Raw genomic sequence first — 57,671 nt, 5'->3', positions numbered from 1 at the left:
GTTTTCAATCATACGGGTGAAATTATTAATCAAATGTTCCCCTGGCAGCACCAAAAACCTAGAAGCTATATCGACATTATCATGAGTTGAGTACATTATCATTAAATAAAATGGAAATAAGCATACAGCTGCTAACAAAATTAAAATAGTGTAGAGTATGGCGTGTGAAATCTTTTGTTTCTTTAATTCATCCAACTGACCTGGTCTGTTTAATGTAGTTTTGATGTCGTTTGTATTCATATTAATTCTCCTTTAGAGAAATTTTGCTTCGGCTGCGTTCTCTTGCAATTAAATATGACAAAGACGACAAGGTTACGATAATGATAAACAAGCAAAAAGCAATCGTAGCTCCATAACCAAATCTACCTTGTTCAAAGGCAGTACGATATAAGTACATAACACTTGTAAGAGTCGCATTATCAGGTGCTCCAGACCCCTCCGTTAACATATATGGTTGATCAAAAATTTGCACACCGCCTATCAGCGACGTAATAACTTGAAAAATAATAATTGGTTTTAATAGAGGGATTGTTATTTTGAAAAATATTTGGGTTTTTGATGCACCATCTACGCGTGCGGATTCTTCGAATTCAGGTGAAATGCCTTGTAAACCTGCAATATAAATCAGCATTGAATATCCGAAATATTGAAAGAAAAGGATGGATGAAACAAGAATTTGCATAAACAGGGGATTGTTTTTCCAATCAACGGCACTGTCGATCACTCCCACTGACATTAAAAATTGATTGACACTCCCAGTCTGCCAGTCAAACATTAAGCTGACTAAGAGACCTAGTGATGCAGCAGTCACTATATTCGGGAAAAAATACACTGCTCTAAAAAAATCTTTTCCTTTAAGGAATCGATTATTTAATATGACTGCCAGGATAAGACTAATAGTTAACTGGGGAATAACAGAGACGGACCAAATAAAAAATGTATTGAAAAGGGATTTCAGAAACAAAGGATCAACGAATGCACGGGAATAATTTGCTAAACCAATAAATTCCGGATTATTTAGTCCATCCCAATTTGTTAGACTCAAATAAAAAGAATATAAAATTGGGTACAACCCAAATAACAAAAAAACTATAAAAAATGGTGCCACAAAGAAATAGCCATAGTTTCCTTTATTAACCCTATTTGCATACATAGTAGTCTCCTTATTCTTCTTCATTTATTGTCAGTTCAGGATAGTAAGTCACAACATCACTTTTAAACCGTTCCCAAAAAGCTTCTTGGGAATCAAAATTGCCTCTTGCGTAAGAACCTAATAAATCAACGAATATTTCTTCAATATTTCCATCAAAAGATGTTCGTACAACAGAATCTACGTTTTCTGATTCTTCGTTAAAAAATTCAAAGTAATTTTGCCCATCCAAAAAATCGCTTGAAATCTCTTCTGCCACCCCATCATTTGCCTCCCGGTGACTTGTGTAATATTCTTCATCTTTTGCTAATTCTTGTAAAAAATCTTCATTAAATCCATAATATTTTACAAATTCCCAGGCTAAATCTTTGTTATCACCCTCAGAATAAATGGAATAAAAGGTTCCCCCTCCACTAAAGGCGGCAGGACCGCTAGCCAGTCCCCATTGACCGCTAGTCTCAGGTGCGTTTGATTGTAATACGTGATTCAAAAACCATGACGGAGCTGGATAAAACATAACGGACCCTTCCTGCATTGAATTTACCCATCCTGGTGACCAGCTATCTAACATGGCCAAGGAGTTTGACTCAAGAGCTTGATCTACTAAATTAAGAGCTTCTTTTTTTTCTTGGTCAATAACAAGTTCATCATCTACTACCCATGGCTGTGAAACACGGGCATTTTGAACTTCCGAGATAGCACTTACATTTGGCAGTACTGTAACTTCTCCGTTGCTTTCTTCAAATACTATCTCCCCTATCTCAAAAACATCATCCCATGAGTTAATTAGATCACCAACTTCAACTGGGTCACTTGTTCCTAGATATTTTTCGGTTAGATCTCTGCGAAAATAAAATCCACCAGTCGTTCCCTGGTATGCAACAGTGCGTAGCTCTCCGTCGAAATCTCTCTCCGTTTCTTGTATGTAATCATAATGATCTTCAACCAGATCATCACCATGATAAGGTGCACCACTTAAAGGCTCTAATGACGGATGGTCAATAAATTTGCGAACATAGGCTGCCTCTAAAGCAAAGACATCAGGAGCACGAATGCCAGTGGATAATGCAGAACGCAGTTTAGTTTCATATTGGCTGGCAGGGATAAATTGAAAATCAATCTTTGCCTCAGGATTCTCTTCTAAAAAAGATTCCACCACATATTCAGCCTCATCCGTAAAACTCCAGACTGTTATTTCTTGTTGTTCTTCTGGACTTTGGCAAGCCGCTAACGATAAAGTGAAAATCATACTGAATAAAAACGCGGTAGCTTTTTTCATTTTTTACCTCCAAATTCATTACTAAGAATTGTTGAAAGCGGTTTCATTTTTAAAAACAACTTATTTGGCAGAACAACCTTTGCTGTATGTATTAATTATCAAAATAATAGTTATATTCAAAATATTAAAATTATAAACAGAGAATTCCTTTTAAAATTGTACTGCCATGAGAACTCTTTGCATACATAAACCATCTAGTTAGATAATAAAACTTGGTAAAAAGTCATTTTGAAGCGAATTTTTGTGGGAGTTTGCCGCTATTCACAGTTATGTGGGTTCGTGGGGAGATCTGCTTGGCAGAGACGTACCTGTCAAAGTATCCTCTTTGAGCGACGTGGTGTGAGGTATGGAGCAATGTCATTTTCGATAATTATCTTTTCAGTGTTATCACTCACTTCCTCTCTTTTTCATGTTCGGACAACTAAAAATTTATTAATCAAATTCTATTACATGTATGCATAAGATAACTAAAACATAAATAAAAAAATTTTGCAATCTCTTCCAATTTTTTTATTTTAATTATTTTGAGCTGATGAGTCCGGAGATTTATAAGGCGGAAAAGTGAAGTTAAGTAATCAAATGACGAAATGGGGGACTGTGTTGCAGGTCTCTGCTATTCGTCATAGGGAAAAGGAAGGAATGATGAAACTGCATTGAAAAGCCAGCCGTCATCTATATTTTGACAGCAGGCAAATAGATCCCCATTCAGCTCCCCCGGTATACCTGATACCCCCATGGAGAAACGAGCAGCGGCACGTGGTAATGGCTGTTCGGATCAGAAAGACCAAATCTCACCGCTACTTTATCTAAAAATGGAGGATCAGTGGCGATGGTTCCTTGATCGTAAAAATAATCTCCGATATAAAAAAGCATTTCATACTCCCCGGCTTCTGCATCGTCACCAGTAAGCAATACATTATCTAAGCGTCCGTCGCTGTTTGTGATGACTTCTTTTAACAAGACAGATCCGTAGTCTGTAATACGTGAAAGCTGAATTGTGACATCAGCGGCAGGTTTTCCGTGAGTCAAATCGAGAATATGAGTAGTGAGTCCTTTCACTATAGACCCCCCTTTATAAATCTTCCTTGGTTACCGAAAAATGCTGGAAGCCAAATGGCAGCCGCGGTTCGGTGTAGACCTTTCCCTCAGTTAACGGAATTTCTTCAATTACAGTGTCCCACGTTCGGTTCTGTGATTGAAATGTGATCTGGCGCAGCTGTGGAAATCTCTCTAGGACCCGCCTTCCTATCTGGAAAATAAGATGCTGGATCGAAGGTGTCACCTCTTCATCGAACACGACTGCTGCGATATCCTTAATCTGTTCTGCGGCTGCGTAGTTCTGATGATATTCCCCAGATGCATCCTCCTTATTTTCATATTCCCAGCTTATCGCCAGGTAGATAAACAAGGGACGATTGCTGTCTTCCGGCAGTGTGGTATATTCATCACGGATAAATCCGGTAAACGAGTTTCCCTGCACCTTAACAAGCTGCAGCCCGCTGATTTCACTGGTTTGTTTGATAATTTCGATCGTTTTACCGCTGCGGACGAGCTCTATACTCGCACCGGACTGTTCATTCCGAGATTTTTTAAATACGAGACCACTTTTCGCGTGCCTATTATCCTTCAAAGCGGCGGCAGCTTCAAACGGCAGGTTTTCCGCAGACATTTTTAATGTATCAACGTGCTCGTATTTATTGAGAAAAGCCCTGCCGGTAAAAAGTAAAAACCCTTCTATTGTTGTCCCTTCATAGCTCCCTAAATGCTTCTGGACAAAATTTTTCATCGAATCTGTCGCAACGACTAAACTGTTATCTCCTTTAGTGAATGAAGGAAGAAACCCTTGGCCACTGATTTCCATCGAGACGCTTACACCGAAAATAGTATTGCTTCTGCCATCGAAGTCAGATTCAGGTATTTTTTTCACCCCGGTGAGCGGCGGCATAAATGTACGATAAGCGAACACATCACCTTTTCCGTAAGACATGATGCGTGGATGTTGTTCTTCTGGCATTTGCTGCAGCTCCTTTTCCATTTTATCTTCAAGCCGGATACTGGCAATTTTATAAACCTCCGACAGTGCCTGTTTGAATTCATAGTCGAAGGAATTGACAGTTCTGTCCTTTAAATTGCTATAAATTTCTTTTTTTGACCTGCCTTTCACAGCAAGAATAAACGGGAAACCGAACTTATCATAATAGCTGTCATTCAGTGACAGAAACTGTTGAAATTCATTCTCTGTCAGTTCTTGCAGTCCGGCTGACTGCTGCTCGTTTACCGAGACCGGACTCATTTTTTTATTTGACCCGAGCTGAGGATGGGAACGGAGAAGACGAAGCTTCTCTTCATGACTGCTTGTTTCGACGACATCTGTCATTACTCTAAGCAGAGCCTCTACTGAATAAAAAGGGCGAAAGGCAAAAGTTTTTTCTGCAACCCATGGAGAGTGTTCAAATATATCACCAAGCTCTTTCGTAAATTCGATATTGTTCAATTCGTTTAATCTGGACAACGTCGTCATTTTCATTTCGCTCCTTTCTCTGTAGTCAGGCTTCCTTTGCCTTGCTTTGCTGAATAGAAAAAGCAGGCTGGCGGGACCGGAATGTAAAAAATAAATTTAGTGAAATTGCTGCCAGACTGCCTGTGATTACTCCGTCGCTTACGATGATTCTGATTCCTTCCGGAAGACTCGAGAACAATTCCGGAACGAAGGTGGCACCTACACTCAAGGATATTGAGCAGGCTACCGTAAGCAGGTTGTAATGATTATTCAAATCCACCGCACCGAGCATTCTGATACCGGAAGCAACGACCATGTCGAACATGACGACTGTTGCACCACCGAGTACAGGAGTGGGGATGGCTGTGGCAAGGGCTGCAATCTTCGGGATAAAACCGAGAAAGATGAGAATACCTCCTGCCGTTATAATGACATTGCGCGTTTTCACTCCGGAAAGCTCTACAAGGCCAACATTCTGTGCAAAGGTATTGTAAGGAAAAGCGTTAAAAAAACCACCGAGTAGAATTGCGAGCCCTTCTGCTCTGTAGCCGCGGCTCAAGTCTTTTTCATGAATTTTCTGGTTACAAACTTTTCCTAAGGCAAAAAACACACCGGTAGATTCAACGACAATGACCATGCCGACAATAATCATTGTTATGATCGGAGCGAGTTCAAACGTTGGAACTCCAAAATAAAAAATCTGTGGAGTTAAAATCCAGGAAGCTTCTCCTGCCTCAGATAGATCCACTCTCCCCATAACAAAGGCTGCTGCCGTTCCGCCGATAATTCCAATTAGAACAGATAAGGCACGGGTAAACCCACGGAAAAAACGATTCAGAAGTAAAATGAGAAATAATACTCCAAAGGAGAGTAAGAGATTTTCCATAGAGCCAAAGTTGCTGCTGCCGCTGCCACCTGCCATATTTGTAACACCGGTCGGGATAAGTGAAAGGCCGATTATTGCCACGACAGTACCAGTGACCACGGGTGGAAATAACTTTACAATTTTTCCAAAGGCCGTCGCAAATACGATAATAAAAACCCCGGCTGAGATGATGGCTCCGTAGATCGCTTGAATGCCGTACTGGCTTCCGATACCGATCATAGGCGTGACGGCTACAAATGAACTACCGAGCATAACTGGCAGCCCAATGCCGAGATATTTTGTTTTCCACGCTTGAATAATGGTCGCAACCCCGCACGTTAGTAAATCTATTGCTACCAGGTATGACAATTGCGTCGGGGTTAAATTTAAAGCGCGCCCGACGAGCAGCGGAACGAGAATTGCCCCCGCATACATTGCTAAGACATGCTGAAGTCCTAATGAAAATAACTTTCCCCCACCGATATGCTGACTCATGAGAATCTCCCCTCTAGTGATAAAAATTTACAAATAAATGTAATGTTAGTTCACACAATAGCTTAGAGAGGGAAGTATTGTCATTGGCTACTTTCGCTGTAAAATCACTCAAAAATGGATGAATTATACAAAAAACAGTAATAATTTTATTTCATGTTAAATTATCAATCATTAAATAATTTTTTCAGGGAGGGTGTGCTGGATGCGAAAAGCAAGGCGAAGGCGCAGGGTTGTGTCGGGATCTTTCAGACTTGCTCCCTGAAGGAGTTCTTCACATTTTTCTAATCGGTAAATAACTGTGTTGCGATGAATATATAACCGTTTGGCAGTTTCTGAAATCTGGCAGTGGGTTTCGAGATAGACGAATAATGTGTGTAACAGGTGGTCATCCTGGTGTGCCGGTTGAGCTAATTTCTGTAGAGTATAGGAATAAAATTTCTTTAACTCATCAGCAGGGATAATCCGGAGAAGCTCCGCAATATCCTTTGTCTGGTACGTCTGAATAAAGGATTTTTTTCCTGATAGATAACCTGTCTGCAGTGTGTCTTCAGCCTCAGTAACAGCATGCTTTACCTCGGTAAATTGCGGAGCCGTACTGCTGACGCCAAATGACACATGTCGTTGAAAATACGTCCCAACTCTCTGCTGAATGTTTAGCATAGCAGCTTGTATATCGGAGTAAGCCTGTGGAGAGCTGTCATTCATTACGGCAACAATAACAACACTGTCTCCCTTCGTAAAAAAATGTGGGGAAAAAGGAAAATCGGAGAGCTCACCTTCAACAAACTCAAATACATCATCGGTTTCCCGCTGATGGGTCGCAAAGCTGAGCGAAGAGGTATCCCGGTCAAGCTTTCCAACAATACACGTGTATTTATGATCATGGATAATACCGAATTCCTTCGCACGGTTTGTAATTTCTTCGTTGGAGGAAAAAGCGCCATCGAGATAGTTAATAAAAAATTCGTTCTTCGCTCGCTGTGCCTGCTGTTTTAATGCGTTTTCCTTCATCAGTTCAAATGCAATAACATTTGTTGCCTGTTCAATCGATAAAACAGCTCCGCTGTCCGTGTAATCGAGTTCACCAAGCACAACGAGTATGCCCCGATTTTTTTGATGAGTGTAAATAGGGAAAACGGCCACCGTCTGGACTTGCTGCTTTGTAAAAATACTAAAGGACGTGAAAGTAGTTCTCGGTAAAAACAGCTGAAAGCCTTTAGTGTTCAACTCTTCAATTTCTTGCTGAATGGATGTGTAATCATGGGAAGAGTGCAGTAATTTAGTATGTGGATCGAGTAAAAGTACATGGTGGCCGGCTATCTCAGAGATCTGGATTAAGAGAGTTTTTAAGCCTTTACCACTCATAATATGTTCAGTGAACTTTTGATGAGAGTTGATGGCCTGCTGCAGTTCATTGGTACGCATATTCAAGATTGAACTAAGGATTTGATTCACAATCGAGCTGAGACTCGTTTTAGAGGGGAGATCAATGATTGGAAAATTAAGCATTTCTGCCAATTGTAAGGCGTCCTGGGGAATCTCATTTAAAAATCGTTTCGTTTTAATTCCAAGACCTGCGCACCCCTCTCTGGACATGTGCTGAATCAGATCCAGAAGCAGAAAGGTGTCGTCTTTAAAATGGTACGCGGTCGTTACAAGCAAGTCATTTGCCTGTAAATAGCTGCTGATGTCAGGGGCATCCATCATATTTACATTTCTAACTTTAGTATCCTTACCGTCAGCACCTGCGACAATTTTCGCTTCTTCGAGGCCTGGTAACAGTAATACATCCGCGATATTCACAGCCGTGCTCCTCCTTTTTCTAATCATCATTCATTAGACAAACTAAACAATAATCAACGAAAAACTAGTCATCTTTTACAAACGGTAGCCTTATCGTATCAATGAATGATGTAACAGGAGCAACTATTGTCATATAACCTACCAGAGAAAAATAGATAAAGAAAAAAATACCGCGTTTAGGCGGTATTCCAAATTTTTACGATAAAAATACTGCGCCATAAAGAAGCGCGAGCAGGATCACCATCGAAGGATGGAGCCTGCTTTTTTCGAACATTAAAAAGCTTCCGACTCCTAAAACGGCCGTGTGCATTATTCCGGCACCTTCATGGGCATTCTGGAAAAACTGTATAGCAAGCACTCCTAACAGCACGGCAACCGCTGGCCGGATAAATGCGGTCATTTGCTTGACTCGAGGGGAATCTTTAAATTTTAAAAGCAGGCTTAGAAGCAGCAGCATTGCAATTAAAGATGGGGCAATTGTAGCAAATAAAGCAATAAACGCTCCGGGGATGCCTGCCATTTCATAGCCGATATAGCCTGCCATTTTCGTTGCGATCGGTCCAGGGAGAGTATTGCCAAGGGCTAATATTTCGCCGAACTGGTTCACACTTATCCATTCATATTTTTGAACGACCTCATATTCGATTAACGGAATGGAGGCCGGCCCGCCGCCGTAACCGACTATTCCTGGAATAAAAAAGGCTAAAAACAGCTCCCAATATATCATTTTACCACGCCTTTCGGAAGATTCCAGAGTGTGAAGCCGGCAGTGAGCAGCACGACAATCAGAATTGCTGGATGAATATTTAACAGCTCAAGAATAATAATACTGAAAATGCAAAGAAATACAGCCATCGGCCAGCCGACTTTTGCTTTAGCGCTTTTCACTGTTTGATAAGTGAGGGACATCAGCATGACTCCGACAACAGCGGCAATTGCCTGGGTCATTCCGGCAATTATCGGCGACTCCCGAAATGCCATTAAAAATCCTATTAAACTGATCATCAGCACTACAGTTGGGAGTACGCTTGCGGCAAGGGCAGTTAACAAGCCGGCAGGTCCGGCAATGCGGTAACCGATGTAGCCTGCCATTTTCGTAAAAATCGGGCCCGGCAGCGTGTTTCCGATTGCTAAAATCTCTTGAAATTCCTCATCCGTAATCCAATCATAGTTTTCTACTACTTCTTTATGGACGAGCGGAATAGAAGCAGGGCCGCCGCCGTATCCAAGCATACCCGCACGGAAAAACCCTGTGAATAATTTCTTCTGCGTGGACCAATCCATAAGACATCAACTCCGTCTCTCCGTTACCAGACAGCGATCGCGCCGTCTGTTCTTGATTCAGTTCCGCCGTACAATACATGTGACTCCGGATCTCTCCAAATAACCTGTCCTCTGCCCAATTCATTCGAATCAGGAGAAATGACTACCTCATGTCCCCTTGCGGCAAGACCTTCAATAACATGAGGCGGGGCAGAGGTTTCCAGCATAATTTGTTTATCCTTCAGCCACTGCCAGCGCGGTGCATCGAGGGCCGCCTGTGGATTCAGCTTAAAATCAATCATATTCATTACCGTCTGAACATGGCCCTGGGGCTGCATAAAGGCGCCCATTACTCCGAACGGCCCGATTGGCTGTTTATCCTTTGTAATAAAGCCGGGTATAATTGTGTGGTATGTTTTCTTGCCTGGTTGTAAAAAGTTTGAATGATCGGGGTTCAGTGAAAAATTATGTCCGCGGTTTTGAAGTAAAATACCGGTTCCGGGGACGAGTAGAGCGGATCCAAAATCCTGGTAGTTACTTTGAATAAAGGAGACCATGCAGCCTTCTTCGTCCGCCGCCGCCAAATAGACCGTTCCGCTGTGCTGCGGCTGACCAGACTCTGGCAGCCGGGCTTTCCCGTTTATAAGAGCTCTGCGTTCAGCTGCATATGCTTCGGTTAATAACATCTCTGCTTTCACCGTCATTTCCCGTGAATCTGTGATAAATTTTTCTCCATCTGCAAAAGCGAGCTTCATAGCTTCGATCTGGTGATGATAAGTGTCTACATTTTCTTTGTGGGGGAAAGATTCAGATTTTAACAGATTGAGTGCCATCAATGCAATCAGTCCCTGACCATTTGGCGGGATTTCCCAAATATCATATCCTTTATAGGAGGTGCCGATGGGGGTGACCCATTCAGGTGCATATGCTTCTAAGTCCTGTTTGCGGATGTAACCGCCGTGCTGTTTTGAAAAAGTATCTATCTGGCCGGCGAGAATCCCCTCATAAAAATCCCTGCTTTTCGATTCGGCAATTTTTTCGAGTGTATCGGCGAAAGCCTCCGACTTCCATACATCACCCGCGTTTGGAACAGACCCTTTGGGTGCGAATGTTTGAAAGAAATGATCAAACCTCTCCCCTTCTATAGAAGATGTTAATTCCAGGATGGCTTTCCGCCAATTTCTCGCCAGGGTAGGTGTTAAGGCATAACCTTCCCTGGCATAAGTGATTGCCGGTTGAAGTAATTCCTGAAAAGGAAGTCTGCCGAAGCGATCAGACAGTGCGGCCCATGCCGCCGGAGCGCCTGGGACGGTGACTGGCGTAAAGCCGCGGGCAGGCATTTCCTGGTGCCCGTCCTGTTTAAGCTGTTCTGCTGAAATACTTTGCGGTGCCGGCCCGCTCGCGTTTAATCCATAAAGGTCTTCATTTATCCAAACGAGGGCAAACGCATCACCTCCGATACCGTTTGAGGACGGTTCAACTACAGTTAGACAAGCAGCCATTGCAATAGCAGCATCCACTGCATTTCCACCTATTTTCAACATGTCAAGTCCGGCCTGAGAAGCAAGCGGATGAGAAGTGGCTGTCATCCCTTTTCTTCCGATGGTGCTGACTCGCTTTGAACGGTAGGGGTATGAGGCAAGCTGGTCCTTCATCAATTTTCCTCCTTTACAGTCCAATAGAGTTGTCATGCCCAGTTTCATAGTAATAAGACAATACGGACTGCAGAGCTTTTCCTGGTTTGATGGGGGCATCGAAATAGGAGAGCACTGCTTCAAGGGAGCTGAGAACAAAATAAACATTTTCTTTTCGGCAGCTGTAGCCCATTGTTCCGATACGCCAAATCTTTCCATGGAGCGGACCGAAGGAGCTGGCAATTTCAACTCCAAATTCCTGTAAAAGCATCCGGCGCACAGCATCTGCGTCGATCCCGTCAGGAACTTTCACACAGGTTACTACCGGAAGCTTTGCCTCGTGCTTTACATATAAATCAAGACCCATTGCCTCTATGCCGGTCATCAGGGCTCTCTCATGAAATATGTGACGGGAAAAGCGTTTTTCAAGCCCTTCTAGTAAAATCACCCGAAGTCCTTCATGCAGGGCATAGAGCATTGAAGTAGCTTCCGTATGATGGTTCAGTCTTCTCGGACTCCAGTAATCCTGCAGCTGACTTAAATCAAAATAGTTGCTGATAATAGGTGACTCGGTATGATTTTTGTCCGCAGCTGTGGCGATGCCGCGTTCAACTTTTTTTCGCGAATTGATGATTTTCTCCACTCGGCTGTTGTAGGTGATTGGCGCCATCCCGGATGGTACTGATATGCATTTTTGTGTGCCGCCGGCTGCAGCGTCAATAAACCACTCGTCAACATAAACCGGTGTGCCTCCAATGGTTGCAACCGCATCTACTACAAACAATGCATCCATGTCCCGGCAGGCTTTCCCGATTTCTGCCAATGGCTGCATACAGCCCGTTGATGTTTCGCCATGCACTGCAGCAACAATGTCGGGCTGGACTTTTTTCATTTCTAAAATGACATTCTGCGAATCAAATACTGTACCCCACTCACACTCCATCGTGTATACATCTGCTCCGTACCTTTCGCTGATCTCCATTAATAAATGTCCGAACCTGCCGAATATTGGAATAAATACTTTGCTTCCCGGCTGAATAATACTGCACAGCACGGCTTCAATACCTGATCTGGAAGTGCCGTCGATTGGATATGCCCAATGATTATCCGTACGAAAAACTTTTCTCAGCATTTCCATTACGTCATTCATGATGGAGGTAAAGGCGGGGTCAAATTGCCCTAATACCGGGGCGCTCATGGCACGAAGCACACGCGGATCCGCTTCCACCGGGCCTGGAGTCATTATCGTACGTCTAGGGGCTGGGTAGGTGCTGCTTTCCATTCAAAATCCCTCCTACATGCATGCTAATACGCAAGGTCATATAACATATCTGACAGAACAGCGATGCCGTTCTGTAAATCTATTAATTCAGTGAATTCATCCGGTGCGTGACTGATTCCGTCTCTGCTTGGCACAAAGATTAATGAAGCAGGGATAGCTGAACCAAACATTTGTGCATCGTGCCCGGCCCCACTGAACATATATTGTGCTGGAAGCCGTTTTTGTTCGGTTATTTGATAAGCCAAGCTGGATATCGTTGAATCCATCTCTACTGGAGTGACATTAGTCCACGGTTCTGCTGTAATTTTTACATTCGACTGTGCTTCTGCCTGTTCGAAAAGCTTCTTCATATCTGCACAGTACGAATCTAACATGTTCAGATCTGGATGGCGCAGATCCAGGGAAAATATTACTTCCCCGGCAATGACATTCGGGGTGTTCGGCTTCGCCTCTATCTTACCGACGGTTGCTACGAAATGAGGATCTATAGACTTTGCCTTATTCGTCAATTTTGTAATTAATTCTGCTGATGCAGCCATCGCGTCCTGGCGGTTTTGCATAGGCGTGGTGCCTGCGTGATTGCTTTTCCCCTGCACTTGAATGTGGTAACGACGCTGCCCGACGATGCTTTGGACAATGCCGATTGATTTATCGGAAAGTTCAAGATCGTTCCCCTGTTCAATATGAAGTTCGATGAAACAGTCTATGTCGTTCCGGCGCGGAGCGGGGTGGTCGCCCACGCCGAATCCTGCATCTTCCATTGCCTGCTTGAGGGAAATTCCTTCTTTGTCATATAGAGAGGAAGGATCCTGATCGCTATAAGCACCGGTAATACTCCCTGAGCCCCAAAAGGTTATTGGAAACCGACTTCCTTCTTCTTCACAGAGCGAAACAACCTCAATAGTTTTCCTCGGTCTGCCATATTTGGAAAGCAGCATGGAAGCTGCCAATAAGGAAGCAATGATGCCATAGCTCCCATCGTATTTACCTCCATTTACGACGGAGTCGATATGGGATCCGGTGAGGATGACCGGAGCATCGGTGTCCGTGCCGGATAACCTTCCAAATAAATTCCCTGCATCATCAAAGAAGGTATCGAATCCTGTTGTCATCATTTTATTTTTTATGGCCAGCTGGGCCTCCAGCCATGGAGCGGAATATAAAAGCCTTGTAACGCCGTTTTTGTCTGTCTCTCCAAAAGACGCCAGCCATTCTATTAGTTCATGAATGGTCCTTGTAGATGGAGGAGATAGGTCGGAACGAATTGTCATGAAGACCCTCCCATTGATTTTAGTGTAAGCAAATATAACAACTAAAAGGTATGTATTAAATTTTACTGATAGGATGTCGTTAAATCATTAGCATATATGTCAATTTCTTATTGGGTTTTTGTGAAATTTAACTAGTTATATTTACTCTTTTGTATGAAGTATACAGAAAATCGATGTTGATTTAGTCATAGAGCATAATGACATTTTTCGACCATATCCGATAATATGTGAACAAAGTTAACGTAAATGAGTGAATTATTTTTCGAAATGAAAAGGAGGCGGGACCGGGAGACTCAGAACCACTCATCAAAATGCAGCATGGCACAAGAAATAAAAATTTGAAGGTGGAAAAAGATGGCTATTAATCTGAAAAACCAAAAGACTCCTGAGAAAAAATCAAAGGAAAAAAGATTCGCCATGCCGCACATTTATGTCATATTGTTTTTGTTCAGCGCCGTGGCTGCCATTTTAACCTATTTTATACCGGCAGGGACTTTTGAAGAGGTGACCGGGCCCGAGGGAAGAACGACAATTGATCCGGAATCTTTTCAAGCGGTAGAACAGAACCCAACTGGCCTGGTTGATTTCATGATGGCTATTCCGCTCGGACTGGTTGATGCAGGAGAGGTCGTATTTTTCACCTTTATCATCGGAGGCATGTTCATGGTCATCCGAGAAACGGGAATTATTGAAATCGGAGTGGATCGTCTTACTAGAAGATTTGAAAATAAAAGTATTGCTGTTATTCCCGTGTTGATGGTATTGTTTGCTGTACTTTGCAGTCTTATTGGCACGCAGGAATTAAGCCTAGTATATGTGCCGGTAATCCTGCCGCTGCTCATTGCTTTAAAATACGATTCCGTCACTGCCGCTGGGATTGCTTTAATTTCCACAACAGCTGGTTTTACTGCAGGTGTTCTTAATCCGATCAACACGGGACTTGGACAAAAAATCGCTGATTTACCAGTATATTCAGGTCTCGGCCTTAGAGCCGCATTATTCGTTATCATTCTCAGCACCGGAGTGGCATGGGTGGTCCGTTATGCTAAAAAAGTAAGAAAGAATCCAGAAGAAAGTCTGACGTATAAAGAGGATAAAGAAAAAAGAGAAATGTATGCCTCTGCTGATAATATGCAAAGACGATCCATGAACATGAAGCAAAAATACGCTGTTGCCGCAACCTTTACCTTTTTTGGTATCCTTGTATACGGCGTCCTGGCTCAGGGCTGGTTTATGCTGGAAATGTCAGGGTTATTCATCATAATGGGTATAGTAGTCGGCTTAATAGCCGGCCTTACCACCACAGAAATTTGCGAAGGCTTCAATAAAGGGTTCCGCGATGTACTGGTTGGAGCAATTATTGTAGGGGTGGCGCGGGCCGTTGCTGTCATCATGGAAGAAGCCCAAATTATGGACACAGTCGTCTATGGACTGGGGACGGCTGTAGAAGGATTGCCTGTCATGTTCAGCGCTACTGGGATGTTTTTTATTCAGTTTCTATTCAATTTCCTCGTACCGTCCGGAAGCGGACAAGCTCTTGTTACTATGCCTATCATGGCCCCTTTATCTGATATAATCGGAGTAACAAGACAGACAGCTGTTCTTGCCTTTCAGCTCGGTGACGGACTCGGGAATATTTTCTATCCGACCTCAGGCTATTTCATGGCAACGCTGGCGCTTGCCGGAGTTGCGTGGCAGAAGTGGGTGAAGTTTTATTTTCCACTGCTTTTGATCTGGCTCGCTGTTGCATTCGCTTTTCTCGTAATTGCTCAGATGCTGCAATGGAATGGATAAAGTTTAATAATTGAAGGATCCCTGCCCCCGAAAGTTAGACCGACAACTCTAACTCTTGGGGGTATTTTTATGGCTGAATAGGAAAAGATGACTTATCCTAAATGTACAATGTTATTTCCTAATGTAGGAAGATATATTTCACGTAAACTGGTAAACTAGTCGAAAATGTATCTTGCTGCGAGGTGAAAAAGTGATCAAAACAGGTCTATGTTCAATAACTTTTCGCAATATGAAAGTAGAAGAAATCATAGAATTGGCCGGCGAAACTAAGCTCGATGGCATCGAATGGGGCGGGGATGTGCATGTGCGGCCCGGAAACATTGAAGGAGCAGTAAAAACGGCACAGTTGACGAGAGAAGCGGGGTTAGTAACCTCATCTTATGGATCCTACTACCGAGTCGGCGCAAAAAATGTTTTCTCATTTGAAGAGGTACTCGAAACGGCACTTCACCTCCACGCTCCTTCTATCCGTGTGTGGGCTGGCGAAAAAGGTTCCGCAAACGCAGATTCTGAATATCGAAGACTCGTAAATAAAGATGCAGAGCGTATAGCTTTTCTTGCCGCAGAAAAGGAAGTTGAAGTGCATTTTGAATATCATGGAAACACATTAACAGACACATCTCATAGTGCGAAATTGCTGATGGAGGAAGTGAACCACCCTAATGTGAAGCTCTATTGGCAGCCTGCGGTCGGCCAGAATATACATACACGACTGGAGACCATACATACAATAAAACCGTGGCTACAGCACGTTCATGTGTTTTTCTGGAAAAATAAAGAGCGGTATCCACTGCAAGATGGAACAGCAGATTGGAGAAAATATATAGAGGACTTAACTTCAGATAATAAAGAACGTTATTTCATACTCGAATTTGTTAAAAATGACGACCCGGCACAATTTATTCAGGATGCAAATGTACTTCATCATCTACTAATGGAGTGCGGCTATGAAAGAAATTAACTCCTATTTTGAAAAGCTTTATCGTGACTCTGCCTCAGAACCAATAAAAGACAGAGCTGAACTGAAAAAATATCTTGCATCTGCCCTTGGGACTTTTGAAAGAGGTGATGCGGAGAATTCTCCTGAATTAATAGAGACAGCAGAGTTTCCAGATTTCCGCAGAGAGCGTTTCGTGTTTTCATTCAGTGAGGACCTGGCCGCCCCGGTATATGTTCTTACTCCTAAAAATGGCAGCAGCTTTCACCCTTCAGTTCTGGCTTTGCACGGTCATGGATACGGAAGCCGGGAGATTGTCGGCCTGACTAAAGCCGGATGTGAGGATGAAGAAAAAAACGGAATTCACCAGCATTTCGCCGTGAAACTGGTAAAGCGAGGTTTTAAAGTATTTGCACCAGAAATAATAGGGTTCGGCGACAGGAGATTGGAAGTGGATGTTCAGCAGGGAAAATCTTCTTCATGCTATAGGATGGCTGTGAGTTTATTGATGGCTGGAAAAACATTAGCGGGACTGAGAGTTTTTGAGGCACAAAGAACGGTCGACCATATGACATTTTTTAAAGATACAAGCAGTGATCCGGGAATCATGGGTTTTTCCGGAGGAGGGTTGATTGCGGCGTTAACAGCCGCACTGGATGAGCGTATTAAAGCCGCCGTTTTGAGCGGATTCTCTAATACTTTTCACGACAGCATCCTGGCCATGGAGCACTGCATTGATAATTACGTGCCCGGGCTTATTAACGGGGCTGAATTACCAGACTATATCGGGTTACTGGCTCCTCGTCCTCTTTTTATTGAAGCGGGAATAAATGATCCAATATTTCCATTGCGCGGTACAAAAACAGCGATCAGCAGATTGGAAGAAATATATGAAGAGTATGACTCGAAAAATAACCTGGCAAGTGATGTCTTTGAAGGGCAGCATCAGGTAAGCGGCAGACGTTCTTATAGTTGGCTGCAAAATCAGCTCGGTCACTAGAAAACAAGTGATTATTCATATTCGTTTCAATGGACGTATATTTCACTGATTGTACTGCATGGTATAGTTGTAAAGAAAGGGGGGAGATCATTGAATCAAGGTGGACTTATGGGTGGGCTCTACAGCGTATTTGAATGGATTACCCGCCTGGCTTATGTAAATCTTTTGTGGTTTATCTTTACGATGGCAGGACTGATTGTATTTACATTTTTCCCTGCGACCTCCGCCATGTTTGCGGTCATAAGAAAATGGACGATGGGGAAAACAGAGATACCGGTCTTCAAGACGTTTTGGAAAGAGTTCCGGTCAGAGTTTTGGAAATCAAGCTTGATTGGTGCTGTACTTGTAGCCTTCGCCATCATTTTATACATAGATTTTCAAGTTTTTACAAGCTTTGACGGACTGCTCGGTACAGCTCTAATTGCCCTTTCAATAAGTATTGCTTTTCTGTATTTAATCGTTGCGTGCTTTATCTTTCCAGTACTGGCCCATTTTAAACTGCGCTTCTGGCAGTATTTTAAACAGGCTCTGCTTCTTGGATTATCATCACCGGCGGCAATACTTTCTATTGTGATAACTACATTTATCTTATATATGCTTCTTATTCGAATACCTGCACTTCTCATATTCTTTGGCGGAAGTACTTTTGCGTTTATTATTATGTGGTTTGCAATGAGAACCTTCCGCAGATTAGAAGCTAAACAAAAGCAGCAGCAGGAAAGCACGTAATATAATAGATAGGAGCAAACACTGTGTGAAGTATGCTTAACGCATTCAACACACAGTTTTCTTTATGTGATAAAATGTTAACGGTAACATAAATTTATAATACAGGAGTGATGGCTGAAATGAGTTTACGGTTATGGTACACGAAGCCTTCGAATGATTGGAATGAAGCACTTCCTGTCGGAAACGGCCGCTTGGGCGGAATGATTTTTGGGAAAATTGAAAATGAAAAAATCCAGCTAAACGAAGACTCAATTTGGTATGGCGGTCCAAGAGACCGGAATAATCCCGATGCCCTTGCACATTTGCAGGAGGTACGCAGGCTTTTAACAGCTGGGCAATTGAAAGAGGCCGAAGACTTAGCCGCTCTCGCATTTCCTGGTTTGCCTGAAAGTCAGAGTCAGTATGAACCGCTCGGGGATTTATTATTTACCAATTATCACAAAAGCAGCACGTTTATGGAGTACGAAAGAGAATTAAACCTGTCGGAAGGAACGGCTTCAGTTACCTATAAAAATGAAGGCACTATCTATAGACGGGAGATTTTCACAAGTTGGCCCGACCAGGTTATGGTTATTCGTCTGACGGCTGATCAGCCGCAGAGTATCTCGTTCAGAGCCACATTTGACCGCGGGAATACAAGAAATTTAGATGAATTGAAAGCGTTATCTTCAGATGCATTGTTTATGGGAGGGAGAACAGGCGGGAAAAATGGGATTACTTTTCAAAGTATGGTACAGGCTGTTCCTGAAAATGGATCTGTAAAAACGATCGGGAACCGTTTGCTGATTGAAAAGGCAGATGCCGTAACCTTGATTCTTGCTGCGGCCACCTCCTACCGCTTCGAGGATCCCGTTGCGCGATGTCTTGAAACGGTAAAGAATGCAGCAGCAATAGGTTTTTCCGCTCTTAAAGATAGACATAAAGCAGACTACCAAGCTTTATTTAATCGCGTTACCATCGATCTGCAGGAAGAATCTGACTATATAAATATTCCTACAGATGAAAGACTGCAGCGACTGCAGGAGGAAAAGGAGAAAGTGGCAGATAACGATTTAGTCGGACTGTATTTTCAATTTGGGAGATATCTGCTGATTTCCAGCAGCCGGCCTGGTTCTCTGCCTGCAACGCTTCAGGGAATCTGGAACGACCAAATGATAGCTCCATGGGATAGTAAATTTACGATTAACATTAACGCTCAGATGAATTACTGGCCGGCAGAATCGACAAATCTGTCAGAGTGCCACCACCCTTTATTTGATCACATCGAAAAAATGAGAAAGCCGGGAAGGCACACCGCAAAAATCATGTATGGCTGCCGCGGATTCACCGCTCACCATAATACTGATATTTACGGAGATACAGCTCCTCAGGACATATATATGCCGGCATCCATCTGGCCGATGAGTGCTGCCTGGCTGTGTCTTCATTTGTGGGAACACTATGAATATTCACAGGACCTGGACTTTTTATCAAATGCATACGAAACAATGAAGGAAGCAGCAGAATTCTTTATAGATTTTCTAATCGAAAATAAAAGCGGTCATTTAGTAACCTCTCCCTCTGTTTCTCCAGAGAATACATATGTGCTCCCGAATGGAGAACAGGGGACACTGTGTGAAGGACCGTCGATGGACAGTCAGATTATATATGCCTTGTTTTCCTCGTGCATAGAGGCTTCAGAAACATTAGGTAATGATAAGTCGTTTCGACTGGAGCTGGCGGAGCTGCGGGAAAAGCTTCCGGATCCGCAAATTGGACGGTACGGCCAGCTTCAGGAATGGGCGGAGGATTATGAAGAAGCAGAACCAGGGCACCGCCATATTTCACATTTATTTGCCCTTCACCCCGGAAGGCAAATTTCTCCGCAATATACGCCAGAATTTGCGGAGGCCGCAAGGATGTCCCTTAAAAGAAGGCTTGCTCATGGGGGCGGCCACACAGGGTGGAGCAGAGCATGGATCATAAACATGTGGGCAAGACTTGGCGAAGGAAATAAAGCATATGAGAATGTGCTGGGGCTATTGAAGAAATCTACCCTGCCGAATCTATTTGATAATCATCCCCCATTTCAAATAGATGGAAACTTTGGTGGAACAGCCGGCATCACAGAAATGCTGCTGCAAAGTCATTTGAACGAAATTCATCTGCTGCCGGCACTTCCTGAAGAATGGAGTTCAGGTTCTGTCACCGGTCTCCGTGCGAAAGGAGGGTTTGAGGTCGCGGTTACCTGGAAGAATAATCAGCTGCTGACTGCCAATGTTCTTTCTTTAAAAGGTGGAAGCTGCAGAGTGAGGCTGACTGATGATCAACCCTTGACCATAACTAGTGAGAAAGGAAAAATCCCTTATTCAAAACTGGACACGAATCTGTATCAATTTCAAACCTTGAAAGATACGGAATACATCCTGATGCCGGAGAAGAGGGAGGAAATATGAGAAAGATAGATGCGCACCATCACTTGTGGAATTATAAAGAAAAAGAGTTCCCATGGATTTCGTCTGATATGGAGATTCTGCAAAAGAATTATCTGCCAGAAGACCTGCTTCCCATTCTGGAAGAAACTGAGTGGGAAGGTACAGTAGTTGTGCAGGCAAGGCAGACGTTAGAAGAAACAGAGTGGCTGCTTAGCCTGGCAGAAAAGTACGACTTTATGAAAGGCGTCGTAGGGTGGGTCGACCTCTGCTCCAACGAGGTAGAAAGTCAGCTCCGATACTTTTCAGGGAATCCTTATTTAAAAGGAGTCCGCCATATTGTTCATGATGAACCTGATCCATCATTCATGAACCGGTCAGACTTTAAGCACGGATTGTCATTACTCAATAAATATAATTTAACGTATGATCTGCTATTGTTCCCAGAGCACTTAAAGCTTGCCGAACGTATAGCCGCTCACTTCCCTGAACAGCGTTTTGTCCTCGATCATATCGGCAAACCAAATATCTCTCAGCAGATCCTTTCTCCCTGGAAAGAAGATTTATTTGCATTGTCACGTCATCCTAACGTTTATTGTAAGCTCTCGGGACTTGTAACCGAAGCGAATGTTTCAACATGGAAGGCGCACGATTTTTATCCTTATCTGGATGTCGTTTTTGAGGCTTTTGATACAGACAGACTTATGATAGGCTCGGACTGGCCGGTATGCCGTCTTGCAGGCGAGCACAAGGAAGTGATTGATGTAGTCGTCGATTACGCTCTGAGAACCTGTCCTCGTGAGCTGGATAAAATAATGTATGAAAACAGCAGAAAGTTTTATCAGGTTATGTAAAAAAAGATCCCGGAGTATTCACCCCCGGGATCTTTTTTTAGTGGATTTTCTCACTACGAGCTCCGACTTTAAAACTACTTCCCTTGGAGATGGAGGAGCAGACTGTTCAATTCTTTCGATCAGAAATTGAGCGCTGATGTAACCAAAATCATATGCAGGCTGCTTAACAGCGGTTAAAAATGGATCAATTTCAGAAGCCTGCTCCAGGTCATCAAAACAGACCAGAGACATATCCTTTGGCACATTTACGTTCTTGGAGCGCAATTCTTTAATAAGATTGACGGCGATAAAGTTGTTGCCGGCAATAATAGCTGTCGGGCGGTTGACATCATCCAATGTCTGTAATTGATTAACCACCTTTTTTGCATCACTGCCGGAAGTGAATGTCATTTCGTACATATGATGATCATTTAATTGATGGAGCTTCATCACTTCTGTAAAGGCTTTCTTTCGTTCTCTGGCAGTATAGACATCAGCCGGTCCGTTTACTAAAGCAATATTCTTGTGCTGATGATCTGTTAAATGCTGCAGGAGCTGTTTCATACCAAAGAAATTATCACCAAGTACAGCATCGGCCTGGATGTTTTCTACCAGCCGGTCCGTTAATACATAGGGGATTCGGTGTCTTGTTAATAATTTTAAATTCTTAGAGGAGGTATCGTTCGCCGGTGTAAAAATGACCCCGTCCACCCCTGTAGAGATTAATGATTTAATATATTCTGCTTCTTTATCCGCGTTTTCATCGGTATTGCTGAGAAGTATTTTATATCCTGCCTGTCTTGCTTTATCTTCCGCACCGCGTGCAAGTTTAGTGAAAAATGGGTTGGTGATGTCCGGAATCAGCAGCATCAGTATTTTTGATTTTTTCAAGGTGAGAGACCGGGCGGCAGAGTTTGGAATGTAATTTAATTCCTTGATGGCTGCTTCTACCTTGTTACGTGTCTCCTGCTTTGTGTTACCGGTATTATTAATAACGCGTGAAACAGTCATTGGGGAAACATTTGCTCTCTTAGCAATATCATAGATCGTGGCCATGGAGTATATTCTTCCTCTCGTTCAGTTCTTCCATTATTCATTATAAACGAAAGATACAAAATATCATAACCATAGAGTTGACTTCCTATTTCACTGGTGATATTTTTATGTTACCGGTAACTCTAGGAGGGTCTACAATTGAAGAAATTAAATGGGAAAGCAGCGCTTGTGACTGGAGCTTCCCGCGGAATGGGAGCGGCAATTGCTAAACGTCTGGCAGAGGAAGGGGCAGATGTAGTCCTCAACTATTTTTCCGTACAGGAAGAGAACGACGCAGAAGCCATAAAACGGCAGGTCGAAGACATAGGAGCAAGAGCATCCATTATTGCAGGAGATGTTGGTGTGAAAGATGATGTTACCAATATGGTGGAGTTTACAGCTAGCACCTATGGCTCAATTGATATTCTAGTGAATAATGCTGGAATTGCTCCATTTTTTTCCTTCTTAAATATCGACGAAGAGACGTGGGACCGAACCTATGACACGAATGTGAAAGGAGTGTTTCTCACGTGTCAGGCAGCAGCGCCATATATGATAAAACAAAAAGCTGGAAAGATTATTAATATTGCTTCTACAGCGAGCTTGTTGGTCACAAGTCCAGTCATGCCTCATTATATTTCGTCCAAAGCTGCGGTAAATCAATTAACCAGGGCGCTTGCGATAGAGCTTGGGAGCTTCAATATTAATGTCAATGCGGTCGGGCCGAGTACGACTGCGACCGACATGGTGACAGAATACCTGGAAGATAAAGAAATATATAACAAGGAAGTAGAAGCTAATCCGATGAAACGACTTGGCACGACAAAGCATATTGCCGATGCTGTGGCATTTCTTGCTTCCGATGATGCAGAGCAGGTGAATGGGCATCTATTAATGGTAGATGGCGGACTGACCGTTAAAGCGGCTCAGCCGGAAGATAATCTTTAGGGAGGTGAATGTGAATGATAAAAACAGCGTGTACCCATCCGGAAATTATGAAAGCGCTGTCAAAAACAGGTCACGGTGATAAAATTCTTATTGTCGATGGTCATTACCCGGCTGACTCGAAATCCTCCTCTGAAGCGAAGCTGGTTTATCTGAATGTAAGAAGAGGATTAATTGATGCCGTATCTATATTAAGTGTGCTAATGGAAATGATCCCGGCAGAAAAAATGGAAGTTATGGTACCTGATAATCATGAGCAGCAGCCGATTCATGAGGATTTTCAAAAAGTAACCGGCCTGGAGGCAGAGGGAATAACAAGGTTTGATTTTTATGAGACAGGTCAGGCAGAAAACGTGAAGCTAATTATTGTTACAGGTGAAGACAGAATATACGGAAATCTGCTTCTTACAGTAGGGGTGTGAGGGGACAACTTCACTATCCGGGGAACAGGAGGAATAAAATATATGGATAAGCAGCGCTACTTAGAAGAAATCGATGATGTGATACAGCGCGGACCTTTTGAAGCAGACTGGTCCTCTCTTTTTCAATACAAACTGGCTGACTGGTATCAGAAGGCGAAATTTGGGATATTCATTCATTGGGGTGTTTATTCTGTTCCCGCTTATGGAAACGAATGGTATTCGAGAAATATGTACATTCAAGGTTCCAAAGAATACGAGCATCATCTACAAACTTACGGACCTCATAAGAAGTTTGGCTATAAGGATTTCATACCGATGTTTCAGGCCGAACATTTTCGGCCGGGTGAATGGGCTGAGCTGTTTGATAAAGCCGGAGCCCGTTATGTCATGCCTGTTGCTGAACACCACGATGGGTTTCAGATGTACAATAGCGATATCTCCTCATTTAATGCTTATGAGATGGGACCGAAGCGGGATGTATTAAAAGAATTAGGTGACTCTTTAGAGAAACGAGGCATTCCACTGTGTGCGTCCTCCCATCGGATTGAGCACTGGTTTTTCATGGGGCACGGCAGGCAGTTTGAAAGTGACATTCATGAGCCTCTCGAAGAAGAAGATTTTTACTGGGCAGCTATGCCTGAGCCTGAAAATCACCATGATTTATTCAGCACCCCGGCGCCGTCATCCGAATTTCTCGTGGACTGGTTTCTGCGCAGCTGTGAAATTGTTGATAGATATCGCCCGAAAGTATTTTATTTTGACTGGTGGGTTCAGCATGAAGCGGTCAAGCCTTACTTAAAGAAATTCGCTGCTTATTATTACAACCGGGCAGATCAGTGGGGTGAAGAGGTAGCCATCAATTATAAGCATGATGCTTTCATGTTTGGCAGCGCGGTCGTTGATATCGAGCGGGGTCAATTTGCAGAGCAGAAGCCGTATTTTTGGCAGACCTGCAATTCAGTTGCAAGAAATTCCTGGTGCTATACAGAAAATAATCAGTATAAATCCTCTAACGAACTAATCTGTGATCTTGTAGATATTGTAAGTAAAAATGGAGCTCTGCTATTGAATATAGGTCCAAAAGCTGATGGTACTATCCCTGATGATGATAAACAAATTTTATTAGATATCGGCGAATGGCTGCAGATCAATGGCGAAGCCATTTACGAAAGCAAAGTATGGAGAAAGTCAGGGGAAGGACCGACCGAAATTCAAGAAGGACAATTTACCGATGCGACAGCCAAATCCTTCACTGCGGAAGATATAAGATTTACAGTCAACGGCTCTCACCTTTATGCCATAGTCCTTCAATGGCCGGAGGATGGAATAGTTCATATCAAATCATTAGCAGAAAAAGATGCTTCCAAGCTTCCACATTTTCACGGCATTATTAAAGATATTCAAATTTTAGGGTTTGAAAACAAACCAACATGGGTCCGATCCGAAGAATCTCTTGAAATATCTGCAAGTGGTGTCAGGTCAAAAAATCCCGTCGTCTGTAAAATCAGTCTGGATTGACAATAAGATAAATCCTGCTGTGGTGCTTTTGCTTTCTTTCTAATCAAAAATGAAAAAGAAGAATGACGCTCTCTGTAATTTGGAGAGCTTTTTTTAGTACTATTATAGATGACATTACGCAATAAGCAGTTGAGTCCATTTATTTGGCCGTGGCTGGATACGGTTTTATCAGTAAACGCTTTATTCTGGCATTTGGCCGACATGAGATACGCAATTTTTACCAAACAAACTTAGAAGGAGGCACATTATAATATTTTCTAAACGCTTTAGAAAAACTGTAAGGATCAGGGTATCCAAGCATACTGGCAATTTGCTGGATCGAATAGCGTTTAATGTATAATAATTCCCTGGCGCGGTTCATTTTCAATTGATAAATATAGCGTCCTGGAGTCAGGCCAAGAGCTTGTTTAAAGTATGAGATAAAATACTTCTCAGACATCCCCGCTATTTCTGCTACATCTTTGACTCGAATAGTTTGATAGAGGTGTTCATGAATGAAATCAAATACAGGCTGCAGCTTAACCAAATCCTTGTTCAATTTCTGATTTGCTGGGTAATAGGCAAAATCCCCTCGATATTGTTTAAGAGAGTACCTTTCTAAGATCTTAGCGATTAAAATCGTCAAACATCCTTTCAAACGAATTCCTGACATAGGGGTGCTCCGTTTATAGTGGTTATACGTGTCCATGAAAAGGCGGGCCTCCTCTTCAACAAGGGTATTATTAATAATACCCGCCAACTGAAAATTGTCCAGGATCCGATGATGCTCCCCGAGACCAAGATCAAAATGAGTAAATATAAATTTGCAGCGTGGGCTCAGGGCAGTAGCAGTATAGGCAACCTTTGGAGTGAAAAGTATTACGTCTCCCTCCGAAGCGAAGTACACCTCTTCTTGAATACGAATTTCAATCTGCCCTTCTTGAACGCACCATAAGTCATAATCTTTAAGTTGTCTTCGCTCCATCCAACTATTGGGATGCGCAACGTCGCTGCAAGAATTTATTCGGACCATAACAAGCTCTGAAAGTTCGTTGAAAATATTCAGGCTATCCATTGATAACGCCATCCCATACTTTTAGACATTTTTTAATTATCTATTTTACCACATGATTTTGTAAGGGTTATCAAATATTACTATTTGACATGAAGTGCTTACTCTCTTACATTTCAATTTTTATATCCGCTTTTTATAATCGTAATAACTAATGAGTTGGAAGCAGAATCAGTGTCCGGAGAACGGGAAGCGGCTGCTCGATAAGCCAAGCTTTACTTAATTTAGCAATCTTAGTACAATCTTAAGTCAAATAAAACAATAGTGATAAAGATAACCAAATACATCCCTATTATAATTAACGAAAGAACATTTGGGAGGAAATGTAATGTAACGAACCTTTCATTTTGGTATTTTCATGTAAGAATTGAGATGGTTGTTCTGAGGTTCAGCTTGTAATTTAACATAATAGGCTGGTTGATTGGAAACATTGGCAGGGAGTCGCACTCCCTGAGAAACATTCTAATCCATCATCTTTTTGAAAGCGCTTTATATTTTGTGGAGGTGTGTGACGGTGAAAGAAAAAATTACTTCTATGTACTGGCGCAAGGATCACCATTGTGATGATACAGACTTTCCCTATCATTCCCACGATAGATTTGAAATTTATTGTTTTCACAATGGAAACTGTAAGTATGTAATTGGTGATTGTATTTACAGGTTAAGGCCTGGAGATATTATCATTATGAACGGCCTTACTCTGCACCGTCCACACCCAAATCCTGCAGTGCCTTATGAGAGAAGTGTGATCGAATTCTCGCGCGAATGGATCCGTCCCATATTAAAAAGTATGAATATCCCCGAATTATTGGTTCCATTTTATAAGCTGAATAATTTCCTTTTTAGAGATATTGATCAGGATAAACTGCTTGAGATTACCAATTTAATAAAAAAAATAGATGCAATTGTAAAAGGGGAAAGGTACTCCAGCGACGACGATGATCCATATTTAAGTGAAAGGCTGATTGAAGCAAGAGTCTCCACGTTACTTACCCAGCTGCTTTTTAGAATCTATGAATTAAGCCGTTCTCAGCTTTCTCATCTGCCGCCAAAGGAATCCGAGAAAGATCGCCATGTAGAAAGAGTGGTCACATGGATCGATCAATATTTTAGAAATGACATTTCATTAAGTACTATTGCAGACAGTCTTAATATTAGTAAATACCATATGTGCAGGATTTTTAAAGAGGTAACCGGGCTCACTATTATGCAGTATCTAAATAACTGTCGCATAAACAGAGCGAAATTTTTGCTTGAGATGGCTCCGGAAAAATCAATTTTAGACGTGGCCTTTGAATCAGGATTTGAAAATTCATCATACTTCAGCCGCTTATTCCGCCAAGAAATGAAAATGACTCCATCTGAATATAGAAAACGAAAAAGTGGCCGGCTAGTAATGGAATTGATGGAAAACTAAAAAAGGGAGAGAAACTTAAATGAAAGAAAAATTTGCAGCACAGCTGTTTACAGTTCGTCATGAAATGAAAAAAGATTATGCCTTTGTGTTTCGAGCTTTGAAAGAAATGGGCTGGCCTGCGGTGCAGCTTTCAGCTCTGCCTGAGGGGTATGATCCTTTAGAGATATCTTCTTTATTAAAAGAAAACGAACTAAAAACAGCAGGAATTCACGTGAGTCTGGATCGGCTGGAAAATGATCTCACAAATGTGATAGAGGAGGTTCGTTTATACAATACAAAGGATATTATCTGCCCCTTTATTCCTGAAAAATACCGCACAGCGGAAGGATATAAATATGTCCGTCAGACACTAAATAAGATAGCTGATCAGGAAAAGGATTTTCGTATCAGTTATCACAACCACGCATTTGAATTCGATACGGAAGTGGAAGGACAAAATGCACTGCGATATTTGCTTGAACCAACACAGGAAAATAGTGTCCTGGCTGAAATTGATATTTTTTGGGTGAAGAAAGGCGGAGAAGACCCGTTAGAATTTATAAAACCTTACGTAGGCCGCATGCCAATTATACATTTAAAGGATATGTCAGCTGATGAGGAAAAGACATTCGCAGAGGTCGGGACGGGACTGATAGATTTTGAGCCGATTTTGCACTGGGGTGAAAATTCTGGGGTGGAGTGGTACGCAGTTGAGCAGGACGAATGCCGCGGCAACCCAATGGACAGCCTTCAGACCAGCCTGAACAATCTTAATAAGATGGGCGGTTATTTTGTGAAATAAAAAGTTTACTGGAAAGGGTGACAGGATGGAGTTTGGATGTTGTGCTGGTATTGAGAAGGCAGGGGATTTAAAACAAGCCGGCTTTGATTTTATGGAATGCACTGTTCTCTCTTTACTTCCTGAAGAAAGTGACGAAGAGTTTTCTGAAATATTAATAAGGTATCAAAAAAGTAATTTACCGGTGAAAGCCTGTAATGTCCTACTGCCGGGAGATCTCAAAGTAACGGGAGAAAATGTGGATTGGGATCGCTTAACTAATTATATAGAAAATGCCTTTCGTAGGGTACACCAGATCAAGGCAGCAATTGTGGTCTTTGGAAGCGGTGTAGCAAGGTCTTATCCGGAAGGATTTTCTAAGAAAACAGCAGAGCAGCAGATAATAAATTTTTTAAAAATGTGTGCAGAATATGCAGAACCTCTGGGCATCACGGTAGTTATTGAACCGCTGAATAAAAAGGAAAGTAATATAATTAATAGTTTACACGAAGCAGCCGATATCGCAAAAAAAGTAAATAACGAGTCGGTAAAAATTTTAGCAGATTTTTATCATATGGAAGAAGAAAAGGAGTCTTTAGAAAATATTATTCAATTCAGCGATTATATAAAACATATACACGTTGCTGATACTGGTCGCTTAGCCCCAGGCACAGGAAAATATCCATACTCCCTCTTTATGGATTGTATAAGACAAGCGGAATACACTGGCTATATTTCTATAGAATGCAAATGGCTGGACATGGCACAAGAAGCACGTTCAGCAAAAAAGTTTCTGGATGAAAGTTATTCAAGTGTAGGGCAGAGATAATGGTTTTATCTGCGGGCAACGGTGAACGGGATAGAGAGTACTGGATAAATGTCCTCTCCCGGATCGCCAGGCCAGTGTTAACGAACCTTGCCGAGGATAAGTTAAGAAAAGAAATTCCAATACATTCAGAGAATAATGACAGAAAAAGCTATGCTCCTCTAGAGGCTCTGGGCAGGCTTGCTTGTGGCATGGCACCTTGGATAGAGTCCGGAATGGATACAGGGAAGGAGGGAGAATTAAGAAAACACTATGCTGAGTTGATAAGAAATGGAATTACTGTGGCAACAGACACGGCCTCTGCTGATTATATGAATTTTGAAGCTGGCAGGCAGTCATTAGTTGACGCTGCATTTCTTGCTCAGGCTCTTACTCGTTCACCGAATGAGCTCTACAAAAAATTACCTGAATCAACAAAACGAAATTTGATAAGAGAACTTAAAAAAACGCGGGCAATTAAACCAGTTTTCAATAATTGGCTGTTGTTTTCTGCGATGATAGAAGCTGCTCTATATATGGCAGAAGAGGACTGGGATTCTGTTAGAGTTGATTATGCTCTCAAAAAGCATGAGGACTGGTATGCGGGTGATGGTTTATACAATGATGGAAATGAATTTCATATGGATTATTATAACAGCTTTGTAATTCATCCGATGATGGTTGATATTCTAGCTCTTTTAGGACCTCTTTTTACTGACTGGACGAATCAGCAGAAACGAGTAGAAGTAAGAGCCCGGAGGTATGCTGTGATTCAGGAACGGACGATTTCTCCGGAGGGGACATTTCCTTTAACAGGCAGATCAATAACGTATAGGTTCGCTGTTTTTCATCTATTAGCTCAAATGGCTCTTTATCAGAAGCTTGAGAAAAGTATTCATCCTGCCCAGGTAAGATCAGCATTGACAGCAGTCATTCGTAGAATTATTGAAGCCCGGGAGACTTTTGATGAAAACGGCTGGCTTCAGATCGGTCTTTGCGGCAGTCAACCAAGGTTAGGTGAACACTATATCACAACGGGAAGTTTATATATTTGCAGCACGGTATTTCTCCCACTCGGGTTACCAGTTAATGATATTTTTTGGCAGGGAGAAGCAGAATGGACAACAAAAAAAGCATGGGCGGGTAAACATATTCCGATTGATCATGCTTTAGTAGAGTACTAGAGTCCTTACTAAAACTTAGAGAAGGCACTCATAAGTACTATTCTGAAAATACGTTGATGAACCTTGCGCAAACTCGCTTTCACTTTAGAACGATTAACCTTATTAAGGAAGAAAGTATAAGAAAAACTAAGGCTTTCGCCATTGAAATTTAGCGACAAGCCAAGTTTTTCTTTACCGCGGACGAACGCCCGAGCCTACTGGCAAAACCCGCTGCGGAGTCTCGGATCGCCCGTTTATCCGCAGAAGTCTCGCTTGCTCCTGTCCCATCAACTTACTTCTAGATAAAAGGCATTAAAATTCATTCAAAAGAAAGGAGAATAGAATGGATGACAATAGAGCGAGAGTCTATGAAGAATCAAATGTCAGGCAGATTCCTGACAAGGACAAGCCTGTAAAAACAGCTTCAGGAAAAAGAAAAAAAGCTTTCGGGTCTTCAAGTGTATGGTATATCTTTTTGATTCCCAGTTTTTTGGGCATTCTGCTTTTTATGGTATATCCAATTGTCGAGTCCTTTCGTCTAAGCTTCTATAAATCAAATGGAACGATAGAAAATTTTATCGGTCTCCGGAACTTTCAATATATCTTAACATCAGGTGTGTTTTGGAATTCAGTATGGAATACTTTTTTTATTGGATTTTTTCAGGTGCTGATAACGATTCCATTAGGATTTATCTTTGCATCGTTGATCAATTCAACGAAAAAAGGTCAGAATTTTTTTAAAGTTGTGTATTTTCTGCCTAATATTACCTCTATTGTTGCAGCCGCTATGATATTCGCTTTTGTGCTGCATCCAGATATGGGGATTGTAAATTATATTCTGGGATCGATAGGTCTGCCTACTCCGGGATGGCTCTCGGATCCATCCACTTCTAAATGGGGTGTAATCTTATTAGCTGTGTGGCACTGGATCGGTTTCGTAATCATCATTTGTCTCGCAAATCTTCAGGCTATCTCCTCAGAAATGTATGAAGCTGCAAGGATTGACGGAGCAGGAAGTCTACAACAATGGTTCTTTATAACAATACCAAATATGGCGCCAACATTTGCCTTTTTACTTATAACCGGTTGGATTGGGGCGCTGCAGAGGTTTAACGAAGTATATGTTTTGGGAGGGCCAAACGGGAGCCCGTCCCGGTCTATCCAGACGATGGGTGCCTTTATATATGAAAGAGGCTTTACTGGATTTGAATTTGGCATCGCTTCAGCAGCCACCTACATTATGTTTATTATTATTTTGGTTTTTACCTTTATCAATTTGAAAGTATCCAAAATGAAAATCTAATAGGGAGAGGAGGCTGAAAATGAAAAAAACAATGACTACAAAAGAGATAGAAAACGTATCCGTCTGGTTCAAGTTTATCGTGTTAGTTATTTTTGGGTTTGTACTCATGGCTCCATTTTTATGGATGGTAAGTGTAGGCTTTGATAGAACGGCTAATGTTTCTATGCCTTTTCCTCCAAAATTAATTCCGGAAGAGATTTCAGGGTTTAACTATGGAATTGTACTGGAGAATGGGAGGTTAATTCAATCCTACATCAATTCTACCATTGTAACGGTTAGTTCTGTATTTTTAGGAGTCGCCTCCTCGCTATTAGCGGGATATGCTTTTTCAAAAGGTAAATTTAAAGGAAAAAAAATATTGTTTTTTGTGGTGCTTGGTACATTGATGATACCGATGGAGCCTCGTTTAATTCCTTTGTATACATTATTTAATAGTATCGGTTTGTTAAACAGCTTTTGGCCATTAATCCTGCCGCCGCTCATTAATGGAATGCTTATTTTTCTTTGTAAGCAATTCTTTGATCAATTGCCGGATACGTTAAGAGAAGCTGCACAAATTGATGGAGCCGGCGAATTCAAGGTATTTTTCAGAGTATATTTTCCTCTGGCAGGGCCGATTGCAGCAACGATGGTTATATTAGCGTTCATATGGAGCTGGAATGATTTCATGTGGCCGCTGGTTGTATTAAATAGTCAGGAGCTGCACACCGTGCCTTTATATTTAGCAAGTTTTTCATTAGAAAATGGGACGAGCCTGGGAGGGCTGACGATGGCCTTAGCAACGGTAAGTATCCTCCCGATTGTTGTTTTATACCTGTTCCTGCAGCGTTATATTATCCAAAGTATTGCATTAAGCGGAGTGAAGGGTGAGTAACAACCTTACTTAAAATAACTAAAAGGGAGGAAAAAAATGAAACGATATGTGGTTTCTGCGCAGCGAGTTCTCTTATTTATAATGATGGTGTTTTTAGCAGCAATGGTTATTGGCTGTACTCCTCAATCCGATGATTCTTCAGCTGATTCCGGACAGAGTGATGAGGAAGTGTCCGACAAAAATTGGGAGGGACAAAAAGTAAGAGTCCAGATGATTGGTGATTTCAAGGAAGAATCTTCTACGGATCCTATTACCGGGGAGAATGCGGAAGGAGTGGAAAAACTTGCAGAAGAATTTGAAAGACTTCATCCTGGAGCTGAAGTAGAGTTTATTTTAATGCCATGGGAAGGCTACACCGAAAAAACACAGGCCATGCTGACATCTGGTGAGGCAGATGTGTATCAAATGCCGGGAATAGCAGATTTTGCTCCCCAGGGGGTTTTAGAACCATTGCAGCCATTCATTGATGAAGACGATGAAATGGACTTAGATAAATTTATTGATAACCAGGTGGAAGGGTGGAAGGCATTAGGTCCGGACAGTGATGAATTACAGATTTATGGTCTCCCATTTTTAGGGGATGCGCGTTTTATCACTTATGACAAACAGCTGTTTGATGAATGGGGAGTGGAATATTTATCTGAATATCCGACCATGGATGAAATTGCAGAAAAAGCAGAACAGATGACAGGGACAAATCCTGAAACAGGTGAACAAAATTATGGAATCTGGTACAGGGGAGACTGGTCATCAGCATTTACTTTAGTCAATCTTGCAGAAGGACAGAACGGTGCCTGGGGAGAAGGGTTCGCCTGGGAAGAGGTCGAATTTGATTTTGATTCAACTGAGATGAATAATGGGCTGGAATGGTTAATGGACATGCAGGAGTTTGCTCCTAAAGGACTGGTCAGTAATCAGGGAAATGAAAAATGGCTGACAGAAGATAATAATATAGCAATCATGCTGAATCAGGGACCCGGCGATACCGTGAAGCCTTCCCACGCCAATGGAGTGGGAGACCGCATCGGAATTGCCCAGGAATTTAAAAACGATGAAGGGGTAGGTGGATTGTTTGCCGGCAGTCCGCTGGCCATAGCAGAAGCAAGTGAAAATAAAGAATTAGCATGGGAATGGATTAAATTTGCCACGAATGATTATGCGCAGGAGTTTGTTTTCTCTGAAAATGGAGCTATCCCGTCAATTAAATCCGCTGAAGAGTTTGAGAGTATAGAGGAATATGAGGAATTAATGGAGCCTGTCTTTGAAGCAATGAGCACTCCGTCGACACCACGATATCCGTGGGGATCTTCACAGCCAAGATATATTTTAACCTCAGAAATAGAGTCCACCTTAACAGGGGACAGAAGTCCGGAAGATGCGCTGGAGAAAGCTCAAAAAGAAAGTACTGATTGGGTGGAAGGCAGATAAGCCAAAATAAGATCCCTGCGCAGCTCAATCTTCATGCCCAGGGATCTTATTTTAGCGCATTATAACTATTCACCATTTATTGCTCAATAAGATTAACATAATTCTCTTCAATGTTATTTCGGATATTATTGTTTTGGATGAAAATGTTACGTCCATCTTCAATTTTCATGCCATTCGTATTTCCAATAATTTTGTTTTCTTTTAGCTTGATATCTTCAGGTGTCCCGGCTCCTTTATTATCATTGTTTGTGTCGCCGGCATCTTCTGTTATCAATATGCCCCAGAAACCTGCTCCTTTATTATTAATAATTTTGTTATTTTCCACAATCGTACCAGGGGCATTTTTTAGATAAATACCTCGTGCATTTTCCGGGTGTTTTGTGTTCATTATTTTATTATTCTCAATGACTGTATCGGGGGAACCCATAATAACTGTGATGCCGTCTCTGGTGTCCTTAAGATGATTGCCGTGAATTACATTACCAGCTCCTGATGCGGAGTGGGAATTAGGTGGAGTCCCGCCGGTGTTTCCGACCCCAATGCCTCCTCGAGGAACGCCGTCGAGCTTGTTATGACTAATTTTATTTAAATATTCACCCTGCCCATGTAAATCAATAGCGTCATGAATATTATCTGTATAGGTATTATCCTCTACCAGATTATTATGAGCAAAATTTTGAATCAACGTACCATGGCGCATATACGGTCCTTCAAAATGACTTCCTGCCACAAGATTAAAATACGTATCATCTGAATGGCCAAGCCGGTTAACTCCTTGGATCCCCTGTATTCCGACTCCATAGCCCGCTCCGCCACCGCCGACATCGGTAGCATTTTTAAAGGTGGAATTAGAAACTATGTTCCTATTACTTTTTTCAAAACGTATGCCCATCCTTTGAAATTTTTCAACTGTCACTTTATCGATAGTTAAATGATAGGAAGGCTGGCCCGCAGATCCTGCCACAAAAATTCCATAAGCAGGGCCCCCGCGCTCCGGGTTATTCTGCCCGGGATCGTCTGAGTAGCTTCCGTCAAACGTGGATGTAATTGTTAAATCTGATATCATGATGTCATGATTGGCATAGGCTGTCATCACTTTGCTGCTTGGTACTTCGTCCACGTCAAAATGTGAAACAAGCTCGACATTTTCTTCTGTTTCACCACGAAGATTGACTTCGTTCTTTAAGTATAGATTTGAAGTGAAATCATTTTCCGTTGTGCTCCTCAAATGATACGTTCCATTTGGGAAGTAAACTTCATCCCCCGGGTTTGCTGCTTCTATTGCTGCATTTATGGCGGGAGTATCATCATGATCATTATTCTCTGGATCTGCACCGTAATCGATTACGTTTATTGTTTCACCTGTAACGGGATTAGGCTCGTGAGGACTGTATTCGGTTGAATCTGGGAAATACAACCCTGCTTTTGTAAAAGGCTCGGCATCCGGGTCAGGCCCAGGGTCCACGGCTTCCAGCTCCTCCACTACGGCACCGTCTTCGTTTGGAGCGTAAATATGAACAGCAGTTAAACTGTTCCAATCATTCGTAGAATTACCGTAGCCCACAATTCGAACATAGCGGGCTTCTTGATCTTCAAAATCAAAAGGCTCCAGGTTTATTTCTTCACCGCTGTTCGCTTGCTGTTCGACTGACTTCGACCAGGTTTCACCGTCTGTGGAAAGTTCAATATCAATGGTAGATGAACGGAGATCACCGCTGTGAAATGCAATCCCCATATATCCTACATTTACTACACTCCCTAGATCATATTGAATGTATTCACCCTCTCCCTGGGCCGACCATCTTGTTGATAAATTGTCATCAAGTGTATTTTCAGGTACATTTCCGTCATGAACACTAGCTTCTACTTCTATTACATCATAATGATGGGGGTTATTTTCTGCTTCTGCTGATTCTGGGTTTAATCCTATAGTCAGAAGTAAAAGGATAGGCAGAACACTAATTCTTTTCAAATTTCGTCACACTCCCTGCTTAGTAGGCTTTAGGCAACTCAACTCTGAAGGTTTTTCCGTCCTTAGTGAAGTAAAGCTGAAGTCCGTGATCCTGATCATCAAGAAAATGAGATACATACTCTGGCACTTGTTTCTTCATTGGGTGGAGAAGTGTTACTATCCGGTGCTGCTTTGCTGGTTTCGTTTTTGCCTGAATTCTCCAATGGATAGGCTGATCTTCTAGTTCTGAAACATCGACCTCTGGAAAATTATTAAATTGAGAAAGCTTTAATTCCCCACTGGAGCAATAAACGAACTGACCTTCTAATGCCGCATTATTTCTCTGTACCAAGAAGGATTGGTGCTGAAGTGTATTTTCTTGAAGTGTATGGAGAAGCCAATCGATTTCTGCTTCCTTTTCTAAACTTATGGAGTCAACTACTACAAAATAAGAGTCTTCGATAAAGTAGGTTTCTCGTTTATAGGATATAAGGTATGGAACATAATGCTTGTAAGCGGCTGTAGCATCTCCGCAAATATAAGAATAGTTATCATATTGCTCTACAGTTTCTATGCTGCCGCTTGCAGCCATTGCTGTAAATTTATCCTTTTCTGCATATTGTCCTTTTCCATCTATCAAAATTGCATTCTTTGAAATGGTCTGTCTGCGCCATTTCATATGCATGGTACTGTTAAATGCAATGTAATATCCGCTGTGAATAGCTAAAGGTTCGCCAAACGCATGTAAAATGAACGCATTTTGATCGCCGTGGCTGTGACTGATTGAACCGTAAGGACTGCTTTTTGTTAAATACATAATATGTTCAGTCGGATCATCCATTCGTGCATGCATGGCTGCCCAGCCAACATCTTTAAACCACTTTACTCCAGGCAGGTCAGTAGGTTTTTGAGCTTCAATAGCGGGAAAGTCATGGAGGTACATCATTTCATCAAAGTGAAAATCCCACCAGCCTTTGTTGTAAAATTTGTCGTAAGGATCGGTATCGTATTGTTTTGTCTTCTCAAAATACCATTGATAATAAGGATTTCCAGTAATACCGGCAAACTGGCGGATATTAAATCCAACCTTAAGTCCCGGCGTATCTCCGAGATTAGCGTGATCCCCAAAGCTGGCTCTGCTTGTATCAGGCGGGTAAACATACAAAGGGAAGTCACCTGTCTTTTGAAAAAATGGCCGATTATACAAATCATAGCCGTTGAATTTTCTTATCAGATTCATCGCATCTATCACATAGGCCATTCCAGTCATCCAATAGTGGGGACCTTCTGCCCAGCCTCCGTCTGCTCCACCCCACGGTGTGTATAAACCGCTGTAGTATTCAAGTGTATAATTAAGCCAATCTTTTGCTTCTGGAACCTCTTTAAAAAGACTTAATCCAGCAGGGATCAATACGGATGAGAGAGAGCGGACCGCATGGCTGTCATAAGGGACTTGGTGAATTTTTGAACGCTGGATAACGTGATAGGCTACTTGTTCGGTTCGGGAAACTAGTCTATCCTTAACGAATTCCCGTTCCTCATCTGTTAAAGTTGAATGCAGCCAATCATAACCCCAGGCGAGTGCACCCGCGACACGAAAAGCAGCCTCGTCATTATAATCCCGTGAAGTAGTCCCATCCGGATTCCAGCTGCTTATGTGGAGCAGCCATTCCTTTGCTTTTTTAATGATAGCTTCGTCTTTTAAAATGACACCGGCGACACTTAAATGCCGGACAGCGTGCAGGGCCTCCTGGCAATCCATATACATTTTCCGCCACAGCTTTGCTATCCGCTTATTGTTTGGATAAGGTTCCGGCTCTTTAATAAGCGGCATGTTTAAGTAAGGTTTTACAGAATTTTGGTAAAATGTATCCCAGTGACAATACTCGTTATCAAGCTGAATTCTCTCTCTAAATTTCTTGACTTCAGAATTCGTTAACCAAAGCCTTGGTCTTGTTGTGGCAGCGTATTTATATCTTTCCTGCCTTGAAGGTAAGGGAGTTTGGGGTAGCTCTTCGGAGACGGTGAATTTTCTTACTTTGCTCCAACTGCTGACTTGAGTAGATTCATTGTTATTATCTAATAATGCATATCTCCAATAATAAGTTCCGGGCGCCATGGCTTTATCAGGCGTGAATAAATTGTAATAAATTGGCTTGTAAACGAATGTATTTTCAGTGAAAGACCGGTTGGAGGAGATTTCAAGCACATATATATCGTTTTCCAATTTTGCCGGCATCCACGTGAAACGAGGGGGATTTTCAATAACGACAGTGGTTTCATCAGGCTGGTATGGAACGTTTAAGACATCACATTCTGGTTCGTATAGTTTAAATAGTATTTCTTCCACGTAAGTTTCCTCCTTAAAATTATAGAATGTAGGGAAAACCAGGGACAGGAGGTCCCTGGTTTTCCCTGGAGATATATAATCATTTTAATGACTTTGTATTTTTAATCTGATACTCTTTGTGATTCAATAATTCCTTCGCCTTCATTGTATCGTTCTGTCGCCTCATCTATTGCCTGCTGGCCCCCTTGATGCAGCCACTCCTCAACGATGGTATCGTGATAATCGACAGGCTCCTGCCCTAGAATAATCTTTGCGGCACCTGTCATCCACACATCTGAAGGAATGTCGCTGCCTGGACGGATATCTGGGCTGTTTTCAGTTGCATCCAGTGGAGGATCAAATTGGATGCTATCCCGTCCTTCATTATCTAGAATATTGTCGAAGACACTCATCAATTCCTGACCTTCCTCTGTTAATTCAAGAATCCCTTCTGTATATGTTGAATCTCTGATCATCCAAAGCCATCTGTTCCGATAATGCTGTTCATTTAAACTGTTTGAATCTTCTTTTATTTCGTAATCAACGGACCCGTCCTCATTCATCGTATAGGTGTCGTCTTCAATCCCATAAGTAAAGAAACGTTCTCCTTCTTCGCTTACCTGCCAATTAAAGAACTGTATAATCTTTTCAACATCCGCTTCTGTTTCGTTACTGATTAAAAAGGATCTTGTAACATTTCCGTATAAATAGTGGCCCCCTTCACCATCAGGTCCTTTAGGGGATGGGATAATTTCCACTTCAGCTTCAGGTACATTATTTTGAATTTCCTGTTCCCATGCATTTACTTCTTCGGCGTTCATCGACCACATACCGACTTTTCCTGCAATAATGTTGCTTCGGTATTCCGGCTGCTGGGTTGTTAAGAATTCAGGATGTATTAATTGCTCTTCATACATTGTGTTATAAAAAGATAATGCATCTTTAATTTTGTCTCCTGCCATGAATTTCGGTACAACTTCGTCTTCGTATAATTCCCATTGGTATGGGAAAGCATCAAATGCTCCGAAAAAAGTGTCTGAATACTTAAAATCTTCTCTTCCTTGAAAGGGATCAGAAACGCCAATTTCTTTAAAAGCACGAAGTACCTCCAAAAATTCGTCAGCTGTTTCGGGAATTTCCAACCCTGTTTCCTCAAGCAGATCCATTCGCATTGCTGTACCGCGTCGAGAAGGATTTGATAGATACTCTGGAATCGCGTAAATCTGCCCATCATAGGTTACTTTATCCCATGCTTCCTGGGGTATGGTTTCAAGCAGATCCTGACCGTGTTCTTCTAATAGATCATCCAGCGGCATGAAAGCACCGTTTTCGACTCCACCTGCAAGCTCTGGTCCCAGTACTCCGCCCCCAGCCTGCATTACATCCGGAACGTCATTAGAAGCAAGCATTAAGTTCATTCTTTCCACGTATTCATTATGAGGAACGAGACGGATGTTTATGTCAGTATCTGTTAGATTTTCAAGCTCCTCTACATATTTATCTTCATTGATTTCGGGATGACTTTCTACATACGGTGTACCAAGCGTTCTCATCGCTATGGAAAAATCGGAATTTCCATCTTCTTTTGCTTCATTCTCATTTGAGTCATCATTTGTTGCCTCGGAAGTTTCTGAGTCTGTGCCGTTGCAGCCAATAACAATAAGAGCAAGAAATAAAAGCATCATAACAAATACAAATTTCCCTTTCATTTGAACCCTCCTTTTTAATTTGAACACTAAAAATGTAAGTGCTTACAAGTTAATCTATCAGAAATTATGAAAATATTGATTAGCTTCTTTTTAGGTAAAATTGTGAATTTTTTAGTTTAGTCCTTTAAGCTCCCAAGCATAAATCCTTTTACAAAGTATCGCTGAAGAAAAGGATATATAAGAAGGATAGGCACTGTTGCAACGATTATGGTTGCCATTTTGATACCTTCCGGTGAACTTGAAAGCATAGACGAGTAAAAATCCGAAGTAGGGTCTGAGGTGAAATTTTCATCGATAATCATTTCACGCAATTTAATCTGTAAAGGGTACAGGCTCCTGTCTTCGATGAACATTAATGCCTGGAAATAGGTGTTCCAGTGAAATACCGCATAAAAAATACCGAGGGTTGCCATCGCAGGTTTTGAAAGCGGAAGAACGATTTGAAATAAAATACGGAGTTCACCCATTCCATCTATCCGGCTTGCTTCAATCAGTTCCTTAGGAATCTTCATAAAAAAGGAACGCATCACAAACATATTGAAAGCACTAATGGCCGTAGGGAAAATCAGGGCCCAAATAGTATTCGTCAATCCTAAGTTCTGTACAACCAGATAGGTTGGAATTAACGGAGCAGAAAAAATCATGGTGAAAAGAACCATCAGCAATAAAAATTTTCTGCCTAGTAATTCACTTCTGGATAAAGGATAAGCAAGGGATGCGGTTGCCAATAAATTAAATAACGTTCCAAACACTGTAATAAAAATAGTTATCCCAAAAGATCGCCAGATGCTCGCATCTTGAAAAACAAAGCTGTAATTATCGAGGGTGAATTCTACTGGGAGAAAACTGACCCTTCCTTGATCAATAGCGCTTGAACTACTGAAGGATTGTGCAATAACGTGGATGAATGGAAAGATCATAATACAAGATACAACAATAAGCAGTGTAAGATTGGAAAATAAAAATATTTTTCTGCCCCGGCTGATTTTAATAGCCATGCACTCCACCCTTTCTAATATAGACTATTTCCCGTTGCTTTGCGGCTGATAAAATTAGCTCCCATCAATAAAGTCAGCCCGACTACTGATTTGAAGATGCCAATTGCCGTGGTATAGCTGTATTGATTTTGAAGTAATCCTGCCTGATAAATATACGTATCAAATATTTCACCGTTTGCCCGGTTAAAAGGATTAAGGAAAACGTCGACACGCTCAAATCCAAAATCTAAAAAGTTTCCTATTTGAAGTAAAAATAACATCATTATTGTTGGCAGTAAGGTAGGTAGAGTAATACTCCAAGTCTGCTGCCAGCGGTTAGCTCCGTCGATATCAGCTGCCTCATACAGCTGTGGATTTATTCCAGAAAGAGCTGCAAGGTAAATAATTGTTCCCCAGCCCGTCTCTCTCCACATTCCTGATCCAACTATAATCGAACGTATATAGGTTTCTTCCCCTAGGAAATAAGTAGACTCAAAACCAAACCAGTTTAAAAAGTTATTTACCAACCCGGTGGAAGGGGATAATACACCGATAAATATACCGCTGATGATTACCCAGGATAAGAAATGGGGCATGTAAACCACTGTTTGTATAAGTCTTTTTGCCAAAACCTTGCGAACTTCATTTAACATAAGCGCTAATATAATTGGAGCTGAAAAACCAAAAATAATATCGTAAAAATTGATTAGGAGAGTATTTTTCAAAATTCGAAGAAAATCTGGATATTGAATCATCCTCTCAAAGTGATCCAATCCTACCCAAGGACTTCCTAATGTTCCTAGAAAAATACTGTAATCCTTAAAAGCAATAATAGAACCGAAAATAGGAATGTATTTGAAAATGACGAAATAAGCTATCCCCGGCAATGCAATTAAATAAAGAGCTTTTAGCTTCCATATGGATTTTAGCGTCTGTTTCGCATTCATTGCTGCCCCTCCTTTTAATTTTGCGATGATTTCATCCTATATTGTGAAAGGGCTTTCATCTATAGAAAGGATTTGGGGATATTTGTGTTTTTTTTGGATTTTGAAAAAGACAGAGCTGGAAAAAATGTTTTATTGCTAAATAAAAATAATAGTTTATAATAACAAATCATGAAAGCGCTTTAATAATAATAGGAGGTGAAGCTATGAAAATTTTAGTGGTGGAGGATGAGCCGCTGGTTCGAAAAGGCCTGGTAAAGTCGATGAAAAATATTCAGGTGGACGGATTTGAAACCAAATGTATAACTGAAGTGGAATATGCAGAAGATGCAGTACCTTTTTTAGAAGAAATGGAATTCGACATAATTTTTACAGACATTGAAGGAGGAGAAATGAATGGACTTGAGTTGATAGATCAGTGGAGAGAAAAGATTACATCTACTCAATGGGTAATTGTCTCTGGATATGACAGCTTCGAATATGCCCAGCAGGCCATTTCCTATGGGGTGAAGGAATATTTACTAAAACCAGTAACCAAGAAAAAACTAGCAGAAACAGTACAAAGGTGTGTACAGGGACTTCATGGAGAACGTAATGATTTTATAGGAGCAGGGGAAATAGAGGATATTCTCCAGATTCTCGAATCTTCTATATGGGAGTTGGATCGTTCAGCCGTGAAAATAGAGTTTCTAAGATGGCAGGAAAACATGATAAATCGGTCCCTGTCAAATAATTATTATTGCGATATACTCACTCATATCCTTGAGATTTTGTTTCATCGAATTAAAAATAAAGGAAGTCAATTATTACAGGCGTTTCAATGGAATCTGCCAAGCTCTTCCTGGGAAAACGCAAATACTAATTTTCTACAAAAGTGTATCGAACTTATTGAAATGATAGAACACAAACGAAAAGGAAACGAAGTGGATCCTATAGAAATGGCAAAAGAGTTTGTCTATCAACATATCGAAGAAGAAGTAGGATTGGATGAAGTAGCTGACAAACTGGGTTTAAATGCTTCTTATTTCAGTCAGTTATTTAAAAAAGAGACAGGGGAAACCTTTGTGAAATATAGAATTAGACTGCGCATGGAGAAGGCAAAGGAACTGCTGCTGAGAAAGGATATAAAAGTGATTGATATACCATACATGATAGGCTTAAATGATCATCCGCATTTCACCAAAACCTTTAAGAGATATACAGGCCATACACCTTCCAGCTTTCGGAGGAAGATGGGGGTGGATTGATGAGAAATTGGATGTATAGATTAAACATACAACAGCGTTTGTTATTATATTTTACGATAGTCATATTAGTATCCATCACCTTAGTAACCTGGTTAATATATCAGCAAACTACGAAAGAAATAAAAGATCAATCAGAAGCTAATCTGGAATACATTGTAGAAAATGCGAATTATCAAACAGACTTATTTGTTAAGGATTTAGAATACGCTACACTTCCCATACTGACAGAAAATAGAGTAAAAAGTTTTTTAGAACTTGAAGAAGAAGAGAGGCTGTCTCAGTACTACCATACTAAAGACATCAAAAAGATGATGAAGAGCTTTGAATTGAGAAATCAAAATATCAACTTAATATATTTACTTGGAGAAAATGGGCAGGCTGTATTCTCAGAGAATAATTTTTTTCAGGATGAAGATTCCTACTATGCTAAGGACATTTATGAAAGATTGTTAGAAACAACTCCTGAAAGTGGTAAAGTCAGCCTGCTCGGAAGTGAAAGCATCTATAACAATGAGTATGTCGTAAGTATTACAAGAAGAATGCGCGGATTTTCTTTCGTCCCGAAAGGAATTCTCGGTGTTGAAATCAATGCATCTGCCTTAGAACAGCTTTGGAACATAGCGCAGTTCGAGAACGGCACCTCTCTCTGGATTTTTGATGAATATAACAGAATTGTTTATCACCCAGAGCAAAAATGGGTAGGGAAGCCATTAGATAATCAGTTGAAGAAAAATATTTCCAGCAATACAAACGGTACCTTTACAGCGGATTGGGAAGAGGAGGAGATGTTATTTTATTATGACCGATCCCCTAACACCAATTGGACATTGGTAGCGATGAAGCCAAAAGAAGCGGTATACGAGCCAGTTTCAGGAATGAATAAAACTGCAATCATTGCGATAGGATCTTCCATACTTATTGCCCTTCTCATTTCTATAGTTTTTGCAAAAAGCATTGTTAAGCCACTGCGAAAAGTTCAAACGGGGATGAAAAAAATGGAAGTAGGCGAATGGGAAATAATAAAGCCGCTCAAAGGAACTGATGAAATAAGCAGCGTTGTTTCAAGCTATAATAAAATGATTAAAAGGTTGTCTGCTCTGGTAGACGATTTGTACGCTGCAGAAGTGAAAAACCACACTGTTATGTATGAAAAACAAAATATTGAACTGCAGGCACTGCAATCTCAGATTAATCCTCATTTTCTTCATAATACCCTTGAAACGATGAACGGTTACGCAATTTTAAATGATGCGGATGAAATTTCTGAAATGGCTTCAGCATTATCTCAAATGTTTCGATATTCTGTTCGAAATCTAGAAATCGTAACTCTTGAAGAAGAATTAAGCCATGTAAAGAATTTCTTGATTGTAGAAGAACATCGTTTTCAAAAATCATTTCAAATTGATCTTGACATCCCTTCCCTATTACAAAAAGAAGAAATCGTTAAGCTTTCCCTCCAGCCGCTTGTAGAGAATGCTATTCACCACGGACTTAGAAAAAAACGCTATGAAGGAGAAATCACTATCAGGGCGAGGAAGGAAGATAGCTGCTTAATGGTAGAGGTAATTGATAATGGAACTGGAATTTCACAGGAAAAACTTGCCGAAATTCAAAGTATTCTTAACGAAAAAGACGGGGAGAGAAGAAGTGAAAAAATGGGCATCGGTTTATGGAATGTAAACCGGCGCATTCAATTGATATTTGATGAAAACAGCGGATTAGAGGTTTTATCAAACGATGGAGAAGGAACAACAATACGCATGAAAATACCAAGAAAAGATCTCAGTAACCAAAGCGTTTCTTGAAAAAATAAAACGCTGCCAGCTTCATCAATATAACTAAAAAAAAACAAGATCAACATAAAAAGACTCCAAAAGAAATTTAACTCTTTCTGATAAAATTAGTGCAGAACGTAGAAGGCTTGAAAAGAAAGGAGAATGTCTGTGATTGGAGAATGGGAGAAAGCCGAACCAGGTGTACAAAGAAAAATATTTCCTCCCGGCAAACAAGTGATGATGATGGAAGTACATTTTAAAAAAGGAGCCCAGGGAAAACTGCACAAACATCCTCACGAACAATTGACTTACTGTAAAAAAGGTAGTTTTGAATTTACCATCTCTGGTGAAAGACATATCATCCATGAAGGTGAAACACTGGTGATTCCAGGAGATGAAGAACACGGTGCTGTTGCGTTGGAGCCCGGAATCCTATTAGACACCTTTACTCCTTTACGGCAGGATTTATTAAAATAATAATTACAATGGAAGTATCTAATTTAATTGGAAAGAGAGGTTCCGGCTTTGGAGGGGAGGCTTGCAGTTTTAACTGATTGGATTTATTTTTTATTTTTAATACAGATGATGTGGTTTGCAGGAGTTTTGACCGGAGGGTTAGTTTTAGGATTGATCCCCTCCACTTATGCTGTTTTTGCTGTAATAAGAAAGCGGTTACAAAATAAAGATGTAAAGTTTTCTCGTTGTTTTTGGCAATGTTATAAACTATTTTTTTGGCAGTTACAGGCTCCAGGCTTGGTGTGGATACTGATTGGAGTCTTTATCTATTATGATATTAGACTGCTTTTAAGTTATCAGCACATTGCTGGATTTATTACTGGAAGTGTATTTGTAAGTCTTTTGCTTATTTACATTTTAGCTACTATTCTCCTTTTTCCGATATCCGCTCATTATGAACTGTCCACCTTTAACAAGGTCCGTCTTGCTGTACTTATCGCGATCACTATGCCAAATATTTCTATCGTTTTAACTGCAGGAACTCTCGCTTTTTATTTTGCGGTCTCTTCTTTTCCTATTTTGTTGTTGTTTTTTGGGTTAAGTGTACCTGCACTTTTATATACTAAATTCGCCATGAGAGCTTTTGAAAAAATGGATGATCGAGATTTTATCAGAAATGTAAAGGAAAGTATTTAGCAGTTGATAAATAGTAAAAAACAGAGAGGAACGTTAATTATGCTGGACTTGAAAGGAAAAAAAGCACTCGTAACAGGAGGCGGGACAGGTATTGGAAGAGGAATAGCACTTGCGCTCGCTGAAGCCGGCTCCGATGTAGTAGTTCATTATGGTAAAAACGCTGCAGGAGCAGAGGAAGTAGTAAATGAGATTAAAAATATGGGCAGGCAGTCGCTGGCAGTACAAGGAGATGTTTTAAAGAGAGAGGAAATCGAAACGTTCGTAAAACAAACAGCTGATTTTTTTAATCAGCGAATAGATATTCTCGTAAATAATGCAGGGCATATGGTAGAGAGGTCCTCTGTCGAAGAAATGAGCGAAGAACTGTGGCACAAAGTAATCGACGTTAACGTAACAAGCACCTTTTTAGTTTCTAAATTTATGATTCCTTTCATGAAGAGTTCCGGCGGACGTATCGTCAATATGTCTTCACTGGCTGCTCATAACGGAGGGGGACCGGGAGCATCAGCGTATTCCGCCTCTAAAGCTGCCGTAATTGCCTTTTCAAAAGGACTGGCAAAAGAACTTGCACCACATTCTATTTCTGTAAATAATGTTGCACCAGGTTTTATTGGAAATACTCCTTTCCATGACACATTTAACACAAAAGAAGGCAGAGAAAATGCCGTCAAAGGTATTCCACTCCAAAGAGCAGGTGTGCCGGAGGACGTGGCAGGTGCTGTACTATATTTTGTCTCCGATTTGGGAAGCTTCATCACTGGTGAGACGATTGAGATAAACGGCGGGGCATTTATGAGATAAATATCTTAAGGGGGCTTTCCCATGATTAATTTATTCTCACTCAAAGGAAAAACTGCCCTTGTAACAGGCGCCAGCCGCGGATTAGGACAAGGAATGGCCGCAGCATTATCTAACGCTGGAGCTGTCATAATCGGCACAGGTACAAGGGATTTGACAAATACCAAACGAAAAATAGAAGCAGAAGGCGGCGTATTTCATTCGTTGATCACTGATTTATCAAAGGCTGGTTCAGCAGCACAACTGGCAGTTGATGCTGAAGCAGTGACTGGCCGAATAGATATTCTTGTAAACAATGCAGGTATTATAAGGCGTAAAGAATCAGAAAACTTCTCAGACAATGACTGGCTGGATGTAATTCAAGTAAATCAGCACACTGTGTTTCAACTGAGCAGAGAAGTAGGAAGCCATATGATTAAAAATGGCAATGGCAAAATCATAAACATTGCCTCTATGCTGTCATTTCAAGGTGGATTAAAGGTACCTGCGTATACAGCAAGTAAGCATGCTGTTGCAGGATTAACAAAGTCGCTTGCGAATGAATGGGCAAATAAAGGAATAAATGTAAATGCGATCGCTCCAGGCTACATGGCAACAGATAATACAGAACCGCTTCGTAAGGATGAGAAACGAAACGAATTTATTACTTCTCGCATTCCTCAGAATAGATGGGGTACACCAAAGGATATGCATGGTGCTGTTATTTTTCTCGCGTCAGAAGCTTCTGCTTACGTGAATGGGCATATTTTGTGTGTGGATGGAGGATGGATGAGTTCATAATTGGCAAAGGGGAAATTAATCATGGAAATCAAGTACTCCGTAAACCCAAAAGATATGAAACAATATGATACTAAACGATTGAGAGAAGAATTTCTAGCTGAAAACATATTTAATGAAGGAAAAATTACGATGGTGTATTCTCATTATGATCGCATGATCACTGGCGGAATTATTCCATTGGAAAGATCTTTACGGCTGGAAGATCAGAAGACTTTAAAAACTGCGTATTTTTTAGAAAGAAGAGAAGCTGGAGTCGTAAATATTTCAGAAGGGAAAGGGATAGTCACGGTGGATGGAGAAGAATACCCTTTAGGTAAACGTGATTGTCTGTATATTGGAATGGGTAAGAAAAACGTAACATTTAAAAGTGAAGACCAGGATCACCCGGCCAAATTCTATATTGTCTCAGCGGGAGCACACAAAGAATATCCAACAAAAAAGCTTCCTTTAGAAGAGGCGACTCCAAATCATATGGGAGCAGATAGTGAATCCAACAAACGAACAATTTATCAGTATATCCACGAAAATGGAATTAAAAGCTGTCAATTAATGATGGGAATGACGCTGCTTGCTCCTAATAATATGTGGAATACGATGCCTCCTCATTTGCATGAACGCCGAATGGAAGCATATTTATATTTTGATATGACTGAGGAGGCAAAAGTTTTTCATTTTATGGGCAAACCTGAAGAAACACGGCATCTTGTTGTGAATAATGAACAAGTCGTATTTTCTCCATCGTGGTCTATCCATTCTGGCGTTGGAACGGAGAATTATACTTTTATATGGGCAATGGTGGGTGAAAATTATACTTTCACTGACATGGATATGGTGAACATTAACGAATTAAAATAAAAAAAATTAAAGGCGTCTGGATGCCAGGCGTCTTTTTCTAAATTAAAGGAAAAAATTAATCTTAAAAGGAGCTGCCAAATGAAGCTGGCATTTACTACCCTCGGGTGTCCAGGATGGAATTTAGATCAGATTATTTCTAACGCGGTGAAGAGTGGATTCGATGGCGTAGACTTCAGAGGATATATGGGAGAGCTTAACATTTATAATCTTCCGGAATTCACCAGTGATCTGGAGTATACAAAGAAAAAATTTAAGGAGGCTTCATTGGAAATTCCATGTTTTTCAAGCTCAATACGATTGTTTACAACTTCTCCAGAGGAGCATGAAAAGCATGTAAAAGAGTTTCACAGTTATGCAAAGCTATGTCAAGAATTCCATACCCCATATATTAGAGTGTTCGGAGGTAAAATTGGAAAAACACTCAGAGCTGATGCTACTTGTAAAATCCTTGATAACTTAAAGGATTACGTGCAATTAGCGGAAAAATATCAAGTTACCTTATTACTGGAAACACATGATGATTGGACAAATTGTGAATTTGTCAACGAAATTTTAGAGCGTTTAGATTCAGACTTTCTGTATGTTCTTTGGGATATTCACCACCCTTACCGTACAGTGCAAGAAGCTCCGGAAAGAACCTGGGAGTTATTAGGTGAGAAGATAAAGTACACTCATTGGAAAGATTCATATATTGCTCCAGAAAATAAAAGAGGGTATCAGCTATGTTTATTGGGAGAGGGAGACGTTCCATTGGAAAAAATTTATACCCTTCTCAGAACAAATAATTATGATGGCTATTTTACACTCGAATGGGAAAAATTATGGTGGCCGGACCTAGCAGAGCCGGAAATAGCGTTTTCACAATACTCCGATTTCATGAGAACTCTGTTCTCCCGCAAACTGTAAAGAACTTAAGAAAGGATTTATATAAGAAGCCTGCACGCTGAAAAACAAGCTGTTAAAATAAATAGAGAACGTTTAAGCCAAACATAGAAGGTGATAGTAGGTGAAATTTACATTAAGGTGGTTTGGAGAGGAGGATCCCGTAAGCCTGGCCTATATTAAACAAATTCCAGGAGTAACCGGGATTGTTTCTGCTGTCTATGATATTCCTGTCGGCGAGGTCTGGCCGCAGGAAAAAATCAGGCAGCTGCGGAAGGAAATTGAGTCGCACAATCTGTCATTGGAGGTTATTGAAAGTGTACCGGTGCACGAAGATATTAAGCTCGGTAAAAGAGAAGCTTCGAGTTATGTAGAAAATTACAAACAGACGCTGAGAAATCTTGCAGCTGAAGGCATTGAAACGGTGTGCTATAATTTCATGCCTGTGTTTGACTGGACCCGTTCCCAGCTCGATTTTGTTCTGCCGGATGACTCCACTGCTCTTATTTATGATCATGAGCATATTACCTCAGTTGATCCTTTAAGCGGAGAATTGACTCTTCCCGGCTGGGATGCAAGCTATGAAAACAACGAGTTGAAAGAGGTAATTGATGAGTTTAAGCTTCTGACAGAAGAGGATATGTGGAAGAATATTAATTCATTTCTGCAGGAGGTAATTCCTGTCGCAGAGGAAGTCGGAATTAACATGGCAATTCATCCGGATGATCCGCCATGGTCAATTTTTGGTCTGCCGCGAATTATTACGAATCAGGAAAATGTTCAGCGGTTCCTGAATTTATATGATAGTCCTAATAATGGCCTGACGTTGTGCTCTGGATCTTATGGAGCTCTGCCTGCAAATGATATTCCACAAATGATCCGCACTTTCGGCTCTCAGGGGAAGATCCATTTTGCGCACTGCCGCAATATAAAAAGAACAAAGAATAAATCGTTTGAAGAATCTTCCCATCTTTCATCTGACGGGTCATTGGATATGGTTGAAATAATGAAAGCATATGATGAAACTGGGTTTACCGGGCCGATACGTCCTGACCACGGCAGAATGATCTGGGGGGAGACAGGACGTCCCGGGTACGGTCTATATGACCGCGCCCTCGGAGCTTCTTACCTGCGTGGGATTTGGGAAACATTACAGAAAACGAAATAGACAAGGATGGTTGTTTATGAATGTGCCATTTCATGTTGATTTGGATGGAAAAACAGCAGTAGTTACCGGTGGAAGCGGTGTATTGGGAAAAGAGATGGCATTTGCTCTGGCTGCCTGTGGAGCAAAAGTGGCTGTCATAGGCAGATCGAAAGACAAGCTTGATATTGTCGTAAAGGAAATCAAAGAGAATCATGGAAAAGCCCTCGCTGTTCCGGCAAATGTACTCTCTAAAGTGGAACTGCAGCAGGCTTACCAGACGATCCAATCAGAGCTGGGAGCGTGTGATATCCTTATTAATGGCGCCGGTGGAAATCATCCCAGCGGCACTACTACAAAGGATACTCTTGAGCCCCAGGACCTCCATAACGTAGAGGAGGACACCAGGACTTTCTTTGATTTGGACGAAGATGGGGTAGATTTTGTTATGCGTTTGAATTTCCTAGGCACTCTGCTCCCTTCTCAAGTATTTACGAAACAAATGGCTGAAAAGGGAGAAGGAGTCATTATCAATGTTTCCTCGATGAACGCATTTTCGCCGTTGACCCGTATACCGGCATACAGTGGAGCAAAAGCAGCTGTCAGTAATTTTACCCAATGGCTGGCTGTTCACCTCGCCCCCACTGGTGTTAGAGTTAACGCAATTGCCCCGGGATTCTTTCTCACAGAACAGAACAGATCTCTTCTATTAAAAGAAGATGGTTCATTGACGGAACGAGCGGATAAAATACTCAGCCAGACCCCGGCAGAAAGATTTGGAAGAGCAGAAGAGCTTACGGGCACACTGCTCTGGCTTGCTGATAACCGTTCCTCCAGTTTTGTGAACGGAATAGTCGTTCCGATCGACGGTGGATTTTCCGCCTATTCAGGAGTTTAGTGCAAAGAATACCACATTATTTAGGGCGCAGCTGTCCAAAGACCTGCAGGCATAGTATAATCAAAGCAAATCAAACTACATGTATTGCTTTGGAGGTATAACACCATGGCAGGGGCATCCCAAAAACCGCCGATTCGAGAGATTGAATTATATGAAAGCAAGCATAATGAAAAAGATGTCGTAACGAATCATTACCATAAAACTCATCAAATCCTATACGTACTCGAAGGAAATGGCACATGCACACTCGACAAAAAAGAGCATAAGCTTGAGCTGGATAATATGGCGCTTATTCCGCCTTATACGCATCATTCGATCCTATCCACTTCAAAAATGACAATTCTCGTACTGGAATGGAACGAAAATGCGTTAAGCAGTGCCGTTCGAAATGAACTGCTTTATCCAGTTTTTGATTCCGCGAGAGTAGTGAAGCAGAGCCTGTTTGACAGCAGTGAACTTCGTCAGCTTTTACGAAAAATGCTGTATGAACAGTCTCACGGGGACTCCCTTCGCTTCCTCGCTTTGAAAATTTTTCTCGCCGAAATATTAGTCGTTCTTTATCGTTCAGCTCAGACATCACAGGTAGCAGACACAAACATGCTGAGGGCGGAATGGCTCCGGAACTATATCGATACTCATTATTTTGAAATTACGAGCTCAGAGGATATGGCCAATAAAATGAGTATGAGTACACGTTACGTTCACAGTATCTTTAAAGATTTTTATGAAAAAACCCCGATGCAGTATTTAACCGAGGTCCGGCTTGAGCTGGTGAAAAAGATGCTGATTGAAACAAATAAAGACATTGCATCAATCTGTTTTGAGGTAGGATTTGAATCTGTGTCAACGTTTTACAGAGTATTTAAAAAATATATGGGGATTCCGCCATATAAATACAGAACCTCTCACCAGGACCCCGAGTTATTCGAAAATGAATAACCGGGGTTTTTTACAGGCGTAAATTGAGAATTTCGTTGATACAATTCCCCTCCTGCATGGATAAGCCCCGTTAAGCACTTAACGTATCGTTCAGCTTACAGATAATTCTCTACAATCAAACTCATTTCCGATATTGAGACCAACCTTCTATATCTAGTAAGACAGAATGTATGCGTTTTATTAAGATTAAGATACATTCAAGCAATCAGAGAGGGGAATTAAGATGTCCACACATAAAATAGGCATAATCATGAATGGGGTTACAGGCCGGATGGGTACGAACCAGCACTTGATCCGATCCATTAAAGCAATTCGTGAACAAGGCGGCGTGGCACTCGGAGATGGTGAATTTCTGATGCCGGACCCGATTCTTGTGGGCAGAAACGAAGGTAAACTGCAAAGGCTGGCAGAAGCACATGGTATTTCCAGATACAGTACAAATCTAGAAGCGTGTCTCGATGATTCCTATAATGTAATTTATTTTGATTCACAGACGACGGTGCGCCGTGCGGAAAGCATTAAGCAGGCCATCCAGGCAGGCAAGCACATTTATTGTGAAAAACCTACTGCAACGTCACTTGAAGGCTCCGTTGAACTGGCCCGCCTTGCTCGAGAAGCCGGCGTGAAAAACGGCGTGGTACAGGATAAATTGTTCCTGCCAAGTCTTTTGAAAATGAAGCGGCTGGTTGATTCCGGATTCTTTGGGGAAATTCTCTCCGTCAAATTAGATTTCGGTTACTGGGTTTTTGAAGGAGACTGGCAGGATGGCCAGCGCCCATCCTGGAATTACCGGGAAGAAGACGGCGGCGGCATTATTGTAGACATGTTTGCGCACTGGCGTTATGTGATTGACAATCTCTTCGGTAATGTAAAATCTGTTTCCTGCCTGGGAGCAACGCATATTCCAGAGCGAGTGGATGAAGAAGGAAATAAATACAAAGCTACTGCTGATGATGCAGCATACGCCATTTTTGAACTGGAAAACGGAGTGATTGTGCAGGCAAATTCCTCCTGGGCAACGCGGGTCAACCGTGACGACCTTTTGACTATTCAAGTTGACGGCAAGCTCGGAAGTGCGGTAGCCGGTCTCCGCGATTGCAAGGTGCAGCATCGTGTAAACACTCCAAAACCGACGTGGAATCCGGACATTCCGAATCCGTTCGACTTTGAAGAGCAATGGGAGGAAGTGCCGGATAACGCAGTTTTTGATAATGCGTTTAAAGTACAGTGGGAAATGTTCTTAAAGCATGTACATCAAGACGAGGCTTTCCCATGGGATCTGCTGGAAGGTGCGAAAGGTACACAGCTTTCCGACCTTGGCCTGCAGTCATGGAAGGAACGCCGTTTTGTCGATGTACCGGATATTAAGCTGTAGGAGGATGTAAATGATGAGTCTATCTTTAACACTCCCGAAGGCGGGAGGAGAATTATACACGTATACTCCCAGTCAAGCGGCTCCCTTTAAGGTTCAGAAAGGAAAGAAGTTTCAAAAGCGGACGGCGTTTTCAGCTGCGCATGTCGTAAGTGATCCACTTTCTGATACAGATCCGCTTCAAAATGCCCAAATAGACTGGAAAGCGACAATGGAATACCGTCATTATTTATGGGAGCTTGGCTTTGGTGTCGCGGAAGCGATGGATACTGCCCAGCGGGGCATGGGTCTCAGCTATGAGAACGCCAAAGAATTGATCAGCCGTTCCATCAAGGAAGCAGACAAGGTAGATGGCCTGATTGCATGCGGAACCGGGACAGATCAATTAGCTCCCGGCCAGGACGTAACGCTTCAGCAGGTGGAGGATGCGTACCGGGAACAATGTGAATTTGTTGAAGGAGAAGGCGGCCGGATCATTTTAATGGCAAGTCGTGCACTGGCTGCTTCAGCCCAAAGCCCGGAGGATTATGAAAAAATTTATGGCAATATCCTTCGAAGTGTTAAGCAGCCCGTGATCCTTCACTGGCTCGGGGATATGTTCGACCCGGCGCTGAAGGGATATTGGGGTCATGAGGATATTGATCAGGCGATGAATGTCTGCTTAAAGATTATTCGGGATAATGAAGATAAAGTTGACGGCATTAAGATTTCACTGCTGGATGCGCAGAAAGAAATTGATATGCGCCGGCTGCTTCCGGACACGGTCCGCATGTATACAGGGGATGATTTTAATTATCCAACCCTGATCAAAGGTGATGAGCAAGGTTACAGCCACGCGCTGTTAGGTATTTTTGACGCCATTGCGCCGGCTGCTTCCGCTGCTCTTCACGCACTGGATGAAGGGAAACTGGAAAAGTATGATGAGATATTAGAAAAAACGGTACCTTTATCACGGCATATTTTCCAAAAACCTACTTTCGCTTATAAGACTGGAGTTGTGTTTATGGCATATTTGAACGGGCATCAGTCTCATTTCCGCATGATTGGCGGTGCGGAGGGCTCGCGTTCCATCGTCCACCTTGCTGACTTATTTGTCATGGCGGACGATGCCGGCCTTCTCCTTGAACCGGAAATGGCCGTGAAAAGAATGCAGCTTGTACTTGAACAGGCAGGTGTCAGACAGGAGGTAAAGACGCTATGAGTGAAGCTCCATCCATTGAACGACTCAGTTTAAATCAAATTACAACGGAGAGCTGGAATCTTGAAGAAGCTGTCCAGGGCTGCGTACGGCAGGAAGTACCGTGGATCTCCGTATGGCGCCATAAAATTCACGAAATCGGATTAAAGCAGAGCCGAAAGCTAATTCAAGATGCTGGATTGCAGGTATCAAGCGTCTGCCGGGGTGGAATGTTTCCAGCAGAGTCGGCGTCAGAGAGAAAAGAAAAAATAGAAGACAACCGCCGTGCAATTGAAGAAGCGGCAGAGCTTGGCACGGATGTGCTGGTGCTTGTCTGCGGCCCTCCGTCAAGTCGCGACATTGACAGTGCGAGAAAATGGGTCGAAGAAGGTATTGAAGAGCTGGTGCCGTTTGCTGAAAAGCATGGAGTTAAGCTTGGTATTGAACCGCTGCATCCAATGTATGCGGCTGACCGATCTGTCATTTCCACACTTGGCCAGGCAAATACAATCAGCGAAAACGTGAACACTTCCCAGGTCGGGGTTGTAGTCGATGTATTTCATGTTTGGTGGGACCCTGAGCTGTATAAAGAAATTCAACGTGCAGGCAGGAATATTCTCGGTTTTCATGTGTCGGACTGGGTGGTGCCTATGCCGGATATGTTCAAGGGCAGAGGGATGATGGGAGACGGCATTATTGAACTGCGCAGGATGAGAAAAGCGGTGGAAGAGGCAGGTTACCACGGTCCGATTGAAGTGGAAATTATTAATCAGGCTATCTGGGATCAGCCCGGAGATGAAACGTTAAAGCAAATGAAAGCAAGTTATCTGGAGCACGTATAACAAAGCCTCAGCATTCGTTGAAGCAAAAAGATAGTGCACAGGAGTGGAGAGATAAATAGATGAAAGAATAAAATACAGCCACTGCAGGTTCGTGGCTGTATCTCTTTATACTTTCAGGTAGGAATAGTGGATGAAAAGTTTAAGAAAACTATCGAATTATAGTTTTAATATATTGAATTTTTTGATTAATGAAAAAAGGAGGGCATATTCCATGTCTATGAGAGAGAAAGCATTAAAAATGCATAGAGAGCAGAACGGCAAAATTGGAACGCATTCGAAGATCACACTCGAAAGCAATCAAGACTTAGGATTGGCCTATTCTCCAGGAGTGGCAGAGCCATGCAAGGAAATAAGCAATAATATTGATGACGTATATGAGTATACAAGCAAAGGCAATCTGGTAGCCGTCGTCAGCAATGGTTCCGCTGTGCTCGGTCTCGGTAACATTGGGCCGGAGGCATCCATGCCGGTGATGGAAGGAAAGTCAATTTTGTTTAAAGAATTTGCGAATGTCGATGCTTTCCCTTTATGCATCAACAACAAAGACCCGGAAAGCTTTATTACTACTGTAAAAGCACTAGAACCTACCTTCGGCGGAATTAATCTGGAGGATATCGCTTCTCCTGATTGTTTTATCATCGAAGAAACATTAAAAAAAGAACTGAATATACCGGTTTTTCATGATGATCAGCATGGAACGGCCATTGTTACGCTGGCAGGGCTGATCAATGCTCTGAAGCTTGTTGGAAAAACGGTCCAGAATTCTAAAATAATCATTAACGGAGCCGGTGCGGCAGGGATCGCAGTCACAAAGCTGTTATTGTCTCTTGGCAGCAAGGATATTATTATGTGTGATTCCAGAGGGGCCATATATGAAGGACGAACCGAACGAATGAACGTGCTTAAGGATGAAATGGCTGCTGTCACTAACCACAATCAAATTGCCGGTACTCTTGATGAGGTGATAAAAAAAGCCGATGTCGTGATCGGTGTTTCCACAGCCGGATGTATTTCGCAGGAAATGGTGCAATCAATGGCAGAGGATCCAATCATTTTTGCGATGGCGAATCCTGAGCCGGAAATCCTCCCTGATGCCGCAAAAGAAGCCGGGGTGAGAGTTATTGGAACAGGGCGCTCTGATTTTCCAAATCAGGTCAATAATGTCCTTGCATTTCCCGGAGTTTTCCGCGGAGCACTGGACGTGCGTGCCTCAGAGATTAATGAAGAAATGAAAATTGCTGCCGCTCATGCCATCGCCGGCTTGATCGAAGACCATGAATTGAACGAGGATTATGTCATTCCCAATCCGCTCGATAAACGAGTCGTCAAAGAAGTCGCCGATGCAGTAGCTCTTGCAGCCATAAAATCGGGGGCGGCGAAGCATAAAATCGTAAACAAGGTAAACGCATAGTTCTGTTTATAATAAACTTTCAGTCACACGGGTTTCTCAATTTAGAGCCCCGTGTGTTTTTTTCTTACAATTATCAATCGAGTCAATTCTTGGTTCCGCTATTTCCTCCAAACAGCACCGTTTTAAGACGCTGCCGGACATTGGTTCCGTTATCAGCTGAAAAGGGAGCCAAATTCTCTGTCATTCAGACAAATAGCGTACCTCATGTCCGCCTGCACCACTCGATAGAATTTTCGAGAAGACGGGGACTCCAGGTCAAACAACTAAAAAACGCAATTTAACGCAAAGGGGCTGTAGCAAAGGCCCCTTTTTATAGAAAAAGTAGTAACCTAAATAGAAGATAGCAGGGGACAAGTCCGAAGACTCCAGTGGGAAGAGCAGCGAGGCTGCTGAAAAAGTACCCGATAAAATACGATTTTTGGCTAGAAAACAAAATTGTTTTCTAGTCTTTTTCATGTGTGAGATATAATATAAATATCAAACAAAAAAGAGGTGATTTTCTGGTGTTAAATAATCAAACTTCCC

General features: G+C 41.8%; 50 protein-coding genes (1 of these 50 running past the window's edge). 31 read left to right on the top strand and 19 right to left on the bottom strand.

What is annotated here, in order from left to right; translation table 11 throughout:
- From ACE4RR_RS13320 to allC, 12 genes are all read right to left on the bottom strand, one after another.
- Window positions 1–240 carry the 5' portion of a carbohydrate ABC transporter permease gene (locus ACE4RR_RS13320; RefSeq protein WP_375535920.1) on the bottom strand. It extends 639 nt beyond the left edge of the window, so 240 of the gene's 879 nt are visible here — the first part of the coding sequence; it begins with the start codon at window positions 238–240; its stop codon lies beyond the left edge, outside the window.
- A 1-nt stretch (window position 241) separates the two neighbouring features.
- Window positions 242–1,153 (bottom strand): carbohydrate ABC transporter permease, encoded by a 912-nt coding sequence (locus ACE4RR_RS13315; protein WP_375535919.1) that lies wholly within the window; start codon window positions 1,151–1,153, stop codon window positions 242–244.
- A gap of 10 nt (window positions 1,154–1,163) precedes the next feature.
- Window positions 1,164–2,429, bottom strand: coding sequence for an ABC transporter substrate-binding protein (locus ACE4RR_RS13310; protein ID WP_375535918.1), 1,266 nt, complete (start codon window positions 2,427–2,429; stop codon window positions 1,164–1,166).
- Window positions 2,430–3,134: 705 nt separating this feature from the next.
- Window positions 3,135–3,488, bottom strand: a complete 354-nt coding sequence (uraH, locus tag ACE4RR_RS13305; RefSeq protein ID WP_375535917.1) for a hydroxyisourate hydrolase — start codon at window positions 3,486–3,488, stop codon at window positions 3,135–3,137.
- Between the two features lie 13 nt (window positions 3,489–3,501).
- Window positions 3,502–4,950, bottom strand: a complete 1,449-nt coding sequence (gene pucL / locus ACE4RR_RS13300) for a factor-independent urate hydroxylase (RefSeq protein ID WP_375535916.1) — start codon at window positions 4,948–4,950, stop codon at window positions 3,502–3,504.
- Window positions 4,951–4,975: 25 nt separating this feature from the next.
- A complete protein-coding gene (locus ACE4RR_RS13295) occupies window positions 4,976–6,289 on the bottom strand; it encodes a nucleobase:cation symporter-2 family protein (RefSeq protein ID WP_375535915.1) in 1,314 nt (437 codons plus the stop codon).
- Between the two features lie 171 nt (window positions 6,290–6,460).
- A complete protein-coding gene (locus ACE4RR_RS13290; RefSeq protein ID WP_375535914.1) occupies window positions 6,461–8,092 on the bottom strand; it encodes a PucR family transcriptional regulator in 1,632 nt (543 codons plus the stop codon).
- Window positions 8,093–8,288: 196 nt separating this feature from the next.
- The gene (locus tag ACE4RR_RS13285; RefSeq protein WP_375535913.1) at window positions 8,289–8,819 is read right to left on the bottom strand and encodes a chromate transporter; all 531 of its coding nucleotides are present in this window, start codon (window positions 8,817–8,819) and stop codon (window positions 8,289–8,291) included.
- Window positions 8,816–9,376: a chromate transporter gene (locus ACE4RR_RS13280; RefSeq protein WP_375535912.1), complete on the bottom strand. Its 561-nt coding sequence runs from the start codon at window positions 9,374–9,376 to the stop codon at window positions 8,816–8,818. The genes ACE4RR_RS13285 and ACE4RR_RS13280 overlap by 4 nt, the downstream gene beginning before the upstream one ends.
- 23 nt (window positions 9,377–9,399) lie before the next feature.
- Entirely contained in the window at window positions 9,400–11,010 is a 1,611-nt protein-coding gene (locus tag ACE4RR_RS13275; RefSeq protein WP_375535911.1) for a gamma-glutamyltransferase family protein, read from the bottom strand.
- A gap of 13 nt (window positions 11,011–11,023) precedes the next feature.
- Window positions 11,024–12,271: a pyridoxal-phosphate-dependent aminotransferase family protein gene (locus tag ACE4RR_RS13270; RefSeq protein ID WP_375535910.1), complete on the bottom strand. Its 1,248-nt coding sequence runs from the start codon at window positions 12,269–12,271 to the stop codon at window positions 11,024–11,026.
- Between the two features lie 23 nt (window positions 12,272–12,294).
- Entirely contained in the window at window positions 12,295–13,542 is a 1,248-nt protein-coding gene (allC, locus tag ACE4RR_RS13265; protein ID WP_375535909.1) for an allantoate deiminase, read from the bottom strand.
- A 354-nt stretch (window positions 13,543–13,896) separates the two neighbouring features.
- Between allC and ACE4RR_RS13260 the strand changes: the two genes are divergently transcribed.
- The 6 genes from ACE4RR_RS13260 to ACE4RR_RS13235 all read left to right on the top strand — a co-directional run bounded on the left by ACE4RR_RS13260 (window position 13,897) and on the right by ACE4RR_RS13235 (window position 21,267).
- The gene (locus tag ACE4RR_RS13260; protein WP_375535908.1) at window positions 13,897–15,336 is read left to right on the top strand and encodes a YfcC family protein; all 1,440 of its coding nucleotides are present in this window, start codon (window positions 13,897–13,899) and stop codon (window positions 15,334–15,336) included.
- A gap of 190 nt (window positions 15,337–15,526) precedes the next feature.
- Window positions 15,527–16,297, top strand: coding sequence for a sugar phosphate isomerase/epimerase family protein (locus tag ACE4RR_RS13255; protein ID WP_375535907.1), 771 nt, complete (start codon window positions 15,527–15,529; stop codon window positions 16,295–16,297).
- Window positions 16,284–17,273 carry a dienelactone hydrolase family protein gene (locus tag ACE4RR_RS13250; RefSeq protein WP_375535906.1) on the top strand — a complete coding sequence of 330 codons (990 nt, stop codon included), beginning with the start codon at window positions 16,284–16,286 and terminating at the stop codon, window positions 17,271–17,273. The genes ACE4RR_RS13255 and ACE4RR_RS13250 overlap by 14 nt, the downstream gene beginning before the upstream one ends.
- A gap of 90 nt (window positions 17,274–17,363) precedes the next feature.
- Window positions 17,364–18,002 carry a YesL family protein gene (locus ACE4RR_RS13245; protein WP_375535905.1) on the top strand — a complete coding sequence of 213 codons (639 nt, stop codon included), beginning with the start codon at window positions 17,364–17,366 and terminating at the stop codon, window positions 18,000–18,002.
- A 110-nt stretch (window positions 18,003–18,112) separates the two neighbouring features.
- Complete coding sequence (locus ACE4RR_RS13240) at window positions 18,113–20,437, top strand: glycoside hydrolase family 95 protein (protein WP_375535904.1); 2,325 nt, start codon at window positions 18,113–18,115, stop codon at window positions 20,435–20,437.
- Complete coding sequence (locus tag ACE4RR_RS13235; RefSeq protein ID WP_375535903.1) at window positions 20,434–21,267, top strand: amidohydrolase family protein; 834 nt, start codon at window positions 20,434–20,436, stop codon at window positions 21,265–21,267. The genes ACE4RR_RS13240 and ACE4RR_RS13235 overlap by 4 nt, the downstream gene beginning before the upstream one ends.
- An 18-nt stretch (window positions 21,268–21,285) precedes the next feature.
- Here ACE4RR_RS13235 and ACE4RR_RS13230 read toward each other — a convergent pair whose 3' ends face one another.
- Window positions 21,286–22,302 carry a LacI family DNA-binding transcriptional regulator gene (locus tag ACE4RR_RS13230; protein ID WP_375535902.1) on the bottom strand — a complete coding sequence of 339 codons (1,017 nt, stop codon included), beginning with the start codon at window positions 22,300–22,302 and terminating at the stop codon, window positions 21,286–21,288.
- 138 nt (window positions 22,303–22,440) lie between these two features.
- Between ACE4RR_RS13230 and ACE4RR_RS13225 the strand changes: the two genes are divergently transcribed.
- From ACE4RR_RS13225 to ACE4RR_RS13215, 3 genes are read left to right on the top strand one after another with little or no spacing between them, the layout of a single operon-like run.
- The gene (locus ACE4RR_RS13225; protein ID WP_375535901.1) at window positions 22,441–23,229 is read left to right on the top strand and encodes an SDR family NAD(P)-dependent oxidoreductase; all 789 of its coding nucleotides are present in this window, start codon (window positions 22,441–22,443) and stop codon (window positions 23,227–23,229) included.
- A 14-nt stretch (window positions 23,230–23,243) separates the two neighbouring features.
- Window positions 23,244–23,648, top strand: coding sequence for an RbsD/FucU family protein (locus tag ACE4RR_RS13220; protein ID WP_375535900.1), 405 nt, complete (start codon window positions 23,244–23,246; stop codon window positions 23,646–23,648).
- 42 nt (window positions 23,649–23,690) lie between these two features.
- Entirely contained in the window at window positions 23,691–25,166 is a 1,476-nt protein-coding gene (locus tag ACE4RR_RS13215) for an alpha-L-fucosidase (RefSeq protein WP_375535899.1), read from the top strand.
- Between the two features lie 217 nt (window positions 25,167–25,383).
- Here the strand turns inward: ACE4RR_RS13215 and ACE4RR_RS13210 are convergent, their stop codons facing one another.
- Window positions 25,384–26,220 carry an AraC family transcriptional regulator gene (locus ACE4RR_RS13210; RefSeq protein WP_375535898.1) on the bottom strand — a complete coding sequence of 279 codons (837 nt, stop codon included), beginning with the start codon at window positions 26,218–26,220 and terminating at the stop codon, window positions 25,384–25,386.
- A 511-nt stretch (window positions 26,221–26,731) separates the two neighbouring features.
- On the opposite strand from ACE4RR_RS13210, the gene ACE4RR_RS13205 reads away from it, so the two are divergent.
- The 7 genes from ACE4RR_RS13205 (at window position 26,732) to ACE4RR_RS13175 (ending at window position 33,964) form a co-directional block, all read left to right on the top strand.
- Window positions 26,732–27,634, top strand: a complete 903-nt coding sequence (locus tag ACE4RR_RS13205) for an AraC family transcriptional regulator (RefSeq protein ID WP_375535897.1) — start codon at window positions 26,732–26,734, stop codon at window positions 27,632–27,634.
- Between the two features lie 19 nt (window positions 27,635–27,653).
- Window positions 27,654–28,415 (top strand): sugar phosphate isomerase/epimerase family protein, encoded by a 762-nt coding sequence (locus ACE4RR_RS13200; protein WP_375535896.1) that lies wholly within the window; start codon window positions 27,654–27,656, stop codon window positions 28,413–28,415.
- A gap of 25 nt (window positions 28,416–28,440) precedes the next feature.
- The gene (locus tag ACE4RR_RS13195) at window positions 28,441–29,220 is read left to right on the top strand and encodes a sugar phosphate isomerase/epimerase family protein (protein ID WP_375535895.1); all 780 of its coding nucleotides are present in this window, start codon (window positions 28,441–28,443) and stop codon (window positions 29,218–29,220) included.
- On the top strand, window positions 29,220–30,380 hold the full coding sequence (locus ACE4RR_RS13190; RefSeq protein WP_375535894.1) for a DUF2264 domain-containing protein: 1,161 nt from the start codon (window positions 29,220–29,222) through the stop codon (window positions 30,378–30,380). Before ACE4RR_RS13195 ends, ACE4RR_RS13190 begins: the two co-directional genes overlap by 1 nt.
- A gap of 322 nt (window positions 30,381–30,702) precedes the next feature.
- Entirely contained in the window at window positions 30,703–31,662 is a 960-nt protein-coding gene (locus ACE4RR_RS13185; protein WP_375535893.1) for a carbohydrate ABC transporter permease, read from the top strand.
- A gap of 19 nt (window positions 31,663–31,681) precedes the next feature.
- Entirely contained in the window at window positions 31,682–32,536 is an 855-nt protein-coding gene (locus ACE4RR_RS13180) for a carbohydrate ABC transporter permease (protein WP_375535892.1), read from the top strand.
- A 36-nt stretch (window positions 32,537–32,572) separates the two neighbouring features.
- Window positions 32,573–33,964 (top strand): extracellular solute-binding protein, encoded by a 1,392-nt coding sequence (locus ACE4RR_RS13175; protein WP_375535891.1) that lies wholly within the window; start codon window positions 32,573–32,575, stop codon window positions 33,962–33,964.
- Window positions 33,965–34,040: 76 nt separating this feature from the next.
- Here ACE4RR_RS13175 and ACE4RR_RS13170 read toward each other — a convergent pair whose 3' ends face one another.
- The 5 genes from ACE4RR_RS13170 to ACE4RR_RS13150 all read right to left on the bottom strand — a co-directional run bounded on the left by ACE4RR_RS13170 (window position 34,041) and on the right by ACE4RR_RS13150 (window position 41,877).
- A complete protein-coding gene (locus ACE4RR_RS13170; RefSeq protein WP_375535890.1) occupies window positions 34,041–35,936 on the bottom strand; it encodes a right-handed parallel beta-helix repeat-containing protein in 1,896 nt (631 codons plus the stop codon).
- Window positions 35,937–35,955: 19 nt separating this feature from the next.
- Window positions 35,956–38,265 (bottom strand): DUF4962 domain-containing protein, encoded by a 2,310-nt coding sequence (locus tag ACE4RR_RS13165; RefSeq protein ID WP_375535889.1) that lies wholly within the window; start codon window positions 38,263–38,265, stop codon window positions 35,956–35,958.
- A 101-nt stretch (window positions 38,266–38,366) separates the two neighbouring features.
- A complete protein-coding gene (locus ACE4RR_RS13160) occupies window positions 38,367–39,953 on the bottom strand; it encodes an extracellular solute-binding protein (protein WP_375535888.1) in 1,587 nt (528 codons plus the stop codon).
- Between the two features lie 116 nt (window positions 39,954–40,069).
- The gene (locus ACE4RR_RS13155) at window positions 40,070–40,951 is read right to left on the bottom strand and encodes a carbohydrate ABC transporter permease (RefSeq protein WP_375535887.1); all 882 of its coding nucleotides are present in this window, start codon (window positions 40,949–40,951) and stop codon (window positions 40,070–40,072) included.
- Between the two features lie 14 nt (window positions 40,952–40,965).
- Window positions 40,966–41,877: an ABC transporter permease gene (locus ACE4RR_RS13150; RefSeq protein ID WP_375535886.1), complete on the bottom strand. Its 912-nt coding sequence runs from the start codon at window positions 41,875–41,877 to the stop codon at window positions 40,966–40,968.
- Between the two features lie 203 nt (window positions 41,878–42,080).
- Between ACE4RR_RS13150 and ACE4RR_RS13145 the strand changes: the two genes are divergently transcribed.
- The 15 genes from ACE4RR_RS13145 (at window position 42,081) to ACE4RR_RS13075 (ending at window position 57,146) form a co-directional block, all read left to right on the top strand.
- The gene (locus ACE4RR_RS13145) at window positions 42,081–43,121 is read left to right on the top strand and encodes a response regulator transcription factor (protein WP_375535885.1); all 1,041 of its coding nucleotides are present in this window, start codon (window positions 42,081–42,083) and stop codon (window positions 43,119–43,121) included.
- A complete protein-coding gene (locus ACE4RR_RS13140; RefSeq protein ID WP_375535884.1) occupies window positions 43,121–44,926 on the top strand; it encodes a sensor histidine kinase in 1,806 nt (601 codons plus the stop codon). The genes ACE4RR_RS13145 and ACE4RR_RS13140 overlap by 1 nt, the downstream gene beginning before the upstream one ends.
- Window positions 44,927–45,058: 132 nt before the next feature.
- Entirely contained in the window at window positions 45,059–45,373 is a 315-nt protein-coding gene (locus tag ACE4RR_RS13135) for a cupin domain-containing protein (protein ID WP_375535883.1), read from the top strand.
- Window positions 45,374–45,400: 27 nt separating this feature from the next.
- Window positions 45,401–46,048, top strand: a complete 648-nt coding sequence (locus ACE4RR_RS13130) for a YesL family protein (protein WP_375535882.1) — start codon at window positions 45,401–45,403, stop codon at window positions 46,046–46,048.
- Window positions 46,049–46,084: 36 nt separating this feature from the next.
- Window positions 46,085–46,849 carry an SDR family NAD(P)-dependent oxidoreductase gene (locus tag ACE4RR_RS13125; protein WP_375535957.1) on the top strand — a complete coding sequence of 255 codons (765 nt, stop codon included), beginning with the start codon at window positions 46,085–46,087 and terminating at the stop codon, window positions 46,847–46,849.
- Window positions 46,850–46,870: 21 nt separating this feature from the next.
- Window positions 46,871–47,626 carry a 2-dehydro-3-deoxy-D-gluconate 5-dehydrogenase KduD gene (gene kduD / locus ACE4RR_RS13120; RefSeq protein ID WP_375535881.1) on the top strand — a complete coding sequence of 252 codons (756 nt, stop codon included), beginning with the start codon at window positions 46,871–46,873 and terminating at the stop codon, window positions 47,624–47,626.
- Window positions 47,627–47,647: 21 nt separating this feature from the next.
- Window positions 47,648–48,481 carry a 5-dehydro-4-deoxy-D-glucuronate isomerase gene (kduI, locus tag ACE4RR_RS13115; RefSeq protein ID WP_375535880.1) on the top strand — a complete coding sequence of 278 codons (834 nt, stop codon included), beginning with the start codon at window positions 47,648–47,650 and terminating at the stop codon, window positions 48,479–48,481.
- Window positions 48,482–48,559: 78 nt separating this feature from the next.
- Entirely contained in the window at window positions 48,560–49,387 is an 828-nt protein-coding gene (locus ACE4RR_RS13110) for a sugar phosphate isomerase/epimerase family protein (RefSeq protein ID WP_375535879.1), read from the top strand.
- A 100-nt stretch (window positions 49,388–49,487) separates the two neighbouring features.
- Window positions 49,488–50,531: a mannonate dehydratase gene (uxuA, locus tag ACE4RR_RS13105; protein WP_375535878.1), complete on the top strand. Its 1,044-nt coding sequence runs from the start codon at window positions 49,488–49,490 to the stop codon at window positions 50,529–50,531.
- A gap of 16 nt (window positions 50,532–50,547) precedes the next feature.
- Window positions 50,548–51,405, top strand: coding sequence for an SDR family oxidoreductase (locus tag ACE4RR_RS13100; protein ID WP_375535877.1), 858 nt, complete (start codon window positions 50,548–50,550; stop codon window positions 51,403–51,405).
- Between the two features lie 105 nt (window positions 51,406–51,510).
- Window positions 51,511–52,344 carry an AraC family transcriptional regulator gene (locus ACE4RR_RS13095; protein ID WP_375535876.1) on the top strand — a complete coding sequence of 278 codons (834 nt, stop codon included), beginning with the start codon at window positions 51,511–51,513 and terminating at the stop codon, window positions 52,342–52,344.
- A 223-nt stretch (window positions 52,345–52,567) separates the two neighbouring features.
- Complete coding sequence (locus ACE4RR_RS13090) at window positions 52,568–53,719, top strand: Gfo/Idh/MocA family protein (protein ID WP_375535875.1); 1,152 nt, start codon at window positions 52,568–52,570, stop codon at window positions 53,717–53,719.
- A 13-nt stretch (window positions 53,720–53,732) separates the two neighbouring features.
- The gene (locus ACE4RR_RS13085; RefSeq protein WP_375535956.1) at window positions 53,733–54,917 is read left to right on the top strand and encodes a dihydrodipicolinate synthase family protein; all 1,185 of its coding nucleotides are present in this window, start codon (window positions 53,733–53,735) and stop codon (window positions 54,915–54,917) included.
- Window positions 54,914–55,735 carry a sugar phosphate isomerase/epimerase family protein gene (locus tag ACE4RR_RS13080; RefSeq protein WP_375535874.1) on the top strand — a complete coding sequence of 274 codons (822 nt, stop codon included), beginning with the start codon at window positions 54,914–54,916 and terminating at the stop codon, window positions 55,733–55,735. The genes ACE4RR_RS13085 and ACE4RR_RS13080 overlap by 4 nt, the downstream gene beginning before the upstream one ends.
- A gap of 211 nt (window positions 55,736–55,946) precedes the next feature.
- Entirely contained in the window at window positions 55,947–57,146 is a 1,200-nt protein-coding gene (locus ACE4RR_RS13075; protein WP_375535873.1) for an NAD(P)-dependent malic enzyme, read from the top strand.
- Window positions 57,147–57,671 lie beyond the last annotated feature (525 nt).

This window comes from Alteribacillus sp. HJP-4, assembly GCF_042139015.1.
GTDB lineage: Bacteria > Bacillota > Bacilli > Bacillales > Marinococcaceae > JBHIKY01.
Note: the sequence above shows the minus strand (reverse complement) of the source record. Positions and strands in the feature narration are given on the sequence as shown.

Bases quoted from the DNA above. Each gene is read 5' to 3' on its own strand.
- ACE4RR_RS13200 (WP_375535896.1), top strand. From the start codon at position 27,654: ATGAAAGAAAAATTTGCAGCACAGCTGTTTACAGTTCGTCATGAAATG.
- ACE4RR_RS13195 (WP_375535895.1), top strand. From the start codon at position 28,441: ATGGAGTTTGGATGTTGTGCTGGTATTGAGAAGGCAGGGGATTTAAAA.
- ACE4RR_RS13250 (WP_375535906.1), top strand. From the start codon at position 16,284: ATGAAAGAAATTAACTCCTATTTTGAAAAGCTTTATCGTGACTCTGCC.
- ACE4RR_RS13135 (WP_375535883.1), top strand. From the start codon at position 45,059: ATGTCTGTGATTGGAGAATGGGAGAAAGCCGAACCAGGTGTACAAAGA.
- ACE4RR_RS13110 (WP_375535879.1), top strand. From the start codon at position 48,560: ATGAAGCTGGCATTTACTACCCTCGGGTGTCCAGGATGGAATTTAGAT.
- kduD (WP_375535881.1), top strand. From the start codon at position 46,871: ATGATTAATTTATTCTCACTCAAAGGAAAAACTGCCCTTGTAACAGGC.
- ACE4RR_RS13175 (WP_375535891.1), top strand. From the start codon at position 32,573: ATGAAACGATATGTGGTTTCTGCGCAGCGAGTTCTCTTATTTATAATG.
- ACE4RR_RS13295 (WP_375535915.1), bottom strand. From the start codon at position 6,289: ATGAGTCAGCATATCGGTGGGGGAAAGTTATTTTCATTAGGACTTCAG.
- allC (WP_375535909.1), bottom strand. From the start codon at position 13,542: ATGACAATTCGTTCCGACCTATCTCCTCCATCTACAAGGACCATTCAT.
- ACE4RR_RS13230 (WP_375535902.1), bottom strand. From the start codon at position 22,302: ATGGCCACGATCTATGATATTGCTAAGAGAGCAAATGTTTCCCCAATG.
- ACE4RR_RS13270 (WP_375535910.1), bottom strand. From the start codon at position 12,271: ATGGAAAGCAGCACCTACCCAGCCCCTAGACGTACGATAATGACTCCA.
- ACE4RR_RS13145 (WP_375535885.1), top strand. From the start codon at position 42,081: ATGAAAATTTTAGTGGTGGAGGATGAGCCGCTGGTTCGAAAAGGCCTG.
- ACE4RR_RS13080 (WP_375535874.1), top strand. From the start codon at position 54,914: ATGAGTGAAGCTCCATCCATTGAACGACTCAGTTTAAATCAAATTACA.
- ACE4RR_RS13090 (WP_375535875.1), top strand. From the start codon at position 52,568: ATGTCCACACATAAAATAGGCATAATCATGAATGGGGTTACAGGCCGG.
- pucL (WP_375535916.1), bottom strand. From the start codon at position 4,950: ATGACGACGTTGTCCAGATTAAACGAATTGAACAATATCGAATTTACG.
- ACE4RR_RS13095 (WP_375535876.1), top strand. From the start codon at position 51,511: ATGGCAGGGGCATCCCAAAAACCGCCGATTCGAGAGATTGAATTATAT.
- ACE4RR_RS13150 (WP_375535886.1), bottom strand. From the start codon at position 41,877: ATGAATGCGAAACAGACGCTAAAATCCATATGGAAGCTAAAAGCTCTT.
- ACE4RR_RS13215 (WP_375535899.1), top strand. From the start codon at position 23,691: ATGGATAAGCAGCGCTACTTAGAAGAAATCGATGATGTGATACAGCGC.
- ACE4RR_RS13190 (WP_375535894.1), top strand. From the start codon at position 29,220: ATGGTTTTATCTGCGGGCAACGGTGAACGGGATAGAGAGTACTGGATA.
- ACE4RR_RS13315 (WP_375535919.1), bottom strand. From the start codon at position 1,153: ATGTATGCAAATAGGGTTAATAAAGGAAACTATGGCTATTTCTTTGTG.
- ACE4RR_RS13260 (WP_375535908.1), top strand. From the start codon at position 13,897: ATGGCTATTAATCTGAAAAACCAAAAGACTCCTGAGAAAAAATCAAAG.
- ACE4RR_RS13235 (WP_375535903.1), top strand. From the start codon at position 20,434: ATGAGAAAGATAGATGCGCACCATCACTTGTGGAATTATAAAGAAAAA.
- ACE4RR_RS13160 (WP_375535888.1), bottom strand. From the start codon at position 39,953: ATGAAAGGGAAATTTGTATTTGTTATGATGCTTTTATTTCTTGCTCTT.
- ACE4RR_RS13100 (WP_375535877.1), top strand. From the start codon at position 50,548: ATGAATGTGCCATTTCATGTTGATTTGGATGGAAAAACAGCAGTAGTT.
- ACE4RR_RS13185 (WP_375535893.1), top strand. From the start codon at position 30,703: ATGGATGACAATAGAGCGAGAGTCTATGAAGAATCAAATGTCAGGCAG.
- ACE4RR_RS13310 (WP_375535918.1), bottom strand. From the start codon at position 2,429: ATGAAAAAAGCTACCGCGTTTTTATTCAGTATGATTTTCACTTTATCG.
- ACE4RR_RS13210 (WP_375535898.1), bottom strand. From the start codon at position 26,220: ATGGATAGCCTGAATATTTTCAACGAACTTTCAGAGCTTGTTATGGTC.
- ACE4RR_RS13075 (WP_375535873.1), top strand. From the start codon at position 55,947: ATGTCTATGAGAGAGAAAGCATTAAAAATGCATAGAGAGCAGAACGGC.
- ACE4RR_RS13220 (WP_375535900.1), top strand. From the start codon at position 23,244: ATGATAAAAACAGCGTGTACCCATCCGGAAATTATGAAAGCGCTGTCA.
- ACE4RR_RS13280 (WP_375535912.1), bottom strand. From the start codon at position 9,376: ATGGATTGGTCCACGCAGAAGAAATTATTCACAGGGTTTTTCCGTGCG.
- kduI (WP_375535880.1), top strand. From the start codon at position 47,648: ATGGAAATCAAGTACTCCGTAAACCCAAAAGATATGAAACAATATGAT.
- ACE4RR_RS13085 (WP_375535956.1), top strand. From the start codon at position 53,733: ATGAGTCTATCTTTAACACTCCCGAAGGCGGGAGGAGAATTATACACG.
- ACE4RR_RS13180 (WP_375535892.1), top strand. From the start codon at position 31,682: ATGAAAAAAACAATGACTACAAAAGAGATAGAAAACGTATCCGTCTGG.
- ACE4RR_RS13140 (WP_375535884.1), top strand. From the start codon at position 43,121: ATGAGAAATTGGATGTATAGATTAAACATACAACAGCGTTTGTTATTA.
- ACE4RR_RS13275 (WP_375535911.1), bottom strand. From the start codon at position 11,010: ATGAAGGACCAGCTTGCCTCATACCCCTACCGTTCAAAGCGAGTCAGC.
- ACE4RR_RS13285 (WP_375535913.1), bottom strand. From the start codon at position 8,819: ATGATATATTGGGAGCTGTTTTTAGCCTTTTTTATTCCAGGAATAGTC.
- ACE4RR_RS13240 (WP_375535904.1), top strand. From the start codon at position 18,113: ATGGCTGAAATGAGTTTACGGTTATGGTACACGAAGCCTTCGAATGAT.
- ACE4RR_RS13155 (WP_375535887.1), bottom strand. From the start codon at position 40,951: ATGGCTATTAAAATCAGCCGGGGCAGAAAAATATTTTTATTTTCCAAT.